The sequence below is a fragment of the Streptomyces sp. NPDC048636 genome, assembly GCF_040650655.1.
GTDB lineage: Bacteria > Actinomycetota > Actinomycetes > Streptomycetales > Streptomycetaceae > Streptomyces.
Map to the genome: position 1 here is coordinate 341,357 of NZ_JBEZHR010000006.1, position 57,671 is coordinate 399,027.

The window sequence follows — 57,671 nt, forward strand, 5'->3', positions numbered from 1 at the left end:
GCGGTCATCCAGCAGGAGTTGGAGGCATACGTCGGCTCGCTCGGCATCCAGGACTGCCGCATGCTGATGAACGCCACCGACCGCAACGGCCGTCCGTACCTCACCGCGATCGGCTCGGTGGCCGACACCGGCGATGTGGGTGTTGTCGGCCGCGGCAACCGCGTCAACGGTCTCATCACCCCGATGCGCCCGATGAGCATCGAGGCGCCCGCCGGCAAGAACCCGCTCGACCACACCGGCAAGATCTACAACGTGATGGCCATGCGGCTGGCCCGGCAGGTCCACGAACGGTTCGGCGGCCCCTCCCAGGTGCATATCTTCACCTCCAAGGAGGCGCCCCTGGAGAGCCCCGACGAGGTCGTCGTCACCTCCCCCGACGCGGACGAGGCCGCGCTGAAGGAGCTGGTGGAGAAGACGGTCACGAGCTCCGGCGAACTGACCGCGGAACTCGTCGAGTCGGGTATCACCCTGTGGTGACCCCGGAGAGCGCCCGAGCCCTGTCGACCCTGGCGCTGGACACCCGGCGCCGCGCCGACAGCGGCAGGCCGGACACCCCGGCCCCCGTGAGCGGCAGCCATGTCACCGTCGTCGTCAAACCCGAGGTCATGACCGCCCGGTACGCGGCCGGCATGCTGGCGGAGGCGATCGGAGCCCTCGGACGTCAGGAAGTGGCCGTCCTTCGCTGCGCGGTGACCCCGGCGGCGGACTTCGCCGCCCGCGGCGATCTGTTCCTGCACTACCCCCGACTGCACCGGGTGGCCGCGGACGGCGCCGCCGCCCTCACCTCCTACGCCCGCGACTCACTCGACGCCCTGCGGCAGCGCACGCACACCCCCGACGTCCTCGCGGCCTACGAGGCGATGGCCCATGGTGACCTGTCCCCGGGCGCCCTGGAAGAACGCTGCCGAGCCGCGGGCATCCACAAGCTGGGCTCCGGCTCGTACGCCTCGGTGACCGAGGTGAACGACCGGCCGGTGACGGTCCTCAATGGCTTCCTGCCGGCCCTGAGCGAGGGCTACCGCGCCCCGGGCTCGTTGGTCGGGCTGCTGGAGTGCCACAGCGAGCGCCCCGTGGCGGAGCTGCGTGACCACGTCCTCGGCGAACTCCACCCGCTGCGGTCCCACCCCGACTCACTGCGCGGCACCCTGGGCGCCGCGGCCCGTGAGCACGGCATCGCCCTGTCGGAGGGACGCAATGCCGTGCACCTGTCCGCGGGACACCTGGAAGGAATGTTCCAGAACTGGCGGTACTTCTCCGCGAAGGACGGGGACAGCCTGGGCGGTACCTCCCTGGGCCGGTCCCTGGCCGATGCCGGTGTGCACCTGGGGGCGGTGGCCGCGCTCGCCACCGACCCCGACCTCACCGATGGCAGGGGGCGGACGCTGGCCCCGCACGGCGCCACCGAGAACCTGGACCGCGACGAGGTCGTCCACCTCGTCGGCCAATGGGTCACCATCGAAAAGGAGTTGGCAGTATGAGAGGCCGGTCACGTGGACTCGCCGGACGCACCGCGATGGTGACCGGCGGAGCACAGGGCATCGGCGCGGCGGTCGTCGAGCGGCTGTGTGCCGAGGGCTGCCGGGTACTGGTCTACGACAAGAGCGAGGAGCACGGCCGGGCCGCGGTCGAGACCTGGACGGCCGAGGGGCACCAGGTCCGGCTCGCGGTCGGCGATGTGACCGACGCCGCGGCGGTCACAGCGGCTCTCGCCGGTCTCCCCGAGGGTTGGGAGCGGCCGACGCTCCTGGTCAACCTCGCCGCCGGATTCGTCTTCAAGGGTCTGGAGGCAACCGCCGCGGAGTGGCATGCCGCGCTCGATCCGACCATCATCGGACTCTCGCTGGTCACCCGTGAGTTCGTGGCGGGTCTCCCGGAGCGCGACGCCGACGCCGCCATCGTGAACATGGCGTCGATCTCGGCGCACATCTCACAGAGCGGCTACCTGACGTACAACACCGGAAAGGCCGCCGTACTCGGCTTCACCCGGTGCACGGCCGAGGAGCTCGCCCCGCGTGGGATCCGCGTCAACTCGGTCAGCCCGGGCACCGTCTGGAACGCCAACAATGAGCGGTTCCACCGCGAGGCGCTGGGCCTGGACCGGGCGACCGCGGAGGCCGCCCCCGAACACGGTGGAAAGTTCCTGCTGAAGCGCTTCGCCGATCCCGAGGAGATCGCGGCACCGATCGCCTTCCTGCTCTCCTCCGAGGCGAGCTTCATCACCGGCACCGACCTGCCCGTCGACGGCGGATACCTGGCGGTGTGAACCGGTGATCGACCTTCACACCCACCACAACCGCTGCGGGCACGCCACCGGTTCGCTGCGCGACTACGTCACGGCCGCTCTCGACAAGGGGGTCAAGGTCCTCGGCCTGTCCGACCACACCCCCATGTTCGCGGAGGAGGCCGACCATGCGCTGCCTCCGGTGGCGATGCCCAAGTCGGAGTTCCCCTCGTACATCGCCGAGGCACTCGCCCTCAAGGAGGAGTTCGCCCACAGCATCGAGATCCTCGTCTCCACCGAGGCGGACTTCTTCCAGGGACGGATGGACCCCTACTCGAAGGCGCTGGGCAGCTACCCACTGGACTACGTCATCGGCTCGGTCCACATGTTCGAGGGCCATGACATCTTCGACACCACCCGCTGGGAGAGCGTCGAGGACGGCGAACTGGCCGCGGTGAAGGGGCGGTACTTCCGCGCCATCGCGGAGTGTGCCCGGTCGGGACTCTTCCAGGTCATGGGGCATGTGGACGCCCTCAAGGGCAACCACCCCAAGCTCGGCGCAGTCCCGGCGCCCGCCGCGGCGGACGAGATGCTCCGCGCGATCCGCGACTCCGGCGCCGTGATGGAGATCAACACCTCGGGCAGCACCAAGATGTGTGGCGGCTGGTACCCCGAGCACGATCTCCTTGAGCGCGCGCACCACTTCGAGGTCCCCCTCACCTTCGCCTCCGACGCACATGTCCCCGAGCGGGTCTGCGACCAGTACCCGGAAGTGGTGCGGGTCCTCCACGACATCGGGTTCCGCACCTGGACGGTGTTCCGCCGCGGTACGCCCCGCGCGGTCTCACTGACCTGACGAGCCGGCACCCCCGCCGGTCCGGGCGCGCACACCCGGACCTGCGGGGGTGCCTCCATGTCCCCAGCGCGCCGCGGACGGCGGCGAACCCTTCGCTCACTCCGCGAAGTCGAAGTGTCCGCTCCTCCGGGCGTGCAGTTGCAGCCTGGCGAACGCGACAGCGGCCGCGCCCAGCCAGCACGCTCCGGCCAGCACCGCCCATGCCGCCTGTTGGACGATGGCACCCGCGCCCGCTCCGGCGGCCACGCCCCGGACCCCGGCCAGGGTGTGGGTGAGGGGAAGCGTCCGCGCCACCACTCCCACCCAGTCGGGCCAGAACGACACCGGCACCTGCACACCGCAGATCGCCATCATCACCAGGTAGCCGACGTTGGACACGATGTTCCGTGCCTGGGAGGCGGACAGGACGAACGCCGCCAGAAACAGCCCCACACAGTAGGTGGACACGGCCGTGAGCAGAACGAGCCCCACCAGCACGGGCACCTGCTCCGGTGACCACACAACGCCGAACAGCGGGGCCAGCCCCAGCAGGGCGACCAGGGAGGTGACGCTCCCGCTGACCGGCCATTGCAGGCTTCGGCCGAAGAACACCCAGATCAGCCGGGCGGGCGAGGCCGCCAACAGCGGCAGCGTCCCCTGTCGGCGCTCCCAGGCGCTGGAGGTGACGACCGTCATGGCCTCCACCACGCAGGTCATCACGGCGTTGCCGACCACCAGGTAATGAGCCGAGGCCGAGGAGTGCAGGGCCAGGCCCATCGTCGCGAAGAAGGTGACCTGAGCCAGCATCCGGCCCAGCCAGCCGAAGGTCCAGCTCCGCCATGTATAGGTGGCGCGGAAGTCGGCCACTGCGTTGGCGGCGCTGTAGCGGACCACGTGGAAGGACGAGGTCAATGTGGACACCGTGGCTCCTCGGCGGGGGTGCGGTTCATGTCAGCGCCAGGGTGCCGGTGCGTCTGACCCGGCGCAGGATCGCTCCGATCAGCAGCGCACCCGACACCGCACCCGCCATACCGAGTCCGACGATGGCGGCCAGATCCATCCACCAGTGTCCGGCCGGGCCGGACACCGAGGCGCGCAGCAGATCCGAGCTCCAGGACAGGAAGACCACACGGCTCAGCGGATGCAGCCAGCCGGGCAGGTCGGCCACCGGAACCAGCAGCCCGCCCAGGAGATAGAACGGATAGGTCAAGGTGTTCTGCAACACACGGGCGGAGGGCATCAGCACGAACACCGCCGAGAGCAGGCTCGCCGTGCCCGCCATGGCCAGCGAGGAACACACCAGGCACAGGGCGAACACCAGCGGATGCGCGATGGTCAGCACCACTCCGAAGCAGGCCCATGCCATCAGCCACGACTCGGCGAAACACACCAGGGCGACCGAGGCGACCGCGGTCAGCCTGCCCAGCACCACGGTGGCGAACCGGGCCGGAGTCGCCACGATCGCCTCCAGCGTGCCGCGGCTGCGCTCCTGACTGATCAGATCCCCGGCCGTGAGCAGGGCCAGTGACCACAGCGACATCAGAACGGGCGCGAGCACCGCCGACGCGGTGAAATCCGGCCGGTGGGCGTGCACCCCGATGGAGACGAAGACGAGTGTGAACAGGGGCGCCGTGACCAGGACATGGACGGTGTCGGGCTTACGCCGGGCCAGCGCCAGCTGGAACCGGAACGCCGCGGTGAAAACCCTCATGAGCGCACCGCCATCCCACGTCGCCCGATGTAGTGCAGATACACATCCTCGAGACTGGGCCGCACCGTACCCAGTGAGGTGACTCCGGAGCTCACCAGCAGCTGGAGCACCTGCCGGGTGACGGCGGTCGATTCGGTGTCCACCCGCAGCCGTCCCGCGGGCAGCCGCTTCACGGCGGCGACTCCGGACAGCTCGGAGATCTCCTGGACGGCGGACTCCGGTACGTCCTCCGCCTCCACCGACTCAAGTGTGCTCAGCCCGGCCGAGAGTTCACTGGGACGTTCCGTCGCCAGCAGTCTTCCCCTGTCCATCAGCGTGACCTGGTCGCAGACCGCCTCGGCCTCGGCCATGTCGTGGGTGGTCAGCAACACGGTGCGCCCTTCGCGACGCAACTGCTCGACAAGGGAGCGGAAGTCATGCGCGGCGACCGGGTCCATGCCGCTGGTGGGTTCGTCGAGCAGCAGCACCTGGGGATCGCCGACCATGCCCCGCGCCAGGTGCAAACGCTGTTTCATTCCCCGGGAGAACCCATCCACCCGGTCCGCGGCGCGATCGGCCAGGCCCACTCGGTCCAGCAAGGTGTCCACTTGGCGGTGGAGCGCGGCACCGTGCATCCCGTGCAGCGCGCCCCAGAGATTGAGGTTGGCACGGGCGTCCAGCCTGCCGTAGAGCCCGCGGTCACCGCCGAACACCACACCGACCGCCTTCTTGATCGCCACCGGGTCGGTGGCCACATCGTGGCCGAGGACCCTGGCGCTGCCCGCGGAGGGCATCAGCACGGTGCAGAGGATCTTGCACAGAGTGGTCTTGCCGGCGCCGTTGGGGCCGAGCAGGCCACGTATCTCTCCCCGGGCCACGGTGAGGTCGATCCGGTCCAGTGCGGTGATCTGCTGCGCGGACCGGCCCCGGCCACGCTGGTAGACGCGCCGGAGTCCACGTACCTCCACCGCGGGCTCCGCGGTGTCGACACCGTCCACTTCGCTCATGCCTCGATCCGGGTCAGCGCCGCCAGGGCGGCGGAGTAACTCTCCTGCGACACGATCGCCCCGCCGACCAGCAGAAAGTCGCCGATCGGGGTGCACAGCAGATGGCTTCCGTCCACCACCTCGTGGCGCGCCGCCCGCCAGCCGGACCGGTCGTGCGGGGGATGTGACCGCAAGGCCATTCCGTACACCGGCAGGCCCACGGCCAGGCGTTCCTGCACCTCGACCGGTTGCGGATCGGGGCGGGTGGCCGCGGTGTTCTCCCGAAGGGCACGCTCCTGCTCGGCCGGTTCGCGCAGTGCCTCGAAGAGACCGGTGAGCTCCGGCCAGGAGTCGTACGGTCGGGCCAGGTCCAGCAGTTCGGCCAGCTCCGGGGCGCGCCGGTGGTCTGCGACGCGTCGTGCGGTGACCGCGACGTCCAGGTCCATATGCTCCAGCAGGAAGATCACGTCCAGTATGTCCTTGGGGGTGAACGGACGCTGGAAACGCTCCTCGGCCAGAGCGAGCAGATCGGCATAGTGGGGGTCGGACGGCAGTTCGGGGATGGCGCAGACCGTGCCGAAGTCACCGGCGTACGGCAGTGTGCCGATTTCGATGTTGTGGTCCCGGTCCAGCATCGGATCGTCGGTCGGCCACAGCAGCCCCAGTTGTACATGCACACGGTCGGCGTGCGGGATGAGCGACAGATCGATCTGTGGCACAACCCTGCGGTCACACACCACACGCGCCGCCGCCCACAGATCCGCTTCGGATCCGGCTATCACATCGAGATCGCCGACCGGTCGTACCACCGCGTCCGGGTAATGGGCGGCCAGGGAGGGGCCCTTGACCGTGCGGACATCGGCCGCGTCGGCCATCGCCTCGAACAGTTCGGCATATCCCGCGGCGCGCAGGTGAGCGCGGTGGAGCACGTCCCGGCTTCCGCTGCCCATCGGCACACCGGCAGCGGCCGCCGCGGAGAGCACCAACTGCGGCTGGCTCTGCGAGATCGAGCGGGCCCGGCGTACCAGGGCGCGCACACTGTCATCCGGGGAGAGGCCGTACAGCCTCCGCAGGGTGTCCAGGTCCAACTTCATGAATCCGCCCGCCAGAAGCAGTGCGTGGGCAGCCACCCGCGACGGCCCAACGAGTCCAGCACATGCGTCCCGTGGTCCTGCGCGCCGTCTTCCGTGGCATGCACCACATGCCCTACCAGCGGCCGACCGGCAGCCCGGGCCCGCCGCGCCGCTGCCGCGGTCAGCGCGGCGAGCGCGGTGCGCTGAGTCGGCCCGGGTTCGACCAGGACATCGACCAGTTCGCTGCACGGCTGACCGGTCACCTCGTCCGCCGCGTCGTTGAGCAGCGTGGCGTGGCCGATGGGCTTCCCCTCCAGGACGTACAGCAGAGTCACCCGGTCGGGCCGGGCCAGTACCGACTCCGCCGCTTCCCGCGCTGTCTCCTGCGCCACGGATGCGCCGGTCTGGGTACCGGCGGCCAGGAAGGCTCGCACGAGCCAGTCCCGCACCAGGTCGTGTTCCACCGCGTCGGGCTCGCGTACGGCAGTGTCCATGGTGGACTCGGCCGCGTCGGCCAGCCGCACATAGGTCATCAGCCGTCGCCACGGCTCGTGCAGGTCCAGGTCGGCCGGTGTCCGCAGCAATATCGTGGTGGCGGGGGAGGAGCCCATGAACCGCTCACACAGGCGCGTCAGAAGGTCGGTGTTCTCGATCAGCGCCCGGTCGGCGTACTCGATCAGTGTCTGATGCTGCCCGGTGACCGGATCGGTGTGCGCTCCGGCCACGTAGTGGTGACCGTCCAGCGTGTGCAGCAGACCGGCGGCATCGGCGGTCTTGAGATAACGAGGGTCCGGTGCCGTCATCGAGGCTCCGGCCGGACGGTGATGCGCAGATCCTCGGCGATCCGTCCGGCGGCCCGGCGGACATCGTCGACCGTGACGGAATCGAGCTCTTTGAGTTCTTGCTCGAGCGACCAGTCCGGGCGCCCCGCGCGGACCCGCTGCGCCACGAGTTTCGCGCGCTCCAGAGGCGTTTCCGAGTCCAGCACCATGCTCATGCAGGCTTGCCGCCGGGCGATGTCCAGTTCGGCCCGCGTCGGCCCCACACGAGCCATCTGGTCCAGCAGTCGCCTCACGATGTCGACCAGGAGGCTCGCGTTACGGGGCTCCACACCGGCGAGCAGCCGCCACACCCCGGTGTCGGCGTAGCCGCGGCTCCACGCCTGGAAGGCGTAGGACAAACCGTTCTCGTTGCGCAGAGCGCGGTAGAGCAGGGAAGCCGGGCTGGAACCCAGCAGCTTGGCCAGTACGCGGTAGGACAGCCCGTCCGGGTCGCCGGCACGCGGTGCGAGCCCTCCGCAGACCACCCAGCAGAACTCCTCGTCGACCGGCCACCGCGGCACCCCTCTCCCGGGTGCGACGGGAACGGCCGACGCGGGCAGAGCCGCACGGGCGGTGGCCGGGGGTGCGCCGGTCAGTGGCTCCGGGACGCGGGGACCCACCACGACCAATGTCATGGGGGCGGCGAGGAAGCCGTCACGGTGGGCGGCGCACACCTCGTCCAGACTCAGTGCGGTCAGTTGCTCCGGTATCCCGCCGACCGGTCGGCCGAGTCCCTGGTCTCCGAACAGATCGGAGAGGAAGGCATCCTGCACGACATCGCTGGGGTCCGCGGCGGCGGCGGTGAGCTCCTGCAACACCACGTTCCGCTCACTGTCCAGCAGCTCCTGGGTCCACTGCGGTTCGCGCACCGTGCGCTGGAGGAGTTCAGCGGTGAGATCCGCGTCGTCCGCGTGTACTTGGGCGTAGCACAGGATGGTGTCCAGCCCGGTCTGCGCGTTCGCGTGCCCGCCCCGGCGCTCGACGTGCTCGCAGAACGAGACTCCGTCGGACACGGGCGCCGACATCAGCAGGTGTTCCAGCAAGTGCGCGATACCACCACCGGTCGCGGGGTCGTCCCGGGCGCCGTGCGCGGCGGCCAGACAGAAGCTGGTGGTCTGCAACCGTTCGTCTGTCAGCGCCATCACGGGCAGCCGCAAGTCGGTGGTCATGGGCGTCTCCTTGGCCGGTGGGTCTCGGCTGTGCGGGCTGCCGCGAGGAGACGGTGCCTCCCCGCGGCAGCCCTTGCGTCACTTCGACGTCTTGATCTTGTCGAGGCGCGGACGCAGCAGGGAAACGTGGTTGCGAGTCATAACGATCTCCTCTTCTCTTTCGAACGATCCGGCCCGGTGATCCGGACTCCTGATTTTTTCTACCAGCGGGTCGAATCCTTGCGGTGCGGGGTTCCGCGCAGCGGAACGTGAGCTGATGACGACCGTCGTCAGACCGGGCAGGCGCTCACTGCGAGGGTGGGCATACGAGGCCGCTTCCGTCGCTCAGCGAGCGACGGCGCACCGAGACAAGCCAGTTCTCCACACCCGTGGTGTCGGGGTGTTGCGGAAGCGGGCTCGTGGCCAGTGCCCCGTCCAGCCGGGTGGAAAGCTCGTCGCGCCAGGCGCAGACCTCGTCCCAGGACAGTTCGCCATGGCGTACGGCCATCAGGCGTTCGCGGTACGGGCCGGTGTCGATGTGCACGCTGCCGCTCTCCAGCAGCGAGGTGCCGCTGATCATCAGACGGAGCATATGCATGATGTGCTTCCAGCGCGGTTCGCCCTCACGTTCCCGGCGGGTCTCCGCCTTGGCGAACTGGGACGTGGCGTACCGCGCGAACGTCGTGTGCGCCCTGCGGGAGAGGAACGCCGGGGCGAGGCCCTGGAGTTCGGCACCGAGCGCGGAGCGCTGTTCGACGAGCGGGCTGTGCAGGACTTCGAGAACGTTGGGGTTGCAGGAGAGCGCGAGTTCGCAGAACCGCTCCACCTCCCAGCTGAACTGCTCGGGCAGCGGACCCTCCACATGGGTGGGGGGCTTGCTCATACGCCAGAAGTCGGCGGTGGGGGCGACGTACACGCCGCGGCGGTCGACGTCCGAGGCGGCCGTGGACAGCCCGAACGCGCGCGATCCGACGACCACCGACAGGATCGTGTGCCGCTCCACCAAGTACCGCGCCTCTGACATGCGGTCCATTGTCATAACGCCGCTGGCATTGGCCAAGTGGATTCCTGCTGGGCGGAACGCGTGTGAGCGCGTGGGGTCCGACGGGCAGGCAGCCCGTCGGACCCCACGGGGTCGTCGTGTCAGCCGGTGCAGCCCGCGATGGGTGTCGGACTCCCGGCACAGTTGGTGGGCTTGTTGCCACCCACCACGGAGCCGGTCAGTGTGACGGTTCCACTGTCGTTGGAGATGCCACCCGGTGCGTCACTGGAGGTGTTCCCGCTGATGGTGCTGCCGGTCGCGGTCAGGGTACCGGTGTCGTTGAAGATGCCACCGGCGACTCCGTTGGTGACGGTGTTCGCGTTGACCGTGGACCGCTGGAGGGCCAGCGTGCCGTCGTTGTAGATGCCGCCGCCGTCGTCGTCCGCTGTTCCGATGACGGAGTTGGCGTTGACGGAGGTGTTCACCAGCGTCAGGTTGCCGTCGAGATCGTTGTAGATTCCCCCGCCCTCGGCAAAGGTGCCATCGGACCTCAGGGTGTTGCGGGTGATCACAACTCCGGTCATGGTCATGTTGGCGTCGTTGTAGATGGCTCCCGCGAAGGCATCCGTCCCCACGATTGTGGTGGTGTTGAGGCTGAAGCTGCTGTTCGAGATCTTGACGGTGCCGCCGTCGAAGTCACCGGCCGCCCCGTCCCCGTCGCCGTTGACGACGTTGCGGGTGAAGGTGCTGTTGGAGATCGTGATGTTCGATGAGTCGGTGTCGTTGTTGACTCCGCCGGCCTCCCCACCCTCGTTGCGGGTCACCGTGGCGTTGGTAAGGGTGGTGGTGCCTTCGGAGCTGACGGCCCCCCCGCTGGTGGCGGAGTTGTCGGAGTAGGTGTCGCCGCTCGAGGTGCTGGTGCCACCCGTGCTGACACTGACACCGCCGCCGACGCCGGAGGCGGTGTTGTTGATGAACTGGGTCCTGGTGGTGTTGAGGGTGCCACCACTGTCCACCCGGACTCCGCCGCCTTGGCCGCTCACGGAACCGCCACGGAGGGTGAGTCCGGTGAGCGACAGGGTGCCGCCGCTGCCGACCTCGAAGATCCGGAACGAGGGCGCCGTGGAACTCCGCTGGATGGTGGAGTTGGCTCCGGTGATGCTCACCGATGCGGTGATGACCGCCAGTCCGTTGTTGGGGTTGTCCGCCGCGGTCAGGGTGTACGTACAGCCGGGCGCGAGAGTCAGTGTCCCGCCCGTGGTGGCCACTCCGGCGACCGCGGTCACCAGGGCCGCGTCATTGCACGGCACCGAGGCCGCGTACGCGGGGGCGGGCATCGCCGCCAGAGCGGTGCCACTCAGCGCCACCACTCCGGCCAGCGACGCCCAGCGTCGCCCCGCCGGTCTGGGCGGCCCGGAACGGGGGTTTCCTCTCCACAACATGGCCTTCTCCTTGTTCGAGGTACGAGTCGGTCGCTCCCTTTCCTCACATGCGCGAGCGCGAGGGTCGCGGCGCGGGGAAAGAGGAGCGGCGACGGGCGGCGCCTCGATCCGTTACGCGTCCGGAGGGCGTTGGGCGGCCGGTGCCGTCGCGGCACACTCCGGAGCCGGAGTGTCAAGGGGAGGTGGGTGGCCTTGCCTCCCGTCACGCCGGGACGCCGGTCACCTCGTGGCTGAGCCGATTCCATCCCAGTAAGGCGCAGGGCGCGCGGGCAGTCCATGGCCGTGACAGCCATTCACCCGAAGAGACCATTCGTCACACCATGGGCCGCCCGGCACTGGCGCTGCCGCGCCGGGGGCCGTAGGTGCCTTCTGCCGCGGTGCGGCCGCGCTCAGGCCGTTGTCCGCCGGTCCACGAAGGTGCGCAATTTTCCGCTGGTCGCGGCCCGTTCGAACGACGCCATATCGGTGATCTCGACGGAGAGGGCCAATACGCCCGCCTCCTCGACCGAGGAGCGCAGCTGCGGGATCGCCGCCAGGAAGGCGGCGCGCGCCTGCTCGGCCCGCGGGGCGTAGGCCGCGTCGAGGCGCACCGTGAGCCGTTCGCAACGAGCTTCACCGCTCAGGACCACTTGGAGTTCACCGCGGTAGCCCAGCCGAGTCTGCGCGGCCTCGACGAAGCGCCGGTAGTGGTACGAGTACGTGCCCACGCGGGCCACGTCACCGTGGCGGCCGAGGAGTTCGACGCGTGGCGTGCGGCTGCCGCAGGGGCAGTCGCCCTCCAGGGCGCGGCCGAGGTCGCCGATCTGATAGCGGTCCAGCCGCTGCCCGGCTCGGGCACGGCTGGTGAAGACCAGACGGCCCGGTTCGCCGACGGGCACCGGCCGGTCCTCCTCGACATCGAGGATCTCCAGGGTGTGCAGATCGGTGAGGATGTGGTGGACCGAGCCCTGGGCGTACTCGCACTGGTAGCCCAACGGGCCGAGGTCGGTACTGCCGTAGGCGGCGGACCGGATCACCTCGACACCGAACTCCTCCTTAAGGACGCGGCGTTGCTCACCCGTGAAGTGTTCGCCCCCGTAGTACACCTTCCGCACGCCACCCCAGCCACGCAGGGTCTCGCGCTGGGTGTGGAAGAGCTGCCACAGGTAGGACGGCATCCCGAAGAGGGTGTCGGCGCGGTAGGCCACCACCGCCTCGGCGACGCCGGCGAGGTCGTCACCCGCGGACAGCGGAATCTGGGTGGCGTTGAGCCGCTCCAGGATGGAGAAGAAGCTGATGAAGCTGCCGTACATGCCGCCGCAGTAGAACAGGTTGGCCGCGCGGTCACGGGCCGGGTCGAAGCCCGAGTCGAGCAGCCCGTGCGCCGCGGCGCGCATCTGGGTGTCGTAGTCGGCGTTGGTGAACACCGACAGGGCGGGCGCGCCGGTGGTGCCGCCGCTGCGGAAGTACAGATGCGCGTGTTCGGGAGCCAGATGGCGCAACTGGTCCTGCACTCCCGCCTTGTCGAGCAGCGGGCCGGTGGGCGGTGCGGGCAGCAGCGGCGGGGCGACGAGGTCGTCAAGGCAGGAGGTGGCCGCGAACCGCTCGTCGGCGCGTACGGCGACCCGCCTGCTGTAGCGCTGTAGCGCGTAGACACCGTCGTGGGGCTCGCCCTCGTAGCTGTCCAGCATGGCGCCGATGGGCGTCACCCGGGTGACGCCCGCGCTGAACAGGGCGCGGGAGAGCGCGGCGATGTCCGTGCGGCCGCCGCCGACCGCCGCGGTCTGGAGATAGCGGCGCATCGGACGCAATGTGGCGGTGACCTCGTGGCGCGGCAGTGGCTTGACCCAGACACTGCGGTGGAGCGGGGAGGCGGTGAGCGCCGGCCGGGTGTCGGCGAGGACCCGCCAGGAGCCGTCGTCGGCGGCGATGACACGGGTGAGACCGAGATGCTGTTCCAGCCGTGCGACCAGTTCGGTGTTGGTGATCTCCGCGTGCTCGGCGAGGCCGAGGGCCGGACGGGGCAGCTTGTCGGAGACCCGCGCCAGGTGTCCGGCCAGCTCGTCGGCGACGGCGAACACCTCATCCGCGTCGTCGGTGTCGAGGTAGACGACCTGCGGACTGGAACACGCCTGCTGCTCGAGGCGGCAGACGTCCGCGGCGAGTGCGGAGAGGACGGACGGATCGGACCAGGAGCCGCGGCACAGATAGGCGAAGGAGATCTTGTGTCCCCACTCGACGACACGGCAGCCGGGCGGGGCCAGTTCGGTGATGCCCGCCACGGCGTCCTCTCCGCCCCAGACGGCGATGGCGTCCGCCGCCGCGCACAGGGGCTCCAGCCACTCGCGTCGGCTGGAGGGGAAGCTCAGTACGACGATCCGGCGGGCGAGGGTGCCGGTCGGGTCGGCGGCGGCCAGTTCGGCGAGCAGATGGCGCGCGAGCGGGGTGTCGGAGCTGCTGGTCTTGAGGACGTTGAGGTTGCCGGACAGCAGGCCCTCGACGACGCTCAGCGGTGCCACGCCCGCCGCGTTGCCCGGTGCGATGTGCACGAGCAGACCGACCGGCGCCCACGCCTCGTAGACCGTCTCGCGTGCGTCGGGCCGGGTGAGGCGCTCGGGGTGCGGACCGCCCAGCTCACGGCGGAGCTTGCGGTCCAGCGCGGGACGGGCGAGGGCGGCGGCGAGGTCGGTGAGCAGTGCCGCGGCCTCCTCCGGGCCGGTGCCGTCACCGGTGAGGCACTGGGTGAGGCGGACGTGCACGGGGTCGCCGGGGGTGCGCAGTGCGCCGGAGAGCCGGTCGCAGGCGCCGAGCACGATCTCGGTGGGCAGCGGCTCGCTGAGGGCCCGGTCGGTGAGTGCGGGGAGGTCCGCGAGGTGTGCGGTGACGTCCGTGTCGCCGATGAACGCGCCCTGCCACCAGTGGCGTCCGCCGCCCGGCGCTCCCGGGGCCTCCGGGGATCCCGGCGCTCCCGGGGCCTCCGGGGATCCCGCGGCGGCAGTCCCGGGCATCGGTGCGCTCGTCATGACATTCCCTTCAGAAGTTCGGCGGCGGCCACCGCGCAGCTGCGGTTGCGGCTGATTCCGGCCCGGCCGTGCACGGTGAACCAGTCGGTCGGCTGGGCACAGCCGCATTCCTCGCCGGGGTGCAGGGAGGCGAGGTCACCCATGAGCACACTCTGGGCGGGGACGGAGGTGATGTACGGCGAGACGAGGTGCAGATAGCCGCGCTCGCCGTAGGGCAGCGGCTCCAGGGTGGCGGTGTCGCGCACGGCGGCACGGGACCATACGGGGACGTGCAGCCGGTGCCGTTCGCACTCGACATAGGGCACGCAGTGCTCGACGGAGCCGAAGGTGTCGCGGATCCGCTCGGACGGAACGCCGAGCTGCTCGCCGACCTCGGCGTAGAAGGTGTCCTTGCCGATCGCCCGGTCGGCGTGTCCCTTCCAGCCGCCGCCGAGGACCACGAGCGATCCGGCGGGCAATCGCACCGGCGGGACGCCGAGCGCGCGCATCCGCTCCAGGGTGAAGTGGAGGAAGGCCGGGAAGCCCAGGATCCGCACCGGCAGGCCCTCGTCGGCGTACCGCTGGAGGGCTTCGATACAGCCGCGCGCGTCGAACTCGTGGCCGCTGCCGGTGTGCCGCAGGGCGTGGGTGGTGTCCCGCGCGGGGGCGAAGTCGCAGAGGTAGTTGTCGGTGAAGGACGTACCGAGCTTGAGCGAGGGCGCCGGTTCGTAGCTGTAGAGCAGGTAGTTCACCGGCTGCTCCGGGGTGATCCAGCCGTAGTGGTCGAAAACCCGGGCCACCATGCGCTGGGCCGCGCGGATGGTCCACTCGTCGAAGAACATCTGCGACTTCTGACCGGTGGTCCCGGAGGAGGTGAGATGGAGGTGGACCTCCTCCCGGGGGATGGAGAGCACTTCGTGGCGCTTGAAGAAGTTGGCGTGCACCAGCGGCGTACGGACGTCCCGGCCGATCCCCGGCGCTGGTGTGGCGGGCTCATCGGCCAGCAACGAGCGGAAGAACGGGGAGCGTTCGGCGTGCCAGGCGTTGGTCTCGGCCATGGCGGCCGCGAAGAGGGCGTCCGCCTCGGGTCCCCGCTCGTACGGTGCGCTCAGGTCGCACAGCCGCTGGACGTGCGGCAGGGCGCCGGGGTCGGGGACCTCGACGGGAAGCAGATGGGGGTTCATGAGACAACCTCGTGAAGGGGAAGGTAGGTCGCGGTCCAGGCCCGCAGATACGCGCTCAGGTACGGCCGCACCAGCGGGCTGACGGCGGCACCGCGGAAGTCGATCTGGCGGCTGGTCCGGGAGAGCACCACGTAGTCGTGGAAGCGGTCGCCGATGCGGCGCATGGCCGGATAGAGCGCGCTGGGTACGAAACCCGCGGTGAGGAACGCGCCCAGACCGGTGGTGTCGGACAGTGGCAGCAGCGTCTCGGCATAGTCCGCTCCGGTGCGGGTGACCGCGGTCATCAGCGGTTCCAGCGCGTGGGCCATGGCCGCCGGATACGGGTGCACGGCGATCAGCGAGCAGCTCCGGGCGGCCGGGTCGAGATCCGCGTACACCTCGAACACACCGTCCTCGGGGGTGAGGATCGCGTTGGGGGAGTGCAGCGGGAAGAAACGGTCCGCGGGGTCCGGGAACCGCTCGAGGAAGCGGCGCCGGACGAAGGAGCGGGCGGTGACGATCTCCATCGCCGTTCCGGCCGCGTCGGACGGTCCGGAGAACGCTCCGGCGCCCGGGGCCTCGACGGTCCGGGCGGCCGCGTAGCCGATGTCCGAGGTCTGCTCGGCGGCGGCGAGGAGCGGGGCGAGCGGGGCCGGTACGGATGCCACGGTCGCGCGCTGCTCCAGCACACCGTCGGCGTAGCGGACGAACAGGGCCAGGCTCTCGCACCCGGCGACCTCGACGGCGTTGGGCATCAGGCCCAGCGGCCGGAAGCCGTTGCGCACCACGATGTGTTGCGGGCCTTCGGTGACCACGCGGACGGTGGCGTAGACCGAGTCGACCGTGCCGGTGGCCAGGGCGTCGGCGCACGCCGCGCCGGTGAGCCGCCCGGCCAGCCCGTCGTGGCGCCGGGCGGGGTGGACGGCGAGGCCGAGCAGTTTGCCGATACGGGTGCCGGGGTCGGTCTGCACGACCACCGAACCGACCGGCTCGTCGCCGTCCGCCCGCCGGGCCACCAGCCAGTGGGTGTGCGGATCGGTGATGAGGCGCCGCATCTCGGCCGGGTCGCTGCCCAGCGGGACGGGATAGCCGTGGCCGTAGACCTCGAAGTACAGCTGCCGCAGGTCCGCGATGTCCTGGAGGGCGGCGGGGGTGAGGGTGACGCTCATCGTGCTCCTCCTCCGGTGGTGGCGGTGGTGTGGTCGCCGACGGTGGCTGTCTCCCGCGTAGGGGTATGGGCGGAGGCGTCGCCCCGTGTGCCCGTCCACCACAGGGCGAACACGACGGGCACCAGGCCCACGGCCTGGACCAGGCACAGGGTGCGCGGCGAGATCTGGTCCCCGAGCGCCCCGAACAGCAGTGACGCCACCGGGAACGTGGCCCCGAGGAGTGACTGCATGACGGCGAAGAAACCGGGCTTGTCCGCCGTGGGCACCAGCCGCTGGAACAGGGCCACGAACCGTACGCCGATGGTGCCCACGCACCAGCCCGCGACGGCCATGGCGGCCGCGTACGCGGTGCGGTCCGCGACCAGCCCCGGTACGGCGAGCGCGGCCGCCATCAGTCCGAGGCAGAAGGTGCCGGTCGTGACCGGACGGCCCGGCAGCCGACCGCCGGTGAAGGATCCGGCCAGGGTGCCGAGGCCGAGCGCCGCTTCCAGCAGCGCGACGGTCGAACCGTCCTCGTGCAGCACCGAGGCGGTGTACATCGGCATGACGACGAAGACGGCGGTGGTGACCATGTTCGCGGCGGTGAAGCAGAGCAACACGGCCCGGATGAACGGCAGATCCGCGAGGATGCGGCGCAGTGTGCGGCGCGGGGCGGCGGACACTGCGTCCGCCTGATCCGGAGCCGGGGAGGTGCCGCCGTCCTCGGAGACGGAGGTGGCGGGGAACCGCGTCACACCGATCAGCCCGGCCGCGAGCAGATGGGCCCCGGCGCATCCGGCGACGATGCCCGGCAGCTGCCAGGCGTCGACCACGAGCGGTCCGAGAAGGCCCCCTGCCAGACCGGCGAGGGACTGCGTGGCCAGTTCGAACCCGGTGGCCGCCTCGATATCGGCGTCGTCGACGAGTACGGGCACCGACGTCGTCAGGCACGGGTCGAACAGCGCCTGACAACCCGCCAGCAGCAGCGCGGCGCCGTAGGCGAGACCCATCGGCAGCGGGGTCGTGTACGCCCAGGCGGCCGTGGCGGCGGCGATCAGTCCGGCCCCGGCGGCGGCCGCGGCCATGACGGTCCGGTACGGGTTACGGGCGATGACGGTGGCGACCACGGGAGCGAGCGCGACCGCGGGCAGGGTGCTCACGGCGAGGAACGCGCCGGAGGCCAGGCCCCGTTCGGACCCGTCTGACCACTGAATGAGCCACCACACGATGCCGACCTGGAACATCCGCGCGGACGCCTGGGTGAGCACCTGGGCGATCCAGACGGCACCGAACGCCGGGTTGCGCAGGACGACGGGCAGCCGGGAGGCGGATCGTTTCGGCACCGGGGCGGACGCGGACGTCCCCGGGGCGACAGGAGCGGTCATGTGAGCGGCCGTTCGTCCAGGACACGGATCAGCTTGCCGGTACGGCCGTTGACGGCGAGCTCGGCGTGGCGCACCCATTCCAGGACGACGGGGTGCACATGCCGGGCCGCGGCCGCCTGCGCGTACATCGGACGGGCCGTGTGGAACGCCTTCTCGACGGCCGCGGCGAGCTCGGACAGGTCTCCGGCCCGGGTGCCGCATCCCAGGCGCAGCAGCAGTCCGTCCCGGTCCTCCCAGCGGCGCACCACGAGTTGTACACCGGTGATCCGGCCCGTGACGTCGGCGGCGCCCACCAGGTCGTGTACGTCCTGGGTGTGCAGCGCCACCGGACCCACGCGCACGCCTTCCTCGGCGCGGCCGAGGATACGGAAGTGGCCGGCGGCGGTATCGGTCCACTCCGCGCGGTCACCGACGGGATAGCGGAGGATGGGCATCAGCCGGCGCCGCAGGTCGGTGACGACGACCCGGCCGGGGACGCCCGGACGGGTGAGGGGCTCTCCTGTGTGCTCATCGAGGATTTCGACGACGCTGTACGGGGCGGGAGCCCGATGCAGCCGCGGATCGTCTCCCGGCACGGGCAGGCCCACGAGCCCGGCGTCCACGGCGGCGTAGCCGATGGAGGCCACCCGGGCGGCGGGAAAGGCGGCGGACAGCAGCCGCCGCTGGTCGCTGAAGACGCTCTCGCCACCGAAGAGCAGGGTGGTGACGTCGGGCAGGTGGCGCCCTTCGGCTCTCAGGTGTTCGGCCAGGGCGCACAGCGTGGTCGGGGTTCCGGCGATGACCTCCACGCCGAACTGGTCCAGCGTGGCGACGGTCGAGTCCAGGGGCGCGGCGCCGCCGATCGGGAGGCGGACATTGGCGACCGGCGAGCGGTGCAGGCTGTCCAGGACGAAGGTGTAACTGGCGTACAGGTCACCCGCGTAGAAGAGATCGGCGACCCGCTGCCCCGGCCGGAGCCCGGCTTCGACCAGCCCGGCACCGAAAGCGGTGGTGAATTCCCGCCACTCCTCCCGGGTGTAGAAGGAGAACTTCGGTGCTCCGGTCGTCCCGCCGCTTTTGAATACGACGGCTTCCTCCAGCGGGCCGGTGAGAAGGGTGTTACCGCGAGGAGTGTTGGCCTGCCAGAACTCGGCTTGGGGGATGACCGGAAGTGCGGTCAGCTCTGTGACGTTCTCGGGTATCCCTGAGTAGAGGGCCGAGTAAAAGCCCGAGTTGCAGCGGGCGAAGTGGACGAGTTCGGCTAGTGATTGAACGGGCATCAATTCCTGCTTTTGGGCATGCGAAGGGGAGCGGTGTCCCGGAAACGCGAACACCGGTGAAGGTGGTGTGGTTCAACTGCTGGTCAGGCAGGAGCGGCTGTGCTGTGCGGCTGACCCGGAAGTCTCACGGGTGACCAGAATGTGGCCCGGGGTGCAGGGTCGGAATTCCTGCTCCACCGTGGCCGACTCCGGCTTGGTTCTTACCGCTGGTGCTTGCACCGACACTCAACGATAACACCCGCGTGGGGGTCCTGATTACCTGTCGGACGCCGGAACGGGGGTGCGGGAGCCGGTATGGCGGAAAAGTATGGGGAGAGACATGGAGGACCGGACCAGGGCGTGCCTCACAAGTACCTTCGGGTTGCCCAGTGGGTCGAAGTCGGTTGCGGAGCCGTGCACATCGGAGGCGGTTCTCCGGGGGGCATACGCCGCGGGCGTAGTCGACCGTTGTCGTCTGCCGGGAGTACGTCCATTCCTGGCCGGAAGAGAATATGTACGCGTCGTCCGCCGAGACGATCCTGTGGCAGCGGCGGGCAGCCGCTTGCCGTCGGCCCGGCGGCCTCGCGGGACCTCCTGAAGTCCGCTGTCGACGACGTCGCGGTTGGCCGGATCACCCACGGCGGCCCGCACTTTCACGCCGCCCTTGAGTCCGGCCGCCAGAGTGTCGTGTCCGCGCGGGCATCCGCACGACGGCGCCGACACGGCCGGGTGGCCGCGTCGAGCGCCCGGTCCCGGCCGTCCGCCCTTGCCGAAGTGCACATCGGGGCAGGCGCCCCGCCGCCCTGATGGTCCGGGTACGCCCGCGCCACCCGCTTCATCGGCGCCGCCCCGCCAGCCGGGGCGTCGACACCGGATCAGGTCTGCTGTACCGGATCAGGTCTGCTGTCCGGTGACGTTGACCATCCATGTGACGCCGAACTTGTCCGTGCACATGCCGAACACATCGCCCCACATCTGTCGCTCCAGGGGGACGGACACCGTGCCGCCGCTGGACAGTTTGTCCCAGTAACCGCGCAGCTCGTCCGCGTCGTCGCCGCTCAGACTCACCGCCATGTTGTTTCCGGGCTTGTGCTCCATCCCGGGCGGGCTGTCGGCGCCCATCAGTGTGAATCCCGTAGCGGTCTCGAGCATGCTGTGCATGATCTTGTCGGCGTATCCGGGGGGAGTCTCGGAGCCGAAGGCGCCAAAGGTGTGGACGGCCAGATCGCCGCCGAAGACCCCCTTGTAGAACTCCATGGCTTGCTTCGCTTCGCCGGGGAAGCTGATGTACGGGTTGAGACGAGAAGCCATATTCATCCCTTTCGTGACGAATGGTCAGTGCGGGCAGCCTACGTCCGTCGGACACGAAGTCGGATGACCCGCGCCCGCGCCACGGGCCGGAAGGGCACGAGTGCACCGCAACGACTGCCCGGACGCCGCGATGGCGCGGAGGGGTGCGGGTGGAGTACGCCCTGACCGCCAGGCCATGAGGTGAGCTGAAGTGGCGATCGCACTACCCGTCAGGCGATCCCGGCCTCGATCTGGGCCAGCTGGGCGGCGAGGATCTCTTCGAAGGCGGCGCGGCGGTCCGCCCCGAGGGGCCGGACGTCGCGGGCGAAGTGGGTCAGGGCGGGAGAGCGCTCGGGATCGGCGCCCAGAACCGCGACGCGGAACAGCTCCAAGCCCTGTTCGTACTCTTCGGGGTGATGGTGCCGGGAGTGGAGCATCAGGCCGAGGCCGCCCGCGCGGAGATCCTCCAATTCCTCCGAGCCTCCCTCACCCCGTGAGACCGGAGGAAGGCAGCGCCCGCGACACCGACACCGACACCGATCAACGTGACGGACCCGCACCGACACGGGTCGCGTCGCGACCCGCTGACGCGATGCCGGGACGGCCTCCCCCGCGGGCCGCCCCGGCGGGGGGCATCAGCAGGCGTCGACGTACCAGACCGGCGCCCAATTGCCATGCGCGTTGCCGTAGGGGGCGCCCGGGGTGGTGTAGATGAGGTGCTTGTTCTTGTCGTACATCTTCGCCTTGGTGCCGTTGGACTGGTTGTTGTACCAGGAGCCGCCGCTGTTCAGCCCGTCCGGGATCTCCTGGAGGTAGCAGTCCTTGAACTTGAAGGCGAGACGGCCGTAGTTGGCGTCCTTGTAGCCGCAGAAGTAGTACTTCGGGCAGCTGGAGGGCGCCGCCGCGGCGCGGGCGCCCGACCCGGGTGAGGCGGCGGAGGCGGTGGCCTGGGCGGTGCTCGTCGCGGTGGCCAGGGCGATGAGGGCGCCGGCCACCAGGGCGGTACGGCGGATCCGGGTACGAATTGCTGTGTGTGTCACTGGGGCTGCCTTTCCTGAGGCTTGTCCGGTTCGCTCCTTACGCGTCACCGGTCGCACCGCCAACAATCGGGGCGACCCCCCGGGGCCCGCGATGGATTCGGTCCTGACCGAACCGTGACCGCGCGGGCGTGGCCGCAGGGGGGACGAGCCCAGGGGGAGGGCGAGATCGGGATGCTGCGTGTGCGGTTCACCGCCGATGACCTGCTGCGGGTGACATTCGCCCGCGAACCGGCGCCGCTGATGGAGCTGGGGCTGGCCCTGGCCGCGATACAGCGCCTCGGGCTGCCGCCCGTCTTCGTCAGATGGCAGCAGTCACTGCGACGGGCCCTGCCGCGGGGCGCGCGGCCCCTGATGGAGCTGGTACCGCCGTCGGGCCGGGGGCCACTGTTCATGGATCCGCTCAGCCGGGGGCTGGACGACGGACTCGAGAAAGTGCTGTCCACCCCGGGCGGCTATGTGCGCTCGGAGCTCGACCGCCTCTGCTCGGCCGGCCGCCGCCCGATGACCCCCTGGCTTCGCGCCCTGGCCGACCAGGACCGTGAGGCCTGGCGGCTGCTGGACGGCTCCCTGCGCACCGCCTACGACAGCGTGCTCGGCCGGTCCTGGGGCACCATCCGGTCCGCCTTCGACGCCGAACGCGCCTGGCGCACCCGGCTGCTGGCCGAGGAAGGCGTCGGCGCCACCCTGGCCGGGCTGGCCCCGGGGCCCGGATGGCGGCGCACCACGCTGGGGTTCGACTGGCCCGAGGACGCCGTGTTCGAACTCAACGGACAGGGTCTGACGCTGCTGCCGACCACCGTGTGGAGCGGCTGGCCCATGCTGGCCCCGCGGCCGGGTCTGCCCAGCGTCCTGATCTACCCGGCTCTGAGCCCGTTGCCGCTGCTCGGCGACATGCCGCGCGCCGAACCTCTCGCCGCCCTCCTGGGGTCCACCCGGGCCGCCACGCTCACGCTGCTCACCCGGCAGCGCACCACGACCGACCTGGCGACCGAGCTCTCCATCGCCAAGTCCTCGGCGTCCGAGCACACCAAGGCGCTCCGCGCGGCCCGGCTGATCACCACCGAGCGCGACGGCAAGGCCGTCCGGCACTCGTGTACACCCCTCGGCCTGGACCTGCTCGCCGGGACCTGGGGCCCGGGATCCGCGCCCCACGCACCGGCGGCGAACGCCTCGGCCGCGCGTCATCTCCAGGGTGAAGGAAACCAACTGTGACTTCCGCACACCGTGGAACGTCCCGCGCCGGTCCACCGGACGAATGGTCAGGCGCGGTGTGCGTGGCAGCTCGGCTCGCTCACCGCTGTTCCTTCACGGGGACGAAGGAGCGTTCTTGGCTCACTGCTACGGCCGCCCATGGGTGCCACGGTTGGGCAGAGCACATGCCGGTGTCCCGCCCGGCATACGGTGTCGGTTGACCGCGATCAGCCGGTAGGCACCCTGGGCGACCCACCGCACAGGCGGCAGCATGAGCGACGCACCCAGCAGGGACCATCCTCCGCCCGCACTCAACAGCGCCTTCGCCACAGCCTGGGCGCCCCCGTACACCGTCCCCGTCGGAGTCACCCACAGCACCTCGTGCTCAGCCCTCTCCTGGGTGACGCCGAGTGCGGGCAAGTCCGCAAGCTGCCACGGGACGGACTCGCAGCGTGGCCGGAGACGTCGCTCGGCGAACCGCACCGAGGTGGTGCAGAACCCGCAATCTCCATCGAAGACAAGCACTGGCTGCGTCCGCATGACCTCCATCATTCCAGGCCCGCCCCCACCGGTCGGCGTGCCCCCTCGCATCGGTCACGAGCGCGTCCTCGGGAGGGGTCCCGGGCTCGGCGGGTTAGAAAGGCCGAGCGGGAATCCCCCGTGGAAACAGGAGGTCCAACTGATGAATACGGGCATGCGCCGACGAGCCGCCACGACTGCCGTGACACTGACCATGGCGGGCGCACTGGGCTTCGGCATGATGGCGCCGACGGCATCCGCCGCCGGTAACGGGCCCTGCTACGACGGGCGGTGCAAGATCACCGTGTCGGCGCCCAAGACCATCAAGGTCAAGAGCGGTAAGTTCGGGTTCGGAAAGCTGAAGATCGCACACATCAGCTCCCGGACGGTCAAGATGTCGACCACCACCACGGGCGGGGTGTACTTGAGCAGCAGCACCAGTCCTGGTGGCACCCTGAAGTTCAACAACCTGAAGATCTGGGTGAAGTCGGTCTCCGGCCGCAAGGCCAAACTCCAGCTGTTCCCCACGTCCCGCTGAGCCTGTGGTCGAGCCCCGGCGCGTTCGTCTCGCGCCGGGGCTCGACCCCGGCCCCGGTCAGGATGGAACGGTGCCGTGACACGACCGCGGCCCGTTCCGGTCGACGGCTAGAATGAGTCATGCGATCGAACCGTATGCATTCTGGAACGAGTGGGGACCGGTGGCGGGCTGCGGTTCTGGCTTCCTTGCTGACCGCGGCGGCCCTCGGATGGACCACGGTGGCACTGAGCGTGCACACGCCCGGTTTGACCGCACCGGACTCCGACAGTGTGACCAGTGCTGATCTGGCCCGGCTGGGCGCCGCTGTGATGGCCGGTATCGCGGCCGTGTCCGCCGGACTGTGGTGGCGCCACTGGGCGACCGTGCGTCAGCAGGTGATCGGCGGAGGTTGGGCGCGGGGGGCGTTCGCTGTCTCCGCCGTCCATTCGATGTTCGTCGTACCAGTGATCGTGCTCGCCTCCTGGGGCTGGAAGGCCCTCGCCATCGCGTTCACCTGCGCGGTACTCGCCGGTGGTGTACGGGAGGCCGCCGGGGTGACCGCACCGGCCAGGGAGGTTGTCGGTTCGGCGTGACGTCACGGCGGGGCCGACACCGGTTCGGTCCCGGCGACGAACCCGTTCAGCGAACCGAGCCGGTACTGCGGGCAGCCATCGCCTGAACGAGTTCGAAGGACCTCACCCGGTCCTCGATTCCATAGACCGGAGTCACGAGCATCAGCTCGTCGGCCGCGGTCTCGGCCGCGATGCGCTGAAGCTGCTTCTCCACCAACTCCGGTGTGCCATGGGCCTGTTGGGAGCCGAAGGCATCCAGGGCCTGCTGCTCGCGCGCGCTGAAGACATGGCGAGCGGCCTCTTCGACGCCCGGGAACGCGACCTCGCTGTGCCCCTGCAACAGGCCCGCCTTGACGATGGCCATGGGCCGTGTCAGCTCGGCCACCCGCTCGTCCGTGTCGGCGCACACCGTCTCCACGCACACCAGGACGCGCGGCGCCGCACACCACCGCGAGGGCGTGAACTCGGCCCGATAGCGCTCGGCCGCCCTCAGGGTGTTCTCCGGCCGGATGTGGTGGGCGAGCGCGACGGGCAGGCCGAGTGCCGCGGCGAGCGAGGCTCCCGCCTCGCTGGACACGAGCAGCCATGGCTCGGGCAACTCCCCGCATTCCACCTCGAGGAGAAACGTCAGCGTCTCCTCGATATCGCGCCGGTACTCCTCGTCGCTCGCCGGGGGCGCACCCCGCCGCAGGGCGCGGGCGGTGCCCTCGTGGAAGGTGCCGGGCCCGCGGCCGAGACCGAGGTCGATACGTCCCGGGTGCAGGGCGGCAAGCGTGGCGAACTGCTCCGCGACGGTGATCGGTGCGTGGTTGGGCGCCATCACTCCGCCCGAGCCCACCCGCAGGCCCGTTGTCGCGGACGCGATATGCGACGCCATGATGGGGGGAGGGAACGCTCCGATGGCGGGGGAGTGATGGTGCTCGGCGAACCACAGCCGTGTGTAGCCGAGCCTGTCGAGATGGCCGGCGGCCAGGGCGCAGTTGCGCAGCGCATCTCCGGCCGACGTATCGGCTTCGACCATGGAGACTTCCAGAGCGGAGAGCGGCAGATCGATCACACCTGTCAGGATAGACGACCCACTCGAGAGGCCCTCTCCCCTCGGGACGACCGGCCCGCACCACTCGGCGGCCCGCCCCGAGCGGTGCGGGTGGGGTCAGCAGTTGTCGCCCACCGCGTCGATCTTCGAGCCGAACCGGCCGCTGTAGTTGCTGGCGTAGTCGCCCTTGCGGACCGAGTGGCACTCCTTGCCCGTGGCCCAGTCGATGAAGGCACCGGTCCTGTTGGCCCGGAACGAACCGACATGGTCGACGAACCGGCTGGGCAGGTCCACGTAGCCGCCCCGCCATGTGTAGAGCTCGCCCGTCCCGTCCTGGAACCGCCACAGACAGATCGCATTGCTCGCGCACCCCGGCAGCGCCTGAGCCTGGACGGTGGGGCCCAGCGTGGTCACCACCACCGTTCCGGCGACCAGTGCGAAACGCAGGAATCGTGCCTTCATCCCGTCCTCCTTGACGCGGAAGCACATGACCCGATTGTCCAACTCGGAAGGGACGGTGGATAGACGGCTTCTGTGTTCGAGGGTGAACGGCGACCGGAGAACGCCGTGACCTGTCCGCCGGCCCGGCCGCGAGCCCTCCCGCGGGCCCGGCCGGCGGGGGCGCTCAGCCCTTGAGCGGGCCGCCGTTGATCGCCACCCGGCGGCCGTAGCGGGTGTGCGGGTGATAGTCGTAGATCGCGTGGTGCTGAACGCAGCGGTTGTCCCAGAAGACCAGGGTGTTGGGCTCCCAGCGCACCCGGCAGAAGAGCAACGGGCGTTCGGCGACCACCTTGAAGAGCAGGTCCAGCACCGCTCGGCTCTCGTCGGCCGACAGCTGTGGGATGCGGTCGGTGTAGGCGGGGTTGACATAGAGGACCGGGCGGTCCGTCTCCGGGTGCCGGACCACCAGCGGGTGTTCGGACTTCGGCACCACATAGTCCGGCGGCAGGGTGTACCCCTTGAGCGACAGCCCGCCGTCGTGCAGAGCGGTCAGCCCGTCCAGCAGTCCGCGCAGCGTGGGGGAGAGCATCTCGTAGGCCAGGTGCATATTGGCGAACATGGTGTCGCCGCCGCAGCCCGGCTCGGGCGTCCGGAGGATGTGCAGCATCGAGCCGAGCGAGGGCTCCTGGTCCGCCGTGCCGTCGGCGTGCCAGCCGTTGCCCGCCACGTTGCTCGACTCGGCGCTGGTGCGGATCTCCAGCAGGTACGGGTCGCCCTCCGGTGGCGGCGGGTTGACCGGACGCAGCTCGCCGAAGTGGCCGGCGAACCGCTTGTGGTCGTCGAAGGTGATGTCCTGTTGACGGAAGACCAGCACATGGTGGTCGAGGAAGGCACGGCGGACCTCGGTGAGCTGTTCCTCGGTCAGCTCCTGGCCGAGGTCCAGACCGGAGACCTCGGCACCGATGATCGGGTTGATCTGCGTGACCTCGATGGTCCGGTACGCGGCCCGTGGCCGGGTGGTGATCCGCTTGATGGCGTCGAGTTCGTACTCTTCCATGGCTCTCCTTGCCGGTTGCGGGCGGTGGCCCGGTGGGGTTCCGGCGGATGGTGGGGTAGGCGGTCCGATGGTTGCGGGTAGGGCGGGGGATGGACGGGCGGGTGGCCGGTGCACACCGTCAGCGCTGACCGTCCACGTCGGGGTGGACGGCGTTGACGGCGGTCGTGATCGCCTCCACATGGGGCGGACGGACCAGGCCGTAGTGGGTGGTCTCCAGTTCCTCCCAGTCGCTCGGGGCGGTCAGGTGGGCCCGCCACAGCTCGCGTTGTTCCACGGGTGAGCCGAGCGACGGCAGGTCCCGCACCGGAAGCCGGGCCAGCCACACCCGGGCGGGGGTCGCGGTCAGCAGCGGAAGCCGGTGGTCGCCCATGGCACGGAGGTTGGCCAGACAGCGCCGGGTGAGCCGTTCGGCGTACTCCTGGGCCGCCTCGCCGTCCCGGCCGCCCCCGCCGACTCCCAGCTCATGTGCGAAGAGCGCCTGCAACTCGCCCTCGCCGTACGTCTGGTAGAGCCGACCGGAGCCGGGCGGTGGCGGGTCCAGCAGATGGAGCACCTCCACGGGCCGCCCGGCCGCTTCCGCCTCGGCGGCCATGCCGAGGGCCACCCAGGCGCCGAACGACCACCCGGCCAGCTGCCGGTGCCAGCCGGCGGCCGGGAAGCGCGTCTCCAGTGCCGCGTGGTAGTGGCGGGCTCGCTCGGTGAGGGTCCACTCCGGGCCACCGGGCCGTCGCAACGCCGGGTCGGCGATCAATGCCACGGTCAGCCGCGGATCGAGGCCCGCGACCAGCGCGCGGTACGCCTGGATGTCTCCGCCGACCGGGTGCACCAGGCACAGCACCTCGGTGCCGGTGCCCTGCTGCCACACCTCGAGCGTGACCTGTGATCCGGCCGCCGAGGCTTCATCGGCTGCCCCGGTCGTGCCGCTGGAGGCGGACACCGCGGAGCGGGCCCGGTCCAGCAGCGTCAGCACCTCGGTCAGCGACACCTGGTGGCTCAGCTCGGCCAGATCGAGCTCCACGTCGAAGTGGCGCTTCATCTCGCCGATGAGGTCCAGCAGGGTCAGTGAGTCGGCGCCCAGGTCGTAGAGCGAGGCATCCGGGTCGAGGCTGTCCAGCCCCAGCCACTCGCAGAGCCAGTCGCCCAGCAGCCCGGCCGGTTCACTCCCGCTCTCCGCGGGACTCGGCCGCGAACCCCCGGTGTCCGGTACGGCGTCGTCCACCGGGACGGCGTCCGGTGCGGCCGCCGTGGTGGCCGGGACGGGCGCGGGCCCGGCGTAGAAGGCGCGGGACTCCGCCAGTTCGGTGGTGGAGACGAGCACCTGCGGCAGTCGCGCGGCCAGCGCCCGTGCCAGGGCCCGGCGTCCCTCCGCCACCGTCAACCCGACCGCGAGATGGGCCTGGTGGCGGACGTCCGCGGCCGGGGCACGCAGCGCCATTCCGGCCTCCCGCCACACATCCCAGCCGATGGCCAGCCGGAGCGTCGTCCCCTCGCCGTCGCCGTCCGGCTCGTGGTGGGCGAAGGCGTCCAGCACCCCGGCGGAGGCGGCGTAGTCGAGCTGGCCGACCCCGCCCAGCGTTCCGGCCATCGAGGAGCAGTAGAGGGCCAGTTGTGGGCGGAATCGCTCGATCAGGCCCTCCACCAGCAGCGCGCCGTGCAGTTTGGCGAGCGAGCCCGCATGTGCCACGGCCGGGTCGCGCCGCGCGATCAGCCCTCCCGCGCCCGCGCCGGCGGCGTGCACCACGGTGTCCAGCCGTCCGATACGGGTGGCGACGAGAGAGGTGAGCCGATCCGGGGAGTCGGTGGTCAGGTCGGCCTCGACCAACTCGATCCGGTCGGCCCATGGCGCCAGGGCGTCGGGCAGCTCCGGCCGCCGGGCCAGCAGCAGCACCCGGCCGGCGGTCCGCTCCAGCAGCCACCCGGCGATCGTGGCGCCGATTCCGCCGGTGCCGCCCAGTACCAGGTGGACCGTATCCGCCGCGCTCGCCACCACGGCGTGGTCGGTGGGCTCGGGTACCGGCATTGTGGTCTGCCGCCACCAGTAGCCGTGGCGCAGCGCCAGATGCGCGGGCAGTCGTTCATCGGCGGCCAGCAGCGCCGCGAGCGGTGCCGCCCAGCCGGTCGGTGCGGCGGCCGGGAGATCGACCCAGTGTCCCGCGGTGGCGCCCTCCTGCGGGGCGACCTCGGTGACGCCGCCGAGCAGCGCCAACTCGGGCCGGTCCACCGGGCCGTCCACCGGTCGGGCCCGGTATGAGAGCCACACCGGGCGCAGTGTGAGACCACTCCGGCCCGCCGCCGCCCGTATCAGTGCGGCCGGCGCGTCCAGACAGGCCCGGCGGGCACGGTGCAGCCGGTCGGCGTCGACCGGTCCGGCCACGCTCAGTGGCAACGCGTGCAGCCAGTCCACGGTGCCCAGGTCGCCGAGCGCGTCCAGCAGCGCGCCGAGCGAGGCCGGGTCGGCCGGGTCCACCAGGTAGGAGTCGTCGCCGAGCCGGGCGAACCCGTCCCCCGCCGCCACCAGCACCACCCGCGGCCGGACCGAGCGCAGCGCCCGTACCTCCTCGGGGTCGGCCGGGCCGTCCGTGACCAGGACCAGCGGGTGAGAGGCGGCGGCCGGGGCGGTGGCGCCCGCCCGGCGGAACCGGACCCAGTGCGGCTGATGCAGCCACCCCTCCTCGGCCACCCGTACGGGCCAGCCGGTACCGGCCAACCCCGGTGCGGACGCGGCCCGTTCGATGGTGTACTCGGCCCTGGCGAAGGCCGGTGGCGGGAAGTCCCACGGAGCCTGCGCCGGACTCGTGGGCCAGGCGATCGGCCGACCGGCCAGCCAGTCGGCGACCAGCCGTGGCGCGCCGAGGTCCGCAGCCGGGACCGGCTCGGCGGTACCCGGCTGTACGGCGGTGCCGGTGGCGGTGCGCAGCCACCGCACGGCCGAGTCCGGGTCCGGGCAGACCGCCGCCATCCGCCAGCGGCGGGCGGGCCGACCGGCCTGGAGATGGCGCAGCACCGCCGGGTACGCCTCCGGGCGCTCCGTGAGGTAGGCGGCGATGCGCTCCGCGTCGGCGCGCAGCGCCACCTCGCTGGAGGCGGAGAGCAGCAGACACTTCGGTGGTGCGTCGACCGGCCGTCCCGGCTCGCCCGCTTCGATCACCGCGTGCGCGTTGGCGCCCCCGATGCCGAAGCTGCTGACCGCCGCCACCCGCGGCCGGTCCACCGGCCAGGGCAGTGCGGTCGTCGGTATGTAGAACGGTGTCGGGTCGGGGCCGAGCTGTGGGTTGAGAGCGCGGAAGTCCAGGGTGGGCGGGATCAGGCCATGGTGGACGGAGAGCGCCGCCCGGACCAGCCCGACCACACCGGCTGCCGCGCCCAGGTGGCCGATCTGGCTCTTGACCGAGCTCAGTGCGGTACGGCCGGAATCCGGCACCTCGAACGCCTGGCGCAGCGCGCCGACTTCGACCGGATCGCCCAGCCGGGTGCCGGTGCCGTGTGCCTCGACATAGCCGAGGTCGGCGCCGGTACGTCCGCTGCGGCCCAGGGCGGTACGGATCACCTCGCGCTGGCCCGCGAGCGCGGGGGCGCTGTAACCGAGCTTGTCCGAGCCGTCGTTGTTCACCGCCGACCCGGTGACCAGCGCGTAGACCGTGTCACCGGCTTCGCGGGCCAGCCTCAGCGGTTTGAGCACCAGCATGCCCACGCCGCTGGAGCCGACGGTGCCGGTGGCGTCATCGCTGAAGGACCGGCAGTGGCCGTCCACCGAGTAGATGTGCTGCGGCCGGTAGCGGTAACCGTCGCTCAGTCCGATGTCCACCAGCGCCCCACCGGCGAGCATCACCTCGGCGTCGCCCTGCCGCAGCAGACCGGCGGCCACATGTACGGCGAAGAGCGAACTGGCGCACGCCGCCTGGACGGTGAAGGCGGGGCCGGTCAGATTGAGGTGGTAGGCGGCCTTGGTGGCCAGAAAGTCCTTCTCGTGATGGAGCGCGAGCTGGAACTCGTCCGGCAACCGGTCCGGGTCGCTCTGCCGCAGCATGGCCTGGAAGTAGGTGTTCTCGCCCGCACTGGCCACCAGCCCGACCCGAAGGGCCGAGGTGTCGGCGATCCCGGCGTGCGCCAGCGCTTCGACGCAGGTCATCAGCGTATGCCGCTGCTGTGGATCCATCAGCCGGGCCTCCTGCCGACTGATGCCGAAGTGCTCCGGGTCGAAGTCGAGCAGCCCGTCCATCTGGCTGCGTGCGCCCACCAGCCCGTCCGGGGCGTCGAAGTACTCGATGCCACGGCCGCCGTGCCGGATCATCTCCCAGAAGGCCCGCAGGTCCGGGGCACCGGCCAGCCGTACCGCCATCCCGACCACCGCGATGGGCTCCCGGCCCGCCACCTCTGCCGATGACGAGTGGCCCGCCGCCCCCTCGGCCGACGCGGTCCGGTCCACGGTGTCGCCTTTACCGGTGTCGCCTTTACCGGTGTCGCGGGGTGAGCCTGCCCCGCTTCCGTCCACGAAGCGGGCGAGCGCACGTACCGTGACCTGCTCGAAGAGGTCCGCGATCCCGAACCGCAGGCCAAGCGTGGTGGTGCACCGCAGGTGGAAGCGCATCAGCGCCAGGCTGGACGCGCCGGCCTCGAAGAACGTCTGGTCCGGGCCGATGGGCACACCGGTCACCGTCTCGAACGCGGCCGCGAGTTCGCTCTCTCGCTCCGAGAGCCGCTGCCCGTCGGCCGCGGCGCGCCACAGCTCCTCGCCCACGGTGCGCAGCGCCGCCCGGCGGTCCACTTTGCCGCTCGGGGTGCGGGGCAGCGACGCCAGACGACGGAACCGGTCGATACGCACATGCGGCGGCAGCAGCGGCACCAGGTGGTCGGTCAGCTCCTGGGCTGAAGGGACGTCATCGCGGCACTCCAGGCAGGCGGTCAGCCCGCCACCCTCGGGGGCCACCACCGCGCCCACCACCCTGGGGTGGCGCAGCAGCGCCGCCTCCACCTGTCCCAGCTCCAGCCGGTGGCCGCTCAGCTTGATCTGCTGGTCGTCCCGGCCGTGGTGGTGCAGCAGCCCGTCATGGCCGAAGGAGGCCCGGTCCCCGCTGCGGTAGAACAGCCCCGCTCCGGGCAGTTCGACGAAGCGCTCCCGGTTCAGCGCGCCGTCGCCCAGATAGCACCGGGACACCATGGTGCCGCCGATCAGCAGGTCACCGACGCAACCGGGCGGCAGCGGCTCGCCGGTGGTGTCCACCACCCGCAGCAGCGCACCGGCCACCGGGACACCGATGGCCGGGCGCTCCGGCCAGTCCGCCGGGTCACCGGCCAGGCACAACGCGCTGACCACATGTGTCTCGGTCGGCCCGTAGTGGTTGAACAACCGGGCACCCGGCAGACCGGCGAACCAGCGGCGGATGGCGTCCGTGCACACCAACTGCTCGCCCGCGGTGACCACCTCCCGCAACCGGGACGGATAGCGGCCCAGGTGGACGGCGTGTTCGGCCAGCAGTTGCAGCGCCACATACGGCATGAAGATCCGCTCCACGCCCGCCGACTCCAGCTGGTCGAGCAGTGCCGGGGCGTCCTGCCGCCAACCGCGTTCCACCAGATGCAGACAGCCACCACCGCACAGGGTGGTGAAGATCTCCTGGAACGAGACGTCGAAGGACAGCATGGAGAACTGCTGGGTCACCGCCGGTGCGCCCAGACCGCCCTGGGCCACCTGCCAGTGCAGCAGATTGGCCAGCGTGTGGTCGAAGACCTGGACGCCCTTGGGCACCCCGGTGGAGCCGGAGGTGAACAGCGTGTACAGCGGACGGCCGGCGTGCGGCGGCAGCGGTACGGCGGGGGGCTCGCCCTCCTCCAGCGTGATCGTGTGGCGTGCCGTGCCATCCGGGTCCACCTCGTCGAACGCCGTCCCGCCGCCCGGTGCGAGAAGCACACACACCGGGTCCACCTGGTGCAGGATCTGCCGCAGCAACGCGGTCGGGTAGGCCGGGTCGAGCGGCACCGCGGTCCAGTTCAGCCGGGCGAGCGCCAGCAGCGCCACCACGTGTTCCACCGATGGCTCCAGGTACAGCGCCACATGCCGCTGCCGCGTGTCATCGGCCGCCGCCAGGGGATGACCGGCCCGCAGTTCCCTGGCCAGCGCGGCCGCCCACCGGTCCAGCTGTGCGTAGCCGATCGGGCCGTCCGCGGCCATCAGGGCCGGTGCGTCCGGGGTCCGGGCGACCTGGGCGGCGAAACCCTCCGCCACCGTGGTCCAGCCCTCGACAGGCTCGGTGCCACGCCCGAACTCCGGCAACCCGCGCCGGTAGGGGGCCGCCACCTCGGCGGGGGTACCGGACCGGCCGGTGGCGAGCAGGTCCAGCCCCGCCCGGAACAGCCGGTCCATGGCTTCGATCTCGGCTGCCGCGAAGTGGTCGGCGGCGTACTCCCACAGACAGTCGAAACCGTCCGGGTGTTCCACCAGCGAGACGGTCAGCGGCACCTTGGCCTCGGCCGGTGCCCGCCACTTCGGCCGGGCGGTGATCCCGGGCAGTTCCAGCGCGCCGAAGTCGGTGTTCTCCAGGACGAACAGTACGTCGAACGGGGACCGGCCGGCCGGATGCGCACGGTCCTCCAGCACATCGGCGAACGACACATCCTGCCACTCCAGGGCTTCGCGCACCGCCGCGCCCAGCCGCAGCAGTTCGGCGCGCAGCTCGCCACGTGGCACGACCGCCACCGGCAGCAGCACGGTGTTGGCGAACATCCCGACACTCGACTCGAACTCCTGCACAGGACGGCCCGTGACCGGCGTGGCGATCCGCGGCCGGGTCCGGCCGGTGACCGCGTACAGGCTCCAGGCGAACACCGCCAGCAGCAACTCGAAGCGGCTCAGCTCCAGTTCGCCGCAGAGCCGGTCCACCGCGGTACGGCGGTCCGGGTCCAGCGCGGTGTGCAGCAGTCGGCCCTCGGGGCTTGGCTGATGGCGGGCGGGCAGCAGTGGTTCATCCGGATCCTCCTCGGCGTTCCCGCGTTCGCGCAGCCCGGCGCGGAGCGCCTGGTATCCGTCGCTGGCGAACCAGTCGGCCTGCCAGGCCGCGTGGTCCAGCGGGGTGGGCGCGGCGGAGAGCTCCGGCAGAGCGGTATCCGGCGTCTTCAGCGCCGCTGCGTAGCAGGCCGACAGGTCACGGAAGAGGACGGTCAACGACCAGCCGTCCACGGCGATGTGATGCAGCCGCAGCAGCAGCGTGCCGCCGTTCGGCCGTGGCAGCCAGCATGCGGCCAGCATCCGGGGAGACGTCAGATCGTGCGGCTCGGCGAAGAACCGGTCGACGAAGGCGGACATGGCCACGTCATCGGCGGAGGCGGCCTCGGCACCACCGGACGTGGCCACCTGATCGGCGAGCGCCGCACCCTCCGGCTCGGTCCACGGATCGTACGGCTCGCCCACCACTTGCAGCAGACCGTCCGGCGACGCCTCGAACCCGGTACGCAGCGCCGGATGACGGGCCACCAGACCGCACAGCGCCCGGCGCAGCGCGGCCCGGTCCACCGCGCCGTCCAGCCACAGCGTCTGGCCCACCGTGTAACCACGGGAGGCGGGGAAACGCTGCTGGTGCAGCCAGAGCCGCTGCTGCTCGCTGGTGGCCGGAGCACGGGTGGCACCGGACGGCGCGGCCGGCACCGGATAGCGCGGTCCGGCTCCTGCACCGGCCTCATCGATCGCCTCGGCGATGGTGGCGAAGTCGGTGTGCAGCACCGCCGCTTGGCCCAGCTCATGCCCCCAGCGGCGGCGGATCTCGAACCGGAACCGCAGTGCCCGTAGCGAGTCGCCGCCGCTGGATATCCATCGGTCGGTGGGGCGCAGCCCCGAGGTGCCGAGCACTGTTTCGGCCAGTTCCAGCACCTCGCGCTGACGGGCGGTGACCACGGTGGCCGGACCCGCGTCGGCCGCGCGCTGCCACGGGCGGTCCGCACGGCGCAACAGCGACCCCTGGTCCACCTTGCCGTTGCCGGTCAGCGGCAGCGCATCGACCCGGTACATCCGATGCGGTCTCATATAGGCCGGTACGGCGGACGTCAGATGCCTGTCGAACTCCTCGAAGTCCAGCTCCGGGGCGGCCACCAGATAGGCCAGCAGTTCGTGTCCGGCGGTCTCCGGATGCTCCCGGGTGCAGACATACGCCTGCCGGACCGCCGGGTGCGCCGCGATCCGCCGCTCCACCTCGGCCGGCTCGATCCGGAAGCCGCGCACCTTCACCTGCCGGTCCACCCGGCCCAGATAGCTGATCACGCCATCGGGATCGGCCCGCACCAGGTCGCCCGTACGGTAGTAGCGCTCCCGGCCGCCGTCGTACCAGGGCAGCCGGACGAACCGCCGGGCTGTCTCCTCCGGCAGGTTGCGATAGCCGGTCGCCAGGCCCGGCCCGGACAGCAGCAGCTCGGCCACCTCGCCCGGTTCGGCGACACGTTCGGAGCCCGGTACCACCAGCAGTGCCCCGGTCTCCGGTATCGGCCGTCCGACCGGCACCACATCCGCGTCGAAGTCCCGGGGGAGTGGGTGGCTGAGCGCGATGGTGCACACCTCAGTGGGCCCGTAGGCGTTGCGCAGCACGGTGGCACCACCGGCGTTGTGCTCGTACCAGCGCCGCACCACGGCCGGGTTGAGCTGCTCGCCACCGACCAGCAGTTGCCGCGCGCCCGCGAAGCAGGAGGGCACGATGTCCACCACGGCGTGGAAGAGCGCGGTGGTGACCAGCACCGTGTCGATCCGCTCGCGCAGCAGCGCGGCGGCGAGCCGGTGCGGTGACTGCACCTCCTCGTCACGCAGCACCACACAGCAACCGCCGGTCAGCAGCGGTGTCCAGATCTCGAAGTTGATCGCGTCGAACGCCGGGTTGGACAGGCAGGAGAAGCGCGCCCCCGCCTCCAGCGGCAGCCAGCCGGGCCGGGCCATCCGCCGCACACCGGCCTCCGGCAGCTCCACACCCTTGGGTCGACCGGTGGTACCGGAGGTGTACAGGACCAGCCCGGCCGGCCGCTCCGGGAACCCGTCAACGGGGCCATCCGCCGCCACCGGTTCCGGTCCGCTCGTCGGGTGTGTGGCGTCCGATGCGGCCGGTGCGGGGCCGTCGCCCAGCTCGGTCCGGTCCGATACGCCCGTCAGCAGCCGGGCCGCCGACAGCGGACATACAGTGGCCGGCGGATCCTCCGGTGCCGTGTCGCCGTGCACCAGCACCACGCTGCCCGAGTCCGTCAGGATGTGCGCCTGTCGCTCCGGCGGGCTCTGCGTGTCGAGCGGTACCACCCGGGCGCCGAGCCGCAGTGCGCCGAGCACCACCACGACCAGTTGCCAGGAGCGGGGCAGACCGACCGCGACCGCGTCGCCGGGGCGCACCCCGTGGCCGCGCAGCGCCGCTGCCACGTCGGCGCCCGCCGCGTCCAGCGCCGCGTAGGTGAAACGGCGGTCCTGGTCCACCAGGGCGCTCGCGCCGGGGGTGAGCCGCGCCTGTAGGTGAACGCCGTGTGCCAGACCGGTCGCCACCATGGCCGGTACACCGTCCGCCGGTGCCTCGGCCGGGCTCGGCCCACCTGCGGGGCTCGGCCGCTCGGCGGGGGACCGGCCGTTGTTCAAAGGTGTCATCAGAACTCCAGCGCTACGGAGGGCACCGCCGGGCCGACAGGTTCCGCGCCGTCCAGCCGGTCCAGTTCCGCGACGATCACCTTGGCCACCGTCGACACCTGTGCTCCCTCCAGCAGCTCCCAGTGGCCGCAGTCGAGCGGCACCACCGTGAGTCCCGTACCGGCTCGCCGGTGCCAGAACTCGCGGGTCGGGTGCGGGCCCGACGCCCCTGGCCCGTCCGCGGCTGCCTCGACCAGGGTCAGCCGGGCCGTGGTCGGCCGCGGCTGGTGTGCGCGGGCGGTCATCCGGCTGTGGTTATAGGTCTCGAAGTACCGGGTGAGCTGGTCGGCTTCGATGCCCGGGTACATACCGTTGAACCGCACCAGCTTCTCGGTGAACTCCTCGTACTCCACCGGCTGGATCGCGGCCCGCTCGGCCGGGTCGTCCGTGGCTTGGGTGTCGAGCAGCACCACGCTCAGCCGGGAGTGGCCGGCCAGCGCCAGCCGTCGGCCCATCTCATGCGCGATCAGGCCGCCGTAGGACAGCCCGCACAGCAGCAACGACTGGTCCGGGTGGGGGTCGATCAGTTCCACGTACGCCTGCGCCATCGCCTCGATCGTGGGAAGCGGCGCCTCATCCGGGTTGATGCCCGGGGCCTGGATGCCCCAGACCCCGATGTCCTCGGGGAGCGCCCCGGCCAGCGGCAGATAGCAGAAGGCGGTACCGCCTGCCGGATGTACACAGATCAGCCGCCGTCGTCCGGCACCGGCCCGGAACTCGATCAGATTCGTGCCCGGCGCCCCGGAGGCGCCCCGGCGCAGCCGTTCGGCGAGTGCCTCGATGGTCGGATGCCGGATCACCTCCCGGATCGGCAGCGTCTCGCCGAACTCCTCGCTGATCGCGTGCGCCATCTTGATGGCCGAGATCGAGGTGCCGCCGACATCGAAGAAGCTGTCCGATATGCCGATGTCGGGGTGGAGCAGCAGCCGGGACCAGATCCGGCGCAGCGCCATCTCCACATGGTCGCGTGGGGTCGCGGTGTTGACCTGTGCGGGCAGCGCCGCCCGTGCCCGCTCCAGCAGCGCCGCCCGGTCCAGCTTGCCACTGCGCCCCAGTGGCAGACCGGGCAACTCCACGAAGACCGCCGGGATCATGTAGTCCGGCAGCCGCTCGGCCAGCGCCGCCCGCCACTCGTGCGGCTGCCGGGACGGCGCCTCGCCACGTCCGATACCGGCCACCAGCCGTGGTTCACCGGCCGGGTCGCGATCGACCAGTATCGCGGCCTCCCGCACCCCCGGCAGCGCCAGCAGGGCCGCCTCCACCTCGCCCGGCTCGATCCGGAAGCCACGCAGCTTGATCTGGTCATCTCGGCGGCCCACGAACTCGGCGTTTCCGTCCGGCAGTCGGCGCGCCAGATCACCGGTGCGGTAGATCCGGCCACCGGCGACGAACGGGTCGCTGCGGAACCGCTCGGCGGTCAGCTCCGGCTGGTTGAGGTAGCCACGAGCCACACTCGCCCCGCCGATGTACACCTCGCCCACCACACCGGGCGGCACCGGCCGCATCCGTTCGTCGAGCAGATAGAGCCGGGTACCGGGCAATGGCCGGCCGATCGGACACGGCCGGTCCACCGGTCGCGGATCGAGGTAGGCGGTGCTGTACAGCGTGGTTTCCGTGGGCCCGTAGCCGAAGCAGATCCGCAGCCCGGGAAGGACCGAAGCCATCCGGTGCAGTGCCGCCTCGGGCAGTGACTCCACCCCGGTCAGCAACTGGCGAAGCGCCAGCCCGGCCAGCCGAGCCCCGGGGTCCTCGTCGATCCACCGCACATACGCCGGTGGCAGGAATGCCTGCACCACCCGGTGCTCGCCGAGCCAGCCCATCAGCGCGGCCGGGTCACCGCGCAACTCCTCGGGAACCAGGTGGACTTCGGCGCCGGTGGTCAGCGGCAGCAGCAGCTCGTGCACCGAGGCGTCGAACCCGATGCTGGACCAGGCCGAGGTGGCTTCGCCCGGGGTGGCGCCGAACCGGGCCAGCCACTGGTCGAAGAGGTTGAGCACATTGCCGTGGGTCACCGCGACACCCTTGGGCCGGCCGGTGGAGCCGGAGGTGTACATCACGTACGCCAGCGACGAGGGCGGGACGGCGATGCCCGGTGCGCGGTCCCGCTCGCCCTCGGCCTCGACATCCGTCAGCGGGTACCAGTCCTCCGGCGCACTCTGCCGGTCGGCGACCGACGCGCCATGCTGGTCCGTGAGCACCACAGCGGGCCGGGCGTCGGCCACCATCGCGGCCAGCCGTTCCACCGGCTGACCCGGATCGAGGGGAAGCCAGCCCGCGCCCGCCTTGAGGATGCCGAGCACACCGACCACCAACTCCGCCGACCGGCCGGTGTGCAGCGCGACCACCTGGTCCGGACGCACCCCGCGGGCGATCAGGGCGTGCGCGAGCCGGTTGGCCCGCCGGTCGAGGTCGGCGTAGGTCAGCCGGTGGTCGCCGTCCACCACCGCGGTGGCCGCCGGAGCGGACCGCACCCACGCCTCGAACCGCTGGACCAGCCCGGCCGGTTGACCGGACCCCTCCGTACCCGGAGCGGCGCCGGGTGCCGTCGCGGCCGTGTTCGCCGGACCACCGGTGGCGTCCCAGTCGGCCAGCAGTTCGGCCGTCTCCGCCTCGTCCAGCAGCGTGTACGCGGTGACCGGCCGTCCGGGCTCCCGGGCGAGCTGCTCCAGCACCCGGACCAGATAGCGCAAGTGGCGCGCGACGGTCTCCCGGTCGAAGAGCGCGGTGGCGTAGTCCAGATCCCCGACGATCTGTCCGTCCGCTTCCTCCAGCGCGAGCACCAGGTCGAACTTGGCCGGGGCGAACGGCATCGGCAGCAGCCGTACCGCCACCCCCGACAGCTCCATCATCGCCTCCATGGGCGGAACCCAGGCGAGCATGGTCTGGAACAACGGGGTGTGCGCGGCGCTGCGCGGCGGGTTGGCCAGCTCCACCACCCGCTCGAACGGCAGGTCGACGTTCTTCACCCCGGCCCGGACCGTGGTCCGAACCTGCCGCAGCAATGCGGAGCCGGTCGGCGCCTCCGCCAACTCCACCCTCAGCGCGAGGGTGTTGACGACAAAGCCCATGATGCCGCCGACATCGCCGCGCCGACGGTTGGCGGTGGGGGTGCCCACCACCAGGTCCTGCTGCCCGGACAGCCGGGACAGCACGATCGACCAGCCGGTCAGCAGGGTCGAGAACAGCGATCCCTCGTGCTCCTCGGTGACCGCCTTGAGCGCGGTGGTCAGCTCCGGGCCGATCTCGAAGTGCACCCGGTCGCCGGTGTGGTCCTGCTCGGCCGGACGTGGCCGGTCGGTCGGCAGCTCCAGCAGCGGAGGTGCGTCAGCCAGATTCTCGGCCCAGTACTCCTCCTGGGCGGTGGGCTCCTCACCGGCCATCCACTCCCGCTGCCAGCGGGTGAAGTCGGTGTACTGCCACCGTGCCGGTGGCAGCGGATCCGGCTCGCCACGCAGCATGGCGGAGTAGAGCGCCCCGGTCTCGCGCAGCATCATGCTCCGGGACCAACCGTCGAACATCGCATGGTGCACCGTCAGCACGATGACGTGGTGCTCCGGACCGAGCATCACCAGCCGACCGCGGGCCAGCGGCTCCGTGGCCATGTCGAACGGCTGCACCGTCTCCCGGTGCAGCAGCCGGGCCAGCCGGTCCTCGGCGTCAGGGCAGCCGATCAGATCGTCCACCACCAGGGCGAAGCCGATGTGGGCGGGATCGACCTGTTGGTATGCCTCGCCCTCGAACGGCACCAGCCGGGTCCGCAGCGCCTCATGCCGGGCGGTCAGAGCGTCCAGCGCCCGACGCAGCACCCGCCGGTCCAGCGGCCCCCTCAGCCGGAAGGCCATCGGCTCGTTGTACGCGGCACTGGCACCCTCCCGCTGGGAAAGCGCCCATAGCCGACGTTGGCCGAAAGACAGCGGTGGCCGATCGGCCGACCGCGCTGCGCCGTCAGACGGGGCCGAGGAGGGTTGTGGAGCCGGGGGAGCCGCGGCCGAAGAGGCGGAGTTGGACAACGATGTCATCGGCGAGAGCAGCCCTTTCCACTGGTGAAGCCGGAACATGCGGAAGCCAGGTGGCACTGCGTACCGGCCGACGCCCTGCCGGCGACGCGCCGGGCCGAAACATGCTCACCTACAGCTGGGGACCACGATCCACGGTCATGGATTGGAGATCGCGATGCCGTCCGGGGGAGGAGTTTTCGCCAGCGTGATGATCAAGTCAATGAGAGGGCCGGGCAGAGTGGGGATGTGCCTGGTGTTTGCGGCCCCCGGATGCTGTACGGAAGGGCCGTGATCGCCTGGGTCGCCACGGCGAGGGCACCGACGGCACCGGGGGGCTCTCGAGACGCTCGCCCTCCACCTCCCGCACGGTCGCACTGCCTGGCCCGCCGATCCGGATCAGTAGACCAGGCCCGTGATTTGAGCGACCGATCGCGGTGGGCCGCCCCCTGTCGAGTGACCCGCTGAGCGTCGTGTGGGCGGCTCGTGGTGGAGAGGGCGCGTGCCGGGCCGGTACGGCGTTGTTGTCGCATGTCGCGTTCACATCAGTGGGGGTGCGAGATGCGGCGGTCGTGTGATATACGGCAGCGCGCCGCCATTATTGCTCCAGCCGGTCACGGCACCGTTCCACCACGTCGCGCCGCGTGTGGCCCGCGCGGGTTCTTCGGGAGCGAGCGAGCCACACCGCACCACGAGCGGGTCACCGCCCGTTCTTGCCGAACCGCGAAATCGCCTCCAGGACCGCGTCCCGCATCGCGGGACTGCCCGTGTGCCCGGAGTCGTCGATCACCTTCAGCTCCGCGTCCGGCCATGCCTTGGACAACTCCCACGCGGATTTCAGGGGGCTGCCCAGGTCGAGTCGGCCGTGGACCAGCACCGCCGGGATCCCGGCCAGCCGGTGCGCGTCGCGCAGCAGCTGGCCGGCCTCGAGCCAGCCATCGTTGGCGAAGTAGTGCGCGCAGATCCGTACGAAGGCCATCAGCGCGTTGTCGGTTCTGTCGCTGTAGGCGCCCGGATGGCCGAGTGCCTCGTGGGCGATGACCGCGTCCTCCCAAGTGCACCAGTCCCGCGCTGCCTTGAGCCGGACCGCCTCATCCGGGCCCTCCAGCAACCGGTTGTACGCGGCCACGAGATTGCCCTCTCGGTCTGCCTCCGGCAGCGCGTCGCGGAATGTCTCCCAGGGGCCGGGCAGCAGGCGTCCGACGCCATGGTAGAGCCAGTCGGTCTCCTCCGGCCGGGTCATGGTGACGCCCGCGATGACGACCTCGGAGACGCGCTCGGGGAAGCGCTCCGCGTAGGCAAGGATCAGCGTCGAGCCCCAGGAGCCGCCGTAGAGGAGCCAGCGTTCGATGCCGAGGTGCTCGCGGAGCCGCTCCATGTCGGCGATGAGATGGCCGGTGGTGTTGTGATCGAGGCTGACGGCCGGGTCGGAGGCGTGCGGCCGGCTATCGCCGCAGCCACGCTGATCGAACAGGACGATCCGGTAGACCTCGGGGTCGAACATGCCGCGACTGCCACGGCGCCCTCCGCTGCCGGGCCCGCCGTGTACACACAGAGCCGCCTTCCCCTCGGGGTTCCCGCTGGTCTCCCAGTAGATCCGGTTTCCGTCGCCGACGTCGAGGAGGCCGTGCGCGTACGGCTCGAGGGGCGGGAACGGCTGCGCCATGACGGTCTCCTCCTGAACGGGCGACGGACAACCTCGCGAGGCTAGTCGACACCTGGAACGGTGTCGCGGGATTTGCCCTCGGCGCGGGGCCGCGAGGCGCCCGTCCCCTCGGGCGGTCGGGCGGAGGAGACCCGGCGGGGGCGGGCGGGTTCGTGTGCCCGTGAATGGCCGTGGCACGGTCCTCGTGGTGCATGACGCGGTGTTGGGCGAGCGGGGCGATGGAATTGTTGGCGGCCGTGACCGCGTCCCAGACGGCATCGGTGAAGCCGACGCGTACGTAGGCGAGGGTGCCGCCATGTGCGCGCATGTCGGCGATGGCCCTTCCACGCGATCGAGCAGGGCGTTGCGGTCCGCGTCTTCGGGCCCCAGTGGCGAGTTGCGGTGCCTCATAAGGGACTACGGGACAACTCCGGCTCGTGCCGCGTCGTCTGGTCCTGTCGGGGAAGCAGCAGCGGGGTGGTGAGGATGAGCAGCCCCGCGACCGTGAGGGCGGTGCGTGGGCTGGTGGCGTCTGCGAGCAGCCCGGCGAGCGCGGTGAGAAGGGCGATGGACGCCTGCTGACCGATCGACCAGGCCGACAGGGTGCGGGCCACGAGATGCTTCGGGGTGTGTTCGAGCTGGTAGGTGGCGAGCACCGGGGTGTACAGGCTCATGTTGATGATGATCGCCAGCTCGACGGCCATCACGGTGATGAGGCCGACGACGCCGGGACGGACGAAGACCAGGCCGATCAGCCAGATGGCGCGCAGGGTGCCGACGGTGCGGAAGACCCAGTGCCTGCCGTGGCGGGTCACGACATGGCGGGCCAGCCGCGAGCCGATGAGTCCGCCGAGGCAGGGGGCGGCGAAGGCGAGGCCGTACTGCCAGGGTGGGAACCCGAGCTGGCGAAGCAGGAGCACGGCCAGCACCGGCTCGGTGGCCATGATCAGACCGGCGACGAGCAGTTGGTTGAGGTAGAGCGGCCGCAGACCGGAGTGGCCCATGATGTGTCGCCAGCCGTCGAGCGATGCGCCCGCCCGGACCGGGCTCTTGCCGGTCGGTCGCGGCGCTTCTTCCTGGCCGCGGATCGCGGTGATGCCCAGCGCGGAGAGCAGGTAGCTGAGTGCGTCGGCCACGACGGTGGTGACCGGTCCGAACAGGCCGATCGCCGCCCCGCCGAGCGGTGGCCCCACCGCGATGGAGCTCCAATTCGTCGACTCGAAGCGCGCGTTGGCGACGAGCAGGTCATCCGGCCGGACGAGGGCCTTGAGGTAGGCGCCGCTGGCCGCGTTGAACGCGATCTTGGCTGCGGCGACCACGGCCGAGATCACGAGCAACTGGACGAAACCGAGCCACCCGAAGGCGTAGGCGACCGGGATCGTCGCCATGGCCGCACACCGGACCAGATCCATCATGATCATGACCGGGCGCTTGCACCGGAACTCCACCCACGGCGCGAGCGGCACCGCGATCAGCGCACCCACCGCGGGCCCCACCGCGGACAGCGCGGACACCTCGGCGGGACTGGCGTGCAACGCCAGCACGGCGATCAGTGGCAACGCACCGAATCCCAGCCCGGACCCATACGCGCTCACCGCGTATGCCGTCCACAGCCAGCCGAACTGCCGGCCCAGCGGCCTCCTGCCCACCATGCGCTGAGCTCCCCCCGAACAAACCGATGTTGACTTGGGAGAGCTAAGCGAGCAGCACAACAGCAGGTCAAACAACCGCACTGCCAGCCATTCACAACCATGCGTTGTTCACTAAGGTGGATCGGCGTGGATCTCGAAGCCGTACGTACCTTCGCCGCCGTCGCGGAAGCGGGGCAGTTCCAGAGAACCGCCGCCGACCTGTCGATCACCCAGCAGGCCGTCTCCAAGCGCATCGCCGCGCTGGAGCGCGGCCTCGGCGTGCGGCTGTTCACCCGCACCGCGCGCGGCGCCGAGCTCACCATCGACGGGCAGGCGTTCCTGCCCCACGCGCGCGAGCTGCTGCGCGTCGCCGAGCGCGCGGTCGCGTCCGTGCGCACCGGCCGCCGTCCACTGCGCGTCGACGTGATCGCTTCGCGCATCGCGCCGTCGGGTCTGATGCGCGGCTTCCACCACGCGCACCCCGAGATCGATCTCGACGTGGTGATGCTGTTCGACGTCGAGACGGCCGTCGCCGCCATCCGCTCCGGTGCGATCGACGCGTCCTTCCGCGCCGTCGCCATGCCCGGCCGGCCCCTTCCCGAGGACATCGAGTCCGTCCGGGTGCTCGACGAGCCGCTTCAGCTCCTCACCGGCCCCGCCCACGCACTGGCGGGCGCCCGGTCGGTGACCCTCGCTCAGCTCGTGGGGCACCGGATCTGGATGCCCGGCATCGTCCCGGGCACCGAGTGGGCCGCCTACTACGACGACCTCGTCGCCGAGTTCGGCCTCACCATCGAGGCGACGGGCCCCAACTTCGGCTCGGACGCGCTCCTCGACACCATCGCCGACACCCCGGCCCTCGCCACCTTCATGAGCGAGCAGACCCGCCTCGTCTGGCCCACCGGCCACGGCCTGCGCCGCATCCCGGTGACCGACCCGGTGCCCGTCTACCCCCACTCGCTCCTCTGGCACCGCGACAACCCCCACCCGGCGCTGGCCACCCTCCGCGCCCACCTCGCCGCCACCGTGGCCGGCCCCGCCGCGGACGGGACCTGGGCGCCGGGCTGGGTACGGCCGCGCCGAGCCGGGTGATTCCGCGTTTGAACGGGGGTTATCGATGGCCGACCAGGTGGCCAGTCGCGGTGAAGCAAGGGGTACCGGCCCCGCTGTCGCGGGTCCGGTACCCAGGTGGTGTGTTCTCAGGCACCGTGCTGATCGAGGAAGTCGGTGATGAGCTTCTGCCACTCCTCGGGCCGTTCCACCATGGGCAGATGGCCGGTGGGGAGCTCCACCAGCCGGGCGCCCGGGATGTTGTCGGCGAGGTGGTGGTGCTGGCGGGTGGAGGTGAACCAGTCCTGGGTGGTGGAGATGACCAGAGTGGGCGCCTTGATGGACGGCAGGTCGTCGCGGACGTCGGCCCGGGGCACCAGCTCGGCGTGGTCGGCGGTGCCGTCGGCGGCGCTGGCGGCGGTAAAGGCGACGGCCTGCTGGAGTTGCTCCGTCGGCATGGCCTCCAGGGCGTCGGCACCCAGGGCCATCATCGTCAGGAACTGGGCGAGCAGTTCGCGGTCGCCCGACTCGGCCAGCTTGCGCCAGATCGGGGCGGAGAGCGCACCCCGGTTGTCGTGGTGGGCGAAGGTCGCGGTCAGCACGAGGGCGGTGACGCGTTCGGGGTGGCGGGCGGCCGCACGCATGGCGACGAGGCCGCCGAGCGAGTAGCCGGACACCGCGAAGGTCTCCAGACCCTCGGCGACGGCGGCGGCGACGAGCTGGTCGGCCAGGTCGTCCAGCGACAGCGGCGCGGTGGCGCGGGGGGTCTCGCCGCTGCCGGGGTAGTCGATGCCGACGACGGTGTGGCCGGCGGCCAGGCCCTGAAGGATCGGACCGTAGGTGTTGTCGGTGCTGCTGCCGGCGCCGTGGGCGAGGGCGAGACCGGGGCCGGAACCCAGGACGGTGCGGGCGAAGGTGGCTTCGGGCAGGGGACGTGCGGACATGGTTCTTCCGATCTGTGCGCAGTGGTGGGTCACGTGGTGTGGTGCTGCGTCCTGGAACGGAGCTCCGGGGCGGGCAGCAGCGGGCCCGGTCATGGGGCGGAGCCGGTCGGCGAGCATCGTGGCGCTGGTGTGCGCGATGGCGGAGCGCGGTTCGCCGAAGTGGACCGGGCGGATGGCCGGGGTGTGGCGGATGACGCCGTTCTCCGTCGGGCCGGGAAGCTCGAACGAGGCGGTGAGATCCGTATCGGCCGACAGCCGGGCGAGGGTGGGCCAGGCAGCCGTCGGTTCTCCGTCCTTGTCCTTATGGGACTGGTCGTGCGGTACGCGAGGGGTGGGCCGCGGCCGGCCGGGGGATCGACGGCCGCGGCCCCAGGGGCCGCCTCGCCCATCCCGACCATGCGAGGCGGCGGTATCAGGAGGGTCAGGGCAGCAGGACGGCCTTGCCGTGGTTGCGGTGGGCTTCCAGGTCGGTGTGCGCCTGCGCGGCTTCGGTCAGGGGATAGGTGCGCCAGATCGGCACGGTGAGCGTGCCGTCGGCGGCCAGCCGCACCAGCTCCGGCAGCACCTGGCCGCCCTGGTCGGCGGTACCGGCGCTGAAGCGCACGCCGTGCTGCGCGGCGGACATGTCCGCGATGGTGATGACCTTTCCCGGGTCGCCCGTCAGGGCGACGGAGTCGGCGAGGACCCCGGCGCCGGAGGCGTCGAAGACGACGTCCACCCCGCCCGGGGCGGCGGTCTTCACCCGCTCCGCCCAACCGTCGCCGTAACGGACGGCGGTAGCTCCGAGCGCCGTGACGCGCTCGATGTCGCGCTCGCCGACCGTTCCGATGACGGTGATACCGCGAGCGACGGCCAGCTGGACCGCGAGGAAGCCCACGCTGCCGGCGGCGCCGTGGATGAGCAGGGTCTGACCCGGCCGTACATCCAGCTCCCCGAGAACGCGCGACGCGGTCTGGCCGACCGTGACCAGTGACGCGGCGACCTCCCACGACAGCCCCTCGGGCTTGGCCACTGCCCGGTCGAGCAGGGCGTATTCGCCGTAGCCGCCGCCGACCGTGGCACCGAGGACCTCGTCGCCCACGGCCACCTCGGCTCCTTCGCCGACCGAGTCGACGACACCGGCCGCGTCCAGGCCGGGCATCACGGGAAAGTGCGCGGGCATCATGTCGGCCATCACGCCGGACCGGATCTTCAGATCGAGAGGGTTGAGCGAGGCGGCCCGCACGCGGATCCGGACCTGACCCGGGCCCGGCTCCGGCGGGGTGACCTCGGACAGCCGGAGCACCTCGGGTGCGCCGTACTCGGAGAAGGCGATCGCTTTGGACATCGGGAACTCCCAGGTGGAGGCAGATGGAAAGGGGGACCGCAGCCGCTCTGACTCACTGTGCGGCCACGGAGGCGTCCTCGCCGCTCACACGGTGAGGACGGGGTAGTCGGTGTAGCCGCGGTGGTCGCCGCCGTAGAAGGTGGACTTGTCCGGGGTGTTGAACGGCCCGCCGGCGACGAGTCGGGCCGGGAGGTCGGGGTTGGCCAGGAACAGCCCCCCATAGGCCACCATGTCCGCCGCCCCCTCCTCGACCAGCTTCAGCGCGTCGGGACCGGTGACGTCCGGATGAGTGAACGGGTTGAGGACAAACGTGCCCGACCAGATCTTGCGCAGCTGCGCGGTCAGGTCGCGGTCCGGGCCCTCCATCAGGTGGAGGTACGCCAGGTCCAGGTCCAGATCGGCGAGGCGCTCCAGCAGCGCCTCGTAGACCTCACCCGGGTTGTCCTCGGCGATGTCGTTGTACGGGTTGCCGGGCGAGATCCGCAGACCGACCCGATTGCTCCCGATGGCCTCGGCCACGGCAGTGACGACCTCCACCGCGAACCGGATCCGGCCCTCGGTGCCGCCGCCCCAGGCGTCGGTACGCAGGTTGGTGTTGGGGGCGAGGAACTGGTGGATCAGATAGCCGTTGGCGCCGTGGAGCTCCACACCGTCGAACCCGGCCTCGATGGCGTTGCGGGCCGCCGCGGCGAAGTCGGCGATGGTCTGCCGGATCTCCGCCTCGCTCAGCTCCTTCGGCGTCACGAAGTCCTGCGGCCCCTGGTGCGTGTACACCTGGCCCTTGGCGGCCACCGCCGACGGCCCCACCGGAACCAGATCGTCGGGCAGCAGGTGGGGGTGGCCGATCCGGCCGGTGTGCATCAGCTGGGCGAAGATCGCACCGCCTTCACGGTGCACGGCGTCGGTCACCGTCCGCCATGCCCGGACCTGGCCCGGCGTGTGGAGGCCGGGGGTGTCGGGGTAGCCCTGGCCGACCGGCGAGGGCTGGACGCCCTCCGTGACGATCAGCCCCGCGCTGGCGCGCTGCGCGTAGTACGTCGCCATCAGCTCCGTCGGCTCGGCTCCGGGTCCGAACGCGCGGCTGCGGGTCATCGGGGCCATCGCGATGCGGCTGGTCAGGCGCTTGCCGCCCAGGACGATCGGATCAAAAGCAGTGGTCATGGTCGCTTCCTCGGGATAGGTGACGTCCGTGGCTCAGGCGTTCCGCCGCCCGCAGCAGCGGATGCCTGTCTGAACAAGTAAATCACCTGTCCGAACAGGTAAGCGCGGGGAATCCATTCCCGGGATCAAATGTGAAAGAGATAACACGCTCCCACCTGCGTATATGTGCCCGGCTACCGGAGGGAGCCTGCGCGGCTACCGACCCGCAGATAGAATCAAGCTGACCAAGCAGGAAAGATGAGGGAACAATGACGCAGTCCACGCCGGAGGCCGGGAACAGCGCCGTGGGGATCGGGCAGGAGGCCACCGTCCCGATGCCCGGCGCCGCCAGAGGCGGGCCGGTCAGCCATGCGATCTTCCGCCTGGCCCGCCTGCACCGGATGTTCGCGGGACAGCTGCTGCGCCGCATCGGCCTGCATCCGGGCCAGGAGCTGGTGATGATGCACCTGTGGGAGCTCGGCCCCCAGCGCCAGGCCGACCTGGTGCGGCTGATGGACTCCGACGCCGCCACCATGACCCGCACCGTCCGGCGTCTGGAACAGGCCGGCTTCGTCCGCCGTCGGCCCTCGCCCACCGACAAGCGCGCCTCGCTCATCGAATCCACAGCGGCCAGCCAGGCTCTGCGCCGTGAGGTGGAGGGGGTCTGGACTCAGCTCGAGGAGATCTCGACGGCGGGCCTCTCGGACGACGAACGCACCGCGGCCCTGCACACCCTGGAGCAACTGGAGCAGAACCTTGTACGTGCTGCCGCCGAATCCGCGGGGGCGGAATCGGAAGGCTAGTCTCGATCCGACGAGTCGTGGGGCGGTACGGGTCCGAAGACCGGTACCGCCCCACGCGGTCGCCGAGCGGATGGCCGTCGGTCGATGCCCATCCGGGCAGCGTCCGTTCGCTGGCTTCGGGCTCAGACCTGTTTGAGCCTCAGACCTGTTTCAGCATGCCTCCGTCGATCACCAGCTCCGCACCGCTGATGTTCGGCACCTTCCCGGAGGCGAGAAATACCACCAGTGCCCCGATTTCGTCAGGGTCGGTCATGAGTCCGGTCGACAGGTTGGTCGCGGCCGGGATGCCGGGAAGGAACTCCTCGAGCGATGCGCCGAACTGGCGGGCCAGCGCTTCCCCGCTGCCGCCGGGGTCGGTCCAGACCGAGGTCCGCACCGGACCGGGGGCGATGGTGTTCACTCGCACCCCCTGGGGTCCGAACTCCTCGGCGAGCGCCTTGCCGAGGTTGGCCAGCGCTGCCTTCGCGGCCGAGTAGTCGACCAGGAAGGGAAGGGCCAGGCGTGAGTTGACCGAGCCGATGTTCACCACGTGGCCGCGCCGCTTCACGATGCTCGGCAACGCCGCCCTGGTGGCGCGCACCGCGCTCCACAGAGTCAGATCGAAGGTGCGCTGCCAGTCCTCGTCGCTCGCCGACAGGAATCCGTCCGGTCGTGGCCCGGCGCCGCCGACGTTGTTCACGAGCAGGTCGATCGCGGTGAATTCGCTGAGCGCCGCATCGACGAGCCGACCGGGACCGTCGGGCGTGGCCAGATCGACTTCGACAGCCAGTGCCGCGCTGTCCTTCAGCTCCGCGCTGATCGTGCGCGCTCCCGCGGCCACCCGGTATCCGTCGTCGGCCAGCGCTCGCACCACGGCCAGCCCGATGCCCTTGCTGGCTCCGGTGACCACGGCGAACTTGTCATTCTCAGACATGAACTTCCCCTCTGTCATTGATCTTTCCGGGCAGGCGCATGGCGAGCAGCGCGCCGAGCACGCAGATCGCCAGGGCCCACCAGAACGTGTCGCCGAAGGCGGACGCACCGTCACCGGACTGTCGTTGCAGCACCACTGCGAGGAGCGCGGTGCCGGCCGCGCCGCCGAGCTGGATCATCGCCACGAGGACACTGCTGGCCCGAGGGGCGGCGTCCGGTGTGATCGAGCCGTAAGCGGCGGCCAGCGCCGGGCCGAGCACCGCGCCGAGACCGATCCCGCGCACGAGCAGCGACACGGCGAGCAGTGCGGTCGACGCGTGCGCGCCCTCCTGAGTGAAGGGCAGCGTGCCGAGCGCGGCCAGCGACATCCCGCCCGCCACTGTGGCTCTGGCGCCGAAACGGGCGCTGAGTGTGGCGACCAGTGGCAGTGCCAGGATCGTCCCGATGCCCTGCGGTGCGAGCTGTAGACCGGCCGCCCAGGCGGGCGCGCCCTTCGCCTGCTGGGAAGAGAGCGGCAGCAGGAACATCATTCCGTAGACCGACGCGCCGAACAGGCAGGCGATGAGCCCCGACGCCGCGAATCTCGCGCCGGTGAACAGCCGGATGTCGATCAGCGCGCCGGGCCCCCGTCTCAGCGCGTGCGCCGTGTAACCGAGCAGAAGGCCCGTGCCGCCGATCACCGGCGCGACGCTCGCCGCCGAGCCGAGGTCGAAACCCTCACCTGCGCGGGTGAGACCATACAGCAGCACCGCGAGGCCGGGTGAGAGCAGCAGAAGGCCGACAACGTCCAGCCGTGCGGTGGTCCCGGCCGCGGGGCGGTCGCGAGGCAGTACCCGCAGCGACAGGACCAGCGCCAACAGCCCCAGCGGCAGGTTCATCCCGAACAGCCAGCGCCAGGACAGCTGGTCGACGATGAGTCCGCCGACCAGTGGGCCGAGCGCGGGGGCGAGTGTGATCGGGATCTGGATCAGGCTGAGCACCCTGGTCACCCGGTGCGGCCCGGCGGCCGTGGTCAGCATCGCCAGCATGACCGGTTCGAGCATGCCCGCGCCGAATCCCTGCACCACCCTGGCCGCGACGAGCACCGTCACGGAACCGGCGGCGGTGGCCAGCACGCTGCCAGCCAGGTAGACGCCCAGGGCGGCCAGCCAGACCGCCCTGCCGCCGAACCGGTCGGCGCCCCAGCCTGCCACCGGAATGGCCACCGCGAGGGCGAGCAGATAGGCGGTGCTGACCCACTGGATCTGGCCGAGCGGTACGTCCAGCTCCCTGGACAGCCGATCGACCCCCACGACCACGACCGTGCTGTTGAGCAGGGCGAGGAATGCGCCGAAGCCGAGGACGCCGCCGAGCGCGGGCAGACCAGGGGCGGGTTGTGCATGGGTTGCCATTGTCCCCTCGTGGACACTAGTAAAAGCGTTTGCTGGTGTCGGACTATACTTAACGCGTTAGGTGGTGTCGACATGGCATGGGACAGGGACAAGCCGGCGGCGGAACATCACCGCGTACCGCCCCCACTGGTCGCGGTGTTCGAGTTCCTCAACAGCTGCGACCTGCGTACTTTCGGCGAACACGAGCCGGACGACGGGCTCGTCGGATGGCTGGGCGAATGTGACGCGGACGAGCGTGAGCTCGCCCTCACACTGCGCCGTACGCTGCGCGCCATGGCACGTGCCAACCGGACGGGAGAGCTCGACACCACCGTGGCCACGGAGTTCGCTCACGCGAGCGCGGCCCTTCCGCTGCACGCGCGATCCCTCGGCGGTGGCGCACTCGGTGTCACCGCGGCCGCCGGCGGGACCTCCGGCGCGCTCGCGGACCTGCTTGCCGCCGTCATCGTCGCCTCAGCTGACGGAACTTGGGCCCGGATGAAGGAGTGCGCGGCACCGGACTGCCGCTGGATCTTCTACGACCACGCCAAACCGCGTAACGGCCGCTGGTGCTCCACCGCGGGCTGCGGAAACCGAATGAAAACCCGCGCCTACCGCAACCGGACGGCGTGAGCCATCCCAAGGCCCCCGTATCGCAGCCGCGGTCCAGCGGCGTGAGCCCGTTGTGTCTTCCGCTGAGTGCTTGTCAGAGGGGCCGTTCGGGTGGTCTGTCGGTGCCGGGGTAGCGCGCCGCCTTCGTACGTCGTTGGCCAGGCTGTGGGATCCGCACGGTTCGGGTTCTGCGTGTGCGATCGAAGGGCAGTGGCGTGGTGGTTCGACAGAAGTCGTGGCTGATGGTGCCGGGAGTGCTTGCCGTGGTGCTGGCCACGGCCGGCAGCGCGGTGGCGGATAGCGACCCGGGAGGCAACACGATCCGGCAGAGCACCGAATGCGAGGTCGACAACACCGGGACGATCTCCCCGGATATCGTGCCCGGGGCATCGGCCGACACCACGATGGACGCCCGTTGCCGCAACCGGCTGTTCGGTACGAGCCGCCTCCACGACAGTGCCGTCAACCAGAAGGCGCAGTGCGACACCAGCAACACGGGCCCGATCACTCCGACCCTCAGGTCGCCCGGGTCGTCGTCCGACACCGCCCTGACCGCTGACTGCGCCAACGACCTGTTCAACGAGGGCCGGATGGAGCACTCGACGCTCGACCAGTCCAGCGATTGCGACGTCGACAACACCGGCGCCATCGACACCGCGGCCGGGACCGGTTCCCCGGGGTCGTCGCTGGACACCACCCTGGCTTCCCACTGCGGCAACTCGCTGTCCAACACCGGCCGGATCGCCAACAGCGGGATCGGCCAGCAGGCTCACTGCGACACTTCCAACACCGGGCTCATCAATCCCGATACCGCCGGGGGCGCGTCGCCGGGGGCGAGCGCCGACACGGTGTTCTCCGCCGCCTGCGACAACCGCATCGCCAACAGCGGCACGGTCGACGGCAGCACTCTGGGCCAGCGGGCGGAGTGCGACATCGACAACACGGCAAGGGTTCCCACCGCCATCAACACTTCGCCTGGCTCGAGCTCGGACGCCACGCTCGAGACCCGCTGCCGCAACGAAGCCCACAACACCGGCCGTCTCGATCACCTCACCCTCGATCAGAACAGCGGCTGCGACGTCGACAACAGCGGCACGCTGGCCGGGTTCGCCATGGAATCCCCTGGCGCGAGCGCGGACATGCGTCAGCGAGCCGCCTGCGACAACCGTCTCGTCAACACCGGCGACCTGCGCAGCGTCGCGATCAAGCAGCACAACGACTGTGACCTCAGCAACTCCGGTGACATCCGACCCGACATCGAGTTCTCGCCCGGCGCCTCGGCCGACACCGAGCTGTCCACACAGTGCGGCAACAACGTGCTGAACCTCGCAGGTCCTGACGGCAACCGGAGCTCCTCCGGCGGACTGCTCGCTCCGGGCTCGACCGTGGACCAGGACAACCACTGCGGCGTCGATAACTCCGCCAGGATCGCTCGGTTCGTCGACGAATCCCCGGGTGCCTCGGCCGACACCAGCCTGCCGGCGAACTGCGACAACACCGTCCTCCAGCTCGGCCGTGGCGGACGGACCGACGCCCGGGCTCACCACATCCAGCAGAGCAACGACTGCGTGGACCGTAACTCCGCCGAGTTCGGCGACGTCGAGAACTCGCCGGGGGCCAACGCCGACGCCGTCGTCTCCGCGTCCTGCCGCAATATCGTCGTCGGTTCCTGACGCCCTGCCACGCATCGTCCTGCTGCCGCGGCCCGCGCCCCGTGACCCGGAGCGCGGGCCGTGCGTCAGGGCAGCGACCCATTCGGTGGCGCCACCACCGGGGACTACCGACGCCCCTACCTCGATCTGCGCGAGGACCGCCTTCTCCCGGCTGGCACACGCATGTCACATGCCAGAGCGAGTTCGCTGCCGTGCCCCGCGCCCGGCCGCGCGGCTTGGCCACGGAATTGACGGGGGAATGCGCGAGTCACGTGACGAGTCGGGGCCACTCGGTGAACTCTGCCGCGCGCGGCACATCCGGTACGTGTCCGTCTCCCAGCTCGTGGTGCGCCACGAAGTAGGAAGCTTACGAGGGGAGCAGAGGGGAGCCAGGCTTGATGGAGCGCACGTTCACGATCGATGGCCGGCCCCGGTCGGTGAGCGTGGCCGAACCCGTCCCGGAGCTGGAGCGTTCCGGCGTTGCGGTCAGCGTCCTGCACGGTTCGCAACAGACAGGCGTGAAGGTCCGGGCGGCCAGTGGCCGCAGCTTCGAGCAGAAGGCCGGTGACGGCTGGCCGGTTGTGGCCTACCCCGACGCCTACCGGGGACTGTGGAACGACGCCAGGACCGCGATGCGGTCACCGGCCCGGGCCGAGGGGATCGACGATGTCGCCTTCCTCACCTCGGTGAGTGAACGGCTCCGGAGCGACGGGGCTGAGCGCGTCATTGCCGTGGGGTACTCCAACGGTGGGCACATGGCGCTGCGGCTCGCCCACGAGGCGCCGGACGCTCTCGATGGCCTCGTATTGATCGGCGTGGGGCACCCGACGGCGGACAACTTCACTGCGGTCGACCGCTATTCACCGCTTCCGGTGATCACGATCCACGGCACCAAGGATCCGCTCGCCCCATACGAGGGCGGCGTCACCAGCCTGTTCGGCTTCCGGCCCCGCGGAAAGGGCCTCTCGGCCCCTGACACAGCGGCCTACTACGCCCGGCGCAACGGCATCACCGGTCAGCCCCTGACGCGGCGCCTCCCAAGCCGCGCCAACTCCGCCCGGACATGGGTGGACGTCACGTCGTACCAGCAGGAAAACCGGCCTCCGGTCACCCTTTACACCGTCCATGGGGGCGGGCATGTCATCCCCAACCCCACCCGCAGGGGCTGGCGCATCCTGGGACGGACTACCCGCGACATAGACGCCGGTGCCCTCGTCGCGCGGATGGCGACGCTGCTGGGTGGGAACGCTTCCGGGCCGAGGCCCCCGTTCCCGTAGACATCAGGACTGAGGGAAAAGCGGGCTCAGTTCGGCCACCACGTCATCGAGAGGCTGGGTGTTGCCCTGGGCACGGCACAGGATGACGGCCCCTTCGACCGCCGCGACGGCCAAGGTCGACAGTCGACGGGCCCGCTCTTCGCCATAGCCGCTACGGATCAGCAGATCCGCGAAAGCCGTATGCCAACGGGTGAAGATGTCCCGCACCGCCTCGTCCGCCTCGGGCAGGTTGTTCCGGTTGTCGACGACCGCGGCGACGATCGCGCATCCGGAGCCGAAGTCGCTCGACGTCAGGCGGTGCCGCCACAAGGCCGCGGCCTGTTCCAGCGCATGCTCGGGCGGGCCGGTGCGGCACAGATCCTCGATGGGGCGGGACATCTCTTCCCCGGCCTGCCGGACTGCCGCCAGGACCAGGGCGTCTCGGCCTCCGGGGAAGTGGTAGTACACCGAGCCCCTGGGGGCTTTGCTGTGCTGGAGCACCGCGTCCACGGTCACCGCGCTGGCACCATGCTGCTGAAGCAGCGCGATCGTGCTGTCCAGCATGCGCTGCTTGCTGGACCGCCCGTGGTCAGTCTTCACCGATGGCACCGGTACCCATCTCCCTGTGGAACGTATATGTCAGATTCTATAGCCTGGTGCGCCGAAGCTCAGTCGCGCAGACCTCTCGAGCCGCGCCGGCCGCCATCCGCCATCAGCAGCACGTGGCAAGGAATCCGGGAGCGCCGTACTGGCTCAGCCGAGTCGCAGGGTCTTCGTGGCCTTGAGCAGCGCGCTCGTGAGGGTGGCGTACTGCTGCTGGGTCATGCCGAAGGAGGGCCCGAGCGGCATGACGCGCTGCTGTGAGACGGTCTGGGCCTCGGTGTATTTCAGAAGCCCTTCGGAGCCGTGACGGCGGCCGACCCCGGAGTTCTTCATACCTCCCATGGGCGCCGCGACGCTGCCGTAGGCGGAGGCATAGCCCTCGTTGATGTTGACGGTGCCGGTGTGGATCCGGGCGGCGAGGGCGTGGCCACGGCGGCTGTCCTTGGTCCACACGCTGGAGTTGAGGCCGAAGGGGCTGGCGTTGACCTGGGCGACGGCGTCGTCCTCATCGGTGAAACGGTAGACGGAGACGACCGGGCCGAAGGTCTCCTCGCTGTGGACTGCCATGGAGGGATTCACTCCGTCGAGGATGGTGGGCTCGTAGATGTAGGGGCCGATATCGGGCCGCGGTCGGCCTCCGGCAAGAACCTGGGCGCCCTTGGCCACGGCCTCGTCGACGTGTCGCTTCACGGTCTCGAGCTGCCGCTCACCTGCGAGGGAGCCCATGTCCGGGCCGTAGGCGAGCAGGGTGCCCAGACGCATGGCGCGGGTGTGGGCGGCGAAGCGGTCCGTGAAGGCTTCCGCGAGGGAGGCGTGGACGTAGATCCGCTCGATGGAGATGCAGAGCTGGCCCGCGGAGGCGAAGCAGGCGCGGACGGCACCGGCCGCGGCCTTGTCGATATCGGCGTCGTGCAGCACCAACATGGCGTTCTTGCCGCCGAGTTCGAGCGAGGCCCCGACGAGGCGGGCTGCCGCTGCTTGGGCGACCTCGCGGCCGGTGCGGGTGGAGCCCGTGAACGAGACGTAGTCGGCGTGCCGTACCACCTCGGGGCCGACGACCGGGCCCTCGCCGAGGACCACCTGGAACACCCCCGTCGGCAGCCCTGCCTCGATGAGCAGATCACGGGCCCACAGAGCGGTCAGCGCGGTCTCGGTGTCGGGCTTCATCACCAGTGCGTTACCGGCGGTGAACGCGGGCAGGGCATCGCCGACCGACAGCTCCAAGGGATAGTTCCAGGGGGCGATCTGCCCGACGACGCCGCGCGGCTGGCGCAGCTCGGTCGTCTTCGTCAGCAGCGGGATCGCGCCCGGATGCCGCTTGGGCTTCAGCAGGCCAGGTGCCTTGCGGCCGTAGAAGCGGGCTTCCGACGCGAGCCCCAGTACCTCCTCGAGCGCATGCAGCCGTGTCTTGCCGCTCTCCAGCTGGATCAGATCGAGAATCTCGTCTTGCCGTTCCAGGAGCAGATCGTGGAAGCGCAGCAGCACGGCGGCGCGGATCCGGGCCGGTGTGGCCGCCCAGGCGGGCTGGGCGCGGCGGGCCCGGTCGAACGCCTCGGCGACGTCCTCCGGCGTGGACTCGGGAAGATCCGCCAGCTTCTCCCCGGTGAACGGTGTGTGGTTGGCGGTACGGCCGGAACCGACCACGCCCCGGGTGAGGCGTTCGACGAGGCCCGGGGTGACGATATCGGCGGCGGAGCGGATTTCTGACGAGAGGGGCTGCGCGACCGGGTTCTGCCTGTGCGCGGCGGTGTCCGGCTCGAGTGTGTGGGTCATGGGCGGTGGTCTCCTCTTGAGGTAGTCGTGGCGCCCGCCGGTCGGAAGGGTCGGCATCACCGGTCAGGGCTGCCGGAGCCCGGCTGTCCATCGCTTCCGGCCTTCGCCAGTGGCATGCCTCTCACCTCGATATTGATTATGATAGATACCATAACATGGGTGTGGGGGAGCCCCGCGCAGACGCCGCCTCGCCGAGGAGAGCAATTGCCATGCGTGCCGACCTCGACCGGCAGGACCGGGCCAGGTCTGCCATCCCCCCGAACATCCCGCCGAACGGCTGGTTCGTGAGACTGCGGTTCCGTGCCTCCGGTGGTGCTATGGCAGAGCACTATTACTTCGTCGACGAGGCAATCGATGCCCATGACGCGGCGGCGATCGCGCTGCGGAAGGCGGCGGCCGCACACGAGTGTTCAGCGAGAGGGAACGCCAAGATTGACGATGTCGAGGTGCGCCGCCTGCGATGGAACCCCTTGGGATGGGCGTACCTCGGGGCGCCCCTCGTGCGCACCGGAACCGCGGTCTGAGTGCGGCGCACGGTTCCTCGT

43 protein-coding genes and 1 pseudogene (1 of these 44 cut by a window edge) are annotated in these 57,671 nt (G+C 70.7%); 13 read left to right on the forward strand and 31 right to left on the reverse strand.

The window, feature by feature from the left end; all coding sequences use genetic code 11:
• The 4 genes in view from AB0C66_RS19290 to AB0C66_RS19305 are tightly spaced (at most 4 nt apart) and all read left to right on the forward strand, a layout consistent with a single transcriptional unit that may run on beyond the window.
• Window positions 1–477 carry the final stretch of a methionine adenosyltransferase gene (locus tag AB0C66_RS19290; RefSeq protein ID WP_362439543.1) on the forward strand. It extends 714 nt beyond the left edge of the window, so the window shows 477 of its 1,191 coding nt (coding positions 715–1,191); its start codon lies off the left edge, out of view; the stop codon is at window positions 475–477.
• Window positions 474–1,478 carry a hypothetical protein gene (locus AB0C66_RS19295; protein WP_362439546.1) on the forward strand — a complete coding sequence of 335 codons (1,005 nt, stop codon included), beginning with the start codon at window positions 474–476 and terminating at the stop codon, window positions 1,476–1,478. Before AB0C66_RS19290 ends, AB0C66_RS19295 begins: the two co-directional genes overlap by 4 nt.
• Window positions 1,475–2,263, forward strand: a complete 789-nt coding sequence (locus AB0C66_RS19300) for an SDR family oxidoreductase (RefSeq protein ID WP_362439549.1) — start codon at window positions 1,475–1,477, stop codon at window positions 2,261–2,263. Before AB0C66_RS19295 ends, AB0C66_RS19300 begins: the two co-directional genes overlap by 4 nt.
• Window positions 2,264–2,267: 4 nt before the next feature.
• The gene (locus AB0C66_RS19305) at window positions 2,268–3,077 is read left to right on the forward strand and encodes a histidinol-phosphatase (protein WP_362439552.1); all 810 of its coding nucleotides are present in this window, start codon (window positions 2,268–2,270) and stop codon (window positions 3,075–3,077) included.
• 96 nt (window positions 3,078–3,173) lie between these two features.
• On the opposite strand, the gene AB0C66_RS19310 is transcribed toward AB0C66_RS19305, so the two are convergent.
• The 16 genes and pseudogenes from AB0C66_RS19310 to AB0C66_RS19385 form a co-directional block, all read right to left on the reverse strand.
• Window positions 3,174–3,977, reverse strand: a complete 804-nt coding sequence (locus AB0C66_RS19310) for an ABC transporter permease (protein ID WP_362439555.1) — start codon at window positions 3,975–3,977, stop codon at window positions 3,174–3,176.
• Window positions 3,978–4,002: 25 nt separating this feature from the next.
• Window positions 4,003–4,767: an ABC transporter permease gene (locus tag AB0C66_RS19315; RefSeq protein ID WP_362439558.1), complete on the reverse strand. Its 765-nt coding sequence runs from the start codon at window positions 4,765–4,767 to the stop codon at window positions 4,003–4,005.
• Window positions 4,764–5,753 carry an ABC transporter ATP-binding protein gene (locus AB0C66_RS19320; RefSeq protein WP_362439561.1) on the reverse strand — a complete coding sequence of 330 codons (990 nt, stop codon included), beginning with the start codon at window positions 5,751–5,753 and terminating at the stop codon, window positions 4,764–4,766. The genes AB0C66_RS19315 and AB0C66_RS19320 overlap by 4 nt, the downstream gene beginning before the upstream one ends.
• Window positions 5,750–6,826, reverse strand: a complete 1,077-nt coding sequence (locus AB0C66_RS19325; RefSeq protein ID WP_362439564.1) for a hypothetical protein — start codon at window positions 6,824–6,826, stop codon at window positions 5,750–5,752. The genes AB0C66_RS19320 and AB0C66_RS19325 overlap by 4 nt, the downstream gene beginning before the upstream one ends.
• Window positions 6,823–7,608 carry a hypothetical protein gene (locus tag AB0C66_RS19330; RefSeq protein ID WP_362439567.1) on the reverse strand — a complete coding sequence of 262 codons (786 nt, stop codon included), beginning with the start codon at window positions 7,606–7,608 and terminating at the stop codon, window positions 6,823–6,825. The genes AB0C66_RS19325 and AB0C66_RS19330 overlap by 4 nt, the downstream gene beginning before the upstream one ends.
• Window positions 7,605–8,795 carry a pitrilysin family protein gene (locus tag AB0C66_RS19335; protein ID WP_362439570.1) on the reverse strand — a complete coding sequence of 397 codons (1,191 nt, stop codon included), beginning with the start codon at window positions 8,793–8,795 and terminating at the stop codon, window positions 7,605–7,607. The genes AB0C66_RS19330 and AB0C66_RS19335 overlap by 4 nt, the downstream gene beginning before the upstream one ends.
• Window positions 8,796–9,081: 286 nt before the next feature.
• Window positions 9,082–9,798 carry a nucleotidyltransferase domain-containing protein gene (locus AB0C66_RS19340; RefSeq protein ID WP_362439573.1) on the reverse strand — a complete coding sequence of 239 codons (717 nt, stop codon included), beginning with the start codon at window positions 9,796–9,798 and terminating at the stop codon, window positions 9,082–9,084.
• A 119-nt stretch (window positions 9,799–9,917) separates the two neighbouring features.
• Window positions 9,918–11,198, reverse strand: coding sequence for a hypothetical protein (locus AB0C66_RS19345; protein WP_362439576.1), 1,281 nt, complete (start codon window positions 11,196–11,198; stop codon window positions 9,918–9,920).
• Window positions 11,199–11,587: 389 nt separating this feature from the next.
• Window positions 11,588–14,200 (reverse strand): acyl-CoA reductase, encoded by a 2,613-nt coding sequence (locus AB0C66_RS19350; protein ID WP_362439579.1) that lies wholly within the window; start codon window positions 14,198–14,200, stop codon window positions 11,588–11,590.
• Window positions 14,197–15,363, reverse strand: coding sequence for an acyl-protein synthase (locus AB0C66_RS19355; protein ID WP_362439582.1), 1,167 nt, complete (start codon window positions 15,361–15,363; stop codon window positions 14,197–14,199). The genes AB0C66_RS19350 and AB0C66_RS19355 overlap by 4 nt, the downstream gene beginning before the upstream one ends.
• A complete protein-coding gene (locus AB0C66_RS19360; protein WP_362439585.1) occupies window positions 15,360–16,511 on the reverse strand; it encodes a GNAT family N-acetyltransferase in 1,152 nt (383 codons plus the stop codon). The genes AB0C66_RS19355 and AB0C66_RS19360 overlap by 4 nt, the downstream gene beginning before the upstream one ends.
• Window positions 16,508–17,833 (reverse strand): MFS transporter, encoded by a 1,326-nt coding sequence (locus AB0C66_RS19365; protein ID WP_362439588.1) that lies wholly within the window; start codon window positions 17,831–17,833, stop codon window positions 16,508–16,510. The genes AB0C66_RS19360 and AB0C66_RS19365 overlap by 4 nt, the downstream gene beginning before the upstream one ends.
• 38 nt (window positions 17,834–17,871) lie before the next feature.
• Entirely contained in the window at window positions 17,872–19,134 is a 1,263-nt protein-coding gene (locus AB0C66_RS19370) for an AMP-binding protein (RefSeq protein WP_362439591.1), read from the reverse strand.
• 873 nt (window positions 19,135–20,007) lie between these two features.
• Window positions 20,008–20,424, reverse strand: a complete 417-nt coding sequence (locus AB0C66_RS19375; RefSeq protein WP_362439595.1) for a VOC family protein — start codon at window positions 20,422–20,424, stop codon at window positions 20,008–20,010.
• A gap of 209 nt (window positions 20,425–20,633) precedes the next feature.
• A pseudogene (locus AB0C66_RS19380) lies at window positions 20,634–20,816 on the reverse strand (TetR/AcrR family transcriptional regulator); the annotation flags it as partial.
• A gap of 222 nt (window positions 20,817–21,038) precedes the next feature.
• Window positions 21,039–21,443 carry a hypothetical protein gene (locus AB0C66_RS19385; protein WP_362439598.1) on the reverse strand — a complete coding sequence of 135 codons (405 nt, stop codon included), beginning with the start codon at window positions 21,441–21,443 and terminating at the stop codon, window positions 21,039–21,041.
• Window positions 21,444–21,614: 171 nt separating this feature from the next.
• On the opposite strand from AB0C66_RS19385, the gene AB0C66_RS19390 reads away from it, so the two are divergent.
• Complete coding sequence (locus AB0C66_RS19390; RefSeq protein WP_362439601.1) at window positions 21,615–22,655, forward strand: ArsR family transcriptional regulator; 1,041 nt, start codon at window positions 21,615–21,617, stop codon at window positions 22,653–22,655.
• A gap of 126 nt (window positions 22,656–22,781) precedes the next feature.
• Here the strand turns inward: AB0C66_RS19390 and AB0C66_RS19395 are convergent, their stop codons facing one another.
• Window positions 22,782–23,174 carry a DUF393 domain-containing protein gene (locus AB0C66_RS19395; protein ID WP_362439604.1) on the reverse strand — a complete coding sequence of 131 codons (393 nt, stop codon included), beginning with the start codon at window positions 23,172–23,174 and terminating at the stop codon, window positions 22,782–22,784.
• Between the two features lie 142 nt (window positions 23,175–23,316).
• On the opposite strand from AB0C66_RS19395, the gene AB0C66_RS19400 reads away from it, so the two are divergent.
• Together AB0C66_RS19400 and AB0C66_RS19405 are read left to right on the forward strand one after the other, a co-directional pair.
• Window positions 23,317–23,691: a hypothetical protein gene (locus tag AB0C66_RS19400; protein WP_362439607.1), complete on the forward strand. Its 375-nt coding sequence runs from the start codon at window positions 23,317–23,319 to the stop codon at window positions 23,689–23,691.
• Between the two features lie 245 nt (window positions 23,692–23,936).
• Window positions 23,937–24,263: a hypothetical protein gene (locus tag AB0C66_RS19405; RefSeq protein WP_362439610.1), complete on the forward strand. Its 327-nt coding sequence runs from the start codon at window positions 23,937–23,939 to the stop codon at window positions 24,261–24,263.
• Between the two features lie 46 nt (window positions 24,264–24,309).
• Here AB0C66_RS19405 and AB0C66_RS19410 read toward each other — a convergent pair whose 3' ends face one another.
• From AB0C66_RS19410 to AB0C66_RS19440, 7 genes are all read right to left on the reverse strand, one after another.
• Window positions 24,310–25,299, reverse strand: a complete 990-nt coding sequence (locus AB0C66_RS19410; protein WP_362439613.1) for an MsnO8 family LLM class oxidoreductase — start codon at window positions 25,297–25,299, stop codon at window positions 24,310–24,312.
• A gap of 96 nt (window positions 25,300–25,395) precedes the next feature.
• Window positions 25,396–25,740: a hypothetical protein gene (locus tag AB0C66_RS19415; protein ID WP_362439616.1), complete on the reverse strand. Its 345-nt coding sequence runs from the start codon at window positions 25,738–25,740 to the stop codon at window positions 25,396–25,398.
• Between the two features lie 163 nt (window positions 25,741–25,903).
• The gene (locus tag AB0C66_RS19420) at window positions 25,904–26,776 is read right to left on the reverse strand and encodes a TauD/TfdA family dioxygenase (protein WP_362439619.1); all 873 of its coding nucleotides are present in this window, start codon (window positions 26,774–26,776) and stop codon (window positions 25,904–25,906) included.
• A 118-nt stretch (window positions 26,777–26,894) separates the two neighbouring features.
• Window positions 26,895–36,278 carry an amino acid adenylation domain-containing protein gene (locus tag AB0C66_RS19425; protein ID WP_362439976.1) on the reverse strand — a complete coding sequence of 3,128 codons (9,384 nt, stop codon included), beginning with the start codon at window positions 36,276–36,278 and terminating at the stop codon, window positions 26,895–26,897.
• Window positions 36,279–36,373: 95 nt separating this feature from the next.
• Window positions 36,374–40,327 (reverse strand): amino acid adenylation domain-containing protein, encoded by a 3,954-nt coding sequence (locus tag AB0C66_RS19430; RefSeq protein ID WP_362439979.1) that lies wholly within the window; start codon window positions 40,325–40,327, stop codon window positions 36,374–36,376.
• Window positions 40,328–41,108: 781 nt separating this feature from the next.
• A complete protein-coding gene (pip, locus tag AB0C66_RS19435; RefSeq protein WP_362439623.1) occupies window positions 41,109–42,074 on the reverse strand; it encodes a prolyl aminopeptidase in 966 nt (321 codons plus the stop codon).
• 386 nt (window positions 42,075–42,460) lie between these two features.
• The gene (locus tag AB0C66_RS19440) at window positions 42,461–43,705 is read right to left on the reverse strand and encodes an MFS transporter (protein ID WP_362439626.1); all 1,245 of its coding nucleotides are present in this window, start codon (window positions 43,703–43,705) and stop codon (window positions 42,461–42,463) included.
• Window positions 43,706–43,831: 126 nt separating this feature from the next.
• Between AB0C66_RS19440 and AB0C66_RS19445 the strand changes: the two genes are divergently transcribed.
• Window positions 43,832–44,776: a LysR family transcriptional regulator gene (locus AB0C66_RS19445; RefSeq protein ID WP_362439629.1), complete on the forward strand. Its 945-nt coding sequence runs from the start codon at window positions 43,832–43,834 to the stop codon at window positions 44,774–44,776.
• 107 nt (window positions 44,777–44,883) lie between these two features.
• On the opposite strand, the gene AB0C66_RS19450 is transcribed toward AB0C66_RS19445, so the two are convergent.
• The 3 genes from AB0C66_RS19450 to AB0C66_RS19460 form a co-directional block, all read right to left on the reverse strand.
• Window positions 44,884–45,678 carry an alpha/beta fold hydrolase gene (locus AB0C66_RS19450; protein WP_362439632.1) on the reverse strand — a complete coding sequence of 265 codons (795 nt, stop codon included), beginning with the start codon at window positions 45,676–45,678 and terminating at the stop codon, window positions 44,884–44,886.
• Window positions 45,679–46,099: 421 nt separating this feature from the next.
• On the reverse strand, window positions 46,100–47,005 hold the full coding sequence (locus tag AB0C66_RS19455) for an NADP-dependent oxidoreductase (protein ID WP_362439635.1): 906 nt from the start codon (window positions 47,003–47,005) through the stop codon (window positions 46,100–46,102).
• An 84-nt stretch (window positions 47,006–47,089) separates the two neighbouring features.
• Window positions 47,090–48,166 carry an alkene reductase gene (locus AB0C66_RS19460; protein ID WP_362439638.1) on the reverse strand — a complete coding sequence of 359 codons (1,077 nt, stop codon included), beginning with the start codon at window positions 48,164–48,166 and terminating at the stop codon, window positions 47,090–47,092.
• Window positions 48,167–48,414: 248 nt separating this feature from the next.
• Here AB0C66_RS19460 and AB0C66_RS19465 point away from each other — a divergent pair, with 248 nt between their 5' ends.
• Window positions 48,415–48,948, forward strand: a complete 534-nt coding sequence (locus tag AB0C66_RS19465) for a MarR family winged helix-turn-helix transcriptional regulator (RefSeq protein WP_362439641.1) — start codon at window positions 48,415–48,417, stop codon at window positions 48,946–48,948.
• A 139-nt stretch (window positions 48,949–49,087) separates the two neighbouring features.
• On the opposite strand, the gene AB0C66_RS19470 is transcribed toward AB0C66_RS19465, so the two are convergent.
• Both AB0C66_RS19470 and AB0C66_RS19475 read right to left on the reverse strand, forming a co-directional pair.
• A complete protein-coding gene (locus AB0C66_RS19470; protein ID WP_362439644.1) occupies window positions 49,088–49,861 on the reverse strand; it encodes an SDR family oxidoreductase in 774 nt (257 codons plus the stop codon).
• Complete coding sequence (locus tag AB0C66_RS19475; RefSeq protein ID WP_362439647.1) at window positions 49,854–51,251, reverse strand: DHA2 family efflux MFS transporter permease subunit; 1,398 nt, start codon at window positions 51,249–51,251, stop codon at window positions 49,854–49,856. The genes AB0C66_RS19470 and AB0C66_RS19475 overlap by 8 nt, the downstream gene beginning before the upstream one ends.
• 72 nt (window positions 51,252–51,323) lie before the next feature.
• Here AB0C66_RS19475 and AB0C66_RS19480 point away from each other — a divergent pair, with 72 nt between their 5' ends.
• From AB0C66_RS19480 to AB0C66_RS19490, 3 genes are all read left to right on the forward strand, one after another.
• Window positions 51,324–51,863 carry a CGNR zinc finger domain-containing protein gene (locus tag AB0C66_RS19480; RefSeq protein WP_362439650.1) on the forward strand — a complete coding sequence of 180 codons (540 nt, stop codon included), beginning with the start codon at window positions 51,324–51,326 and terminating at the stop codon, window positions 51,861–51,863.
• A 194-nt stretch (window positions 51,864–52,057) separates the two neighbouring features.
• Window positions 52,058–53,515: a hypothetical protein gene (locus AB0C66_RS19485; RefSeq protein ID WP_362439653.1), complete on the forward strand. Its 1,458-nt coding sequence runs from the start codon at window positions 52,058–52,060 to the stop codon at window positions 53,513–53,515.
• Window positions 53,516–53,892: 377 nt separating this feature from the next.
• Window positions 53,893–54,771, forward strand: a complete 879-nt coding sequence (locus AB0C66_RS19490) for a hypothetical protein (protein WP_362439656.1) — start codon at window positions 53,893–53,895, stop codon at window positions 54,769–54,771.
• A gap of 3 nt (window positions 54,772–54,774) precedes the next feature.
• Here AB0C66_RS19490 and AB0C66_RS19495 read toward each other — a convergent pair whose 3' ends face one another.
• Window positions 54,775–55,314 (reverse strand): TetR/AcrR family transcriptional regulator, encoded by a 540-nt coding sequence (locus tag AB0C66_RS19495; RefSeq protein ID WP_362439659.1) that lies wholly within the window; start codon window positions 55,312–55,314, stop codon window positions 54,775–54,777.
• A gap of 189 nt (window positions 55,315–55,503) precedes the next feature.
• Window positions 55,504–57,126: a succinic semialdehyde dehydrogenase gene (locus tag AB0C66_RS19500; RefSeq protein ID WP_362439662.1), complete on the reverse strand. Its 1,623-nt coding sequence runs from the start codon at window positions 57,124–57,126 to the stop codon at window positions 55,504–55,506.
• A 209-nt stretch (window positions 57,127–57,335) separates the two neighbouring features.
• On the opposite strand from AB0C66_RS19500, the gene AB0C66_RS19505 reads away from it, so the two are divergent.
• Window positions 57,336–57,650, forward strand: coding sequence for a hypothetical protein (locus AB0C66_RS19505; protein WP_362439665.1), 315 nt, complete (start codon window positions 57,336–57,338; stop codon window positions 57,648–57,650).
• Window positions 57,651–57,671 lie beyond the last annotated feature (21 nt).

Bases quoted from the DNA above. Each gene is read 5' to 3' on its own strand.
- AB0C66_RS19300 (WP_362439549.1), top strand. From the start codon at position 1,475: ATGAGAGGCCGGTCACGTGGACTCGCCGGACGCACCGCGATGGTGACC.
- AB0C66_RS19315 (WP_362439558.1), bottom strand. From the start codon at position 4,767: ATGAGGGTTTTCACCGCGGCGTTCCGGTTCCAGCTGGCGCTGGCCCGG.
- AB0C66_RS19320 (WP_362439561.1), bottom strand. From the start codon at position 5,753: ATGAGCGAAGTGGACGGTGTCGACACCGCGGAGCCCGCGGTGGAGGTA.
- AB0C66_RS19325 (WP_362439564.1), bottom strand. From the start codon at position 6,826: ATGAAGTTGGACCTGGACACCCTGCGGAGGCTGTACGGCCTCTCCCCG.
- AB0C66_RS19330 (WP_362439567.1), bottom strand. From the start codon at position 7,608: ATGACGGCACCGGACCCTCGTTATCTCAAGACCGCCGATGCCGCCGGT.
- AB0C66_RS19335 (WP_362439570.1), bottom strand. From the start codon at position 8,795: ATGACCACCGACTTGCGGCTGCCCGTGATGGCGCTGACAGACGAACGG.
- AB0C66_RS19340 (WP_362439573.1), bottom strand. From the start codon at position 9,798: ATGTCAGAGGCGCGGTACTTGGTGGAGCGGCACACGATCCTGTCGGTG.
- AB0C66_RS19345 (WP_362439576.1), bottom strand. From the start codon at position 11,198: ATGTTGTGGAGAGGAAACCCCCGTTCCGGGCCGCCCAGACCGGCGGGG.
- AB0C66_RS19350 (WP_362439579.1), bottom strand. From the start codon at position 14,200: ATGACGAGCGCACCGATGCCCGGGACTGCCGCCGCGGGATCCCCGGAG.
- AB0C66_RS19355 (WP_362439582.1), bottom strand. From the start codon at position 15,363: ATGAACCCCCATCTGCTTCCCGTCGAGGTCCCCGACCCCGGCGCCCTG.
- AB0C66_RS19360 (WP_362439585.1), bottom strand. From the start codon at position 16,511: ATGAGCGTCACCCTCACCCCCGCCGCCCTCCAGGACATCGCGGACCTG.
- AB0C66_RS19370 (WP_362439591.1), bottom strand. From the start codon at position 19,134: ATGCCCGTTCAATCACTAGCCGAACTCGTCCACTTCGCCCGCTGCAAC.
- AB0C66_RS19375 (WP_362439595.1), bottom strand. From the start codon at position 20,424: ATGGCTTCTCGTCTCAACCCGTACATCAGCTTCCCCGGCGAAGCGAAG.
- AB0C66_RS19390 (WP_362439601.1), top strand. From the start codon at position 21,615: ATGCTGCGTGTGCGGTTCACCGCCGATGACCTGCTGCGGGTGACATTC.
- AB0C66_RS19395 (WP_362439604.1), bottom strand. From the start codon at position 23,174: ATGCGGACGCAGCCAGTGCTTGTCTTCGATGGAGATTGCGGGTTCTGC.
- AB0C66_RS19400 (WP_362439607.1), top strand. From the start codon at position 23,317: ATGAATACGGGCATGCGCCGACGAGCCGCCACGACTGCCGTGACACTG.
- AB0C66_RS19415 (WP_362439616.1), bottom strand. From the start codon at position 25,740: ATGAAGGCACGATTCCTGCGTTTCGCACTGGTCGCCGGAACGGTGGTG.
- AB0C66_RS19420 (WP_362439619.1), bottom strand. From the start codon at position 26,776: ATGGAAGAGTACGAACTCGACGCCATCAAGCGGATCACCACCCGGCCA.
- AB0C66_RS19425 (WP_362439976.1), bottom strand. From the start codon at position 36,278: ATGGTGGCGACCGGTCTGGCACACGGCGTTCACCTACAGGCGCGGCTC.
- pip (WP_362439623.1), bottom strand. From the start codon at position 42,074: ATGGCGCAGCCGTTCCCGCCCCTCGAGCCGTACGCGCACGGCCTCCTC.
- AB0C66_RS19440 (WP_362439626.1), bottom strand. From the start codon at position 43,705: ATGGTGGGCAGGAGGCCGCTGGGCCGGCAGTTCGGCTGGCTGTGGACG.
- AB0C66_RS19450 (WP_362439632.1), bottom strand. From the start codon at position 45,678: ATGTCCGCACGTCCCCTGCCCGAAGCCACCTTCGCCCGCACCGTCCTG.
- AB0C66_RS19455 (WP_362439635.1), bottom strand. From the start codon at position 47,005: ATGTCCAAAGCGATCGCCTTCTCCGAGTACGGCGCACCCGAGGTGCTC.
- AB0C66_RS19460 (WP_362439638.1), bottom strand. From the start codon at position 48,166: ATGACCACTGCTTTTGATCCGATCGTCCTGGGCGGCAAGCGCCTGACC.
- AB0C66_RS19465 (WP_362439641.1), top strand. From the start codon at position 48,415: ATGACGCAGTCCACGCCGGAGGCCGGGAACAGCGCCGTGGGGATCGGG.
- AB0C66_RS19470 (WP_362439644.1), bottom strand. From the start codon at position 49,861: ATGTCTGAGAATGACAAGTTCGCCGTGGTCACCGGAGCCAGCAAGGGC.
- AB0C66_RS19475 (WP_362439647.1), bottom strand. From the start codon at position 51,251: ATGGCAACCCATGCACAACCCGCCCCTGGTCTGCCCGCGCTCGGCGGC.
- AB0C66_RS19480 (WP_362439650.1), top strand. From the start codon at position 51,324: ATGGCATGGGACAGGGACAAGCCGGCGGCGGAACATCACCGCGTACCG.
- AB0C66_RS19490 (WP_362439656.1), top strand. From the start codon at position 53,893: ATGGAGCGCACGTTCACGATCGATGGCCGGCCCCGGTCGGTGAGCGTG.
- AB0C66_RS19495 (WP_362439659.1), bottom strand. From the start codon at position 55,314: ATGCTGGACAGCACGATCGCGCTGCTTCAGCAGCATGGTGCCAGCGCG.
- AB0C66_RS19500 (WP_362439662.1), bottom strand. From the start codon at position 57,126: ATGACCCACACACTCGAGCCGGACACCGCCGCGCACAGGCAGAACCCG.
- AB0C66_RS19505 (WP_362439665.1), top strand. From the start codon at position 57,336: ATGCGTGCCGACCTCGACCGGCAGGACCGGGCCAGGTCTGCCATCCCC.